Annotated in this window: 49 protein-coding genes (1 of these 49 running past the window's edge); 20 read left to right on the top strand and 29 right to left on the bottom strand. The window is 65.8% G+C overall.

Annotated features, from left to right (window positions below; genetic code table 11):
• From A0U87_RS13795 to A0U87_RS13805, 3 genes are all read right to left on the bottom strand, one after another.
• The coding region (locus tag A0U87_RS13795) for a TonB-dependent receptor plug domain-containing protein (RefSeq protein ID WP_170978399.1) at window positions 1–635 on the bottom strand (635 nt) is incomplete at its 3' end.
• A gap of 104 nt (window positions 636–739) precedes the next feature.
• Entirely contained in the window at window positions 740–2,119 is a 1,380-nt protein-coding gene (locus A0U87_RS13800) for a porin (RefSeq protein WP_137405630.1), read from the bottom strand.
• A 120-nt stretch (window positions 2,120–2,239) separates the two neighbouring features.
• The gene (locus tag A0U87_RS13805; protein ID WP_048937577.1) at window positions 2,240–3,202 is read right to left on the bottom strand and encodes a PQQ-dependent catabolism-associated beta-propeller protein; all 963 of its coding nucleotides are present in this window, start codon (window positions 3,200–3,202) and stop codon (window positions 2,240–2,242) included.
• A 167-nt stretch (window positions 3,203–3,369) separates the two neighbouring features.
• Here A0U87_RS13805 and pedF point away from each other — a divergent pair, with 167 nt between their 5' ends.
• The 4 genes from pedF to A0U87_RS13825 all read left to right on the top strand — a co-directional run bounded on the left by pedF (window position 3,370) and on the right by A0U87_RS13825 (window position 7,298).
• Window positions 3,370–3,798, top strand: a complete 429-nt coding sequence (pedF, locus tag A0U87_RS13810) for a cytochrome c-550 PedF (protein WP_137405631.1) — start codon at window positions 3,370–3,372, stop codon at window positions 3,796–3,798.
• Between the two features lie 5 nt (window positions 3,799–3,803).
• A complete protein-coding gene (locus A0U87_RS13815) occupies window positions 3,804–4,667 on the top strand; it encodes a transporter substrate-binding domain-containing protein (protein ID WP_048937662.1) in 864 nt (287 codons plus the stop codon).
• A 95-nt stretch (window positions 4,668–4,762) separates the two neighbouring features.
• Entirely contained in the window at window positions 4,763–6,517 is a 1,755-nt protein-coding gene (locus A0U87_RS13820; RefSeq protein WP_137405632.1) for a methanol/ethanol family PQQ-dependent dehydrogenase, read from the top strand.
• A 13-nt stretch (window positions 6,518–6,530) separates the two neighbouring features.
• Complete coding sequence (locus A0U87_RS13825; protein WP_048937579.1) at window positions 6,531–7,298, top strand: response regulator transcription factor; 768 nt, start codon at window positions 6,531–6,533, stop codon at window positions 7,296–7,298.
• Between the two features lie 157 nt (window positions 7,299–7,455).
• Here the strand turns inward: A0U87_RS13825 and A0U87_RS13830 are convergent, their stop codons facing one another.
• The 5 genes from A0U87_RS13830 to A0U87_RS13850 all read right to left on the bottom strand — a co-directional run bounded on the left by A0U87_RS13830 (window position 7,456) and on the right by A0U87_RS13850 (window position 10,361).
• Window positions 7,456–8,073: a MarC family protein gene (locus A0U87_RS13830; protein ID WP_004208345.1), complete on the bottom strand. Its 618-nt coding sequence runs from the start codon at window positions 8,071–8,073 to the stop codon at window positions 7,456–7,458.
• Complete coding sequence (locus A0U87_RS13835) at window positions 8,070–8,717, bottom strand: hypothetical protein (RefSeq protein ID WP_048937580.1); 648 nt, start codon at window positions 8,715–8,717, stop codon at window positions 8,070–8,072. Before A0U87_RS13835 ends, A0U87_RS13830 begins: the two co-directional genes overlap by 4 nt.
• On the bottom strand, window positions 8,714–9,607 hold the full coding sequence (gene folD / locus A0U87_RS13840; protein WP_048937581.1) for a bifunctional methylenetetrahydrofolate dehydrogenase/methenyltetrahydrofolate cyclohydrolase FolD: 894 nt from the start codon (window positions 9,605–9,607) through the stop codon (window positions 8,714–8,716). The genes A0U87_RS13835 and folD overlap by 4 nt, the downstream gene beginning before the upstream one ends.
• Window positions 9,604–9,927 (bottom strand): DUF167 family protein, encoded by a 324-nt coding sequence (locus A0U87_RS13845; RefSeq protein WP_048937663.1) that lies wholly within the window; start codon window positions 9,925–9,927, stop codon window positions 9,604–9,606. The genes folD and A0U87_RS13845 overlap by 4 nt, the downstream gene beginning before the upstream one ends.
• Before the next feature lie 140 nt (window positions 9,928–10,067).
• Window positions 10,068–10,361 carry a YggT family protein gene (locus A0U87_RS13850; protein ID WP_004208349.1) on the bottom strand — a complete coding sequence of 98 codons (294 nt, stop codon included), beginning with the start codon at window positions 10,359–10,361 and terminating at the stop codon, window positions 10,068–10,070.
• Between the two features lie 160 nt (window positions 10,362–10,521).
• Between A0U87_RS13850 and A0U87_RS13855 the strand changes: the two genes are divergently transcribed.
• Window positions 10,522–11,043 (top strand): GNAT family N-acetyltransferase, encoded by a 522-nt coding sequence (locus A0U87_RS13855; RefSeq protein ID WP_048937582.1) that lies wholly within the window; start codon window positions 10,522–10,524, stop codon window positions 11,041–11,043.
• 8 nt (window positions 11,044–11,051) lie between these two features.
• On the opposite strand, the gene argB is transcribed toward A0U87_RS13855, so the two are convergent.
• From argB to adh, 7 genes are all read right to left on the bottom strand, one after another.
• Window positions 11,052–11,969 (bottom strand): acetylglutamate kinase, encoded by a 918-nt coding sequence (gene argB, locus A0U87_RS13860; RefSeq protein WP_004208351.1) that lies wholly within the window; start codon window positions 11,967–11,969, stop codon window positions 11,052–11,054.
• A 25-nt stretch (window positions 11,970–11,994) separates the two neighbouring features.
• Window positions 11,995–12,627: a queuosine precursor transporter gene (locus A0U87_RS13865; protein ID WP_010338459.1), complete on the bottom strand. Its 633-nt coding sequence runs from the start codon at window positions 12,625–12,627 to the stop codon at window positions 11,995–11,997.
• Between the two features lie 66 nt (window positions 12,628–12,693).
• The gene (locus A0U87_RS13870; RefSeq protein WP_137405633.1) at window positions 12,694–14,943 is read right to left on the bottom strand and encodes a NahK/ErcS family hybrid sensor histidine kinase/response regulator; all 2,250 of its coding nucleotides are present in this window, start codon (window positions 14,941–14,943) and stop codon (window positions 12,694–12,696) included.
• On the bottom strand, window positions 14,940–16,091 hold the full coding sequence (locus A0U87_RS13875) for an FIST N-terminal domain-containing protein (RefSeq protein ID WP_048937584.1): 1,152 nt from the start codon (window positions 16,089–16,091) through the stop codon (window positions 14,940–14,942). Before A0U87_RS13875 ends, A0U87_RS13870 begins: the two co-directional genes overlap by 4 nt.
• 42 nt (window positions 16,092–16,133) lie before the next feature.
• Window positions 16,134–17,435: a DUF3422 domain-containing protein gene (locus A0U87_RS13880; protein WP_137405634.1), complete on the bottom strand. Its 1,302-nt coding sequence runs from the start codon at window positions 17,433–17,435 to the stop codon at window positions 16,134–16,136.
• Window positions 17,425–17,817 carry a DUF779 domain-containing protein gene (locus A0U87_RS13885; RefSeq protein ID WP_137405635.1) on the bottom strand — a complete coding sequence of 131 codons (393 nt, stop codon included), beginning with the start codon at window positions 17,815–17,817 and terminating at the stop codon, window positions 17,425–17,427. Before A0U87_RS13885 ends, A0U87_RS13880 begins: the two co-directional genes overlap by 11 nt.
• Before the next feature lie 123 nt (window positions 17,818–17,940).
• The gene (gene adh / locus A0U87_RS13890; protein WP_048937664.1) at window positions 17,941–19,461 is read right to left on the bottom strand and encodes an aldehyde dehydrogenase; all 1,521 of its coding nucleotides are present in this window, start codon (window positions 19,459–19,461) and stop codon (window positions 17,941–17,943) included.
• 208 nt (window positions 19,462–19,669) lie between these two features.
• On the opposite strand from adh, the gene A0U87_RS13895 reads away from it, so the two are divergent.
• Complete coding sequence (locus A0U87_RS13895) at window positions 19,670–21,022, top strand: FAD/NAD(P)-binding protein (protein WP_048937586.1); 1,353 nt, start codon at window positions 19,670–19,672, stop codon at window positions 21,020–21,022.
• A gap of 99 nt (window positions 21,023–21,121) precedes the next feature.
• Here A0U87_RS13895 and A0U87_RS13900 read toward each other — a convergent pair whose 3' ends face one another.
• Entirely contained in the window at window positions 21,122–22,453 is a 1,332-nt protein-coding gene (locus A0U87_RS13900; RefSeq protein WP_048937587.1) for an ATP-binding protein, read from the bottom strand.
• Window positions 22,450–23,196: a response regulator gene (locus A0U87_RS13905; protein WP_170978400.1), complete on the bottom strand. Its 747-nt coding sequence runs from the start codon at window positions 23,194–23,196 to the stop codon at window positions 22,450–22,452. The genes A0U87_RS13900 and A0U87_RS13905 overlap by 4 nt, the downstream gene beginning before the upstream one ends.
• Before the next feature lie 198 nt (window positions 23,197–23,394).
• Between A0U87_RS13905 and A0U87_RS13910 the strand changes: the two genes are divergently transcribed.
• Genes A0U87_RS13910 through A0U87_RS13940 form a run of 7 tightly spaced genes read left to right on the top strand, consistent with a single transcriptional unit; the run spans window position 23,395 to window position 29,898 of the window.
• A complete protein-coding gene (locus A0U87_RS13910) occupies window positions 23,395–23,703 on the top strand; it encodes a high-potential iron-sulfur protein (protein WP_048937589.1) in 309 nt (102 codons plus the stop codon).
• The gene (locus tag A0U87_RS13915; protein WP_080993578.1) at window positions 23,703–24,359 is read left to right on the top strand and encodes a cytochrome b/b6 domain-containing protein; all 657 of its coding nucleotides are present in this window, start codon (window positions 23,703–23,705) and stop codon (window positions 24,357–24,359) included. Before A0U87_RS13910 ends, A0U87_RS13915 begins: the two co-directional genes overlap by 1 nt.
• A 26-nt stretch (window positions 24,360–24,385) precedes the next feature.
• Entirely contained in the window at window positions 24,386–24,850 is a 465-nt protein-coding gene (locus tag A0U87_RS13920; protein ID WP_107917559.1) for a cytochrome c, read from the top strand.
• Window positions 24,850–25,641: a hypothetical protein gene (locus tag A0U87_RS13925; protein ID WP_048937591.1), complete on the top strand. Its 792-nt coding sequence runs from the start codon at window positions 24,850–24,852 to the stop codon at window positions 25,639–25,641. Before A0U87_RS13920 ends, A0U87_RS13925 begins: the two co-directional genes overlap by 1 nt.
• A gap of 17 nt (window positions 25,642–25,658) precedes the next feature.
• A complete protein-coding gene (locus tag A0U87_RS13930) occupies window positions 25,659–26,846 on the top strand; it encodes a hypothetical protein (RefSeq protein ID WP_048937666.1) in 1,188 nt (395 codons plus the stop codon).
• Window positions 26,843–28,561 (top strand): DUF1592 domain-containing protein, encoded by a 1,719-nt coding sequence (locus A0U87_RS13935; protein ID WP_048937592.1) that lies wholly within the window; start codon window positions 26,843–26,845, stop codon window positions 28,559–28,561. The genes A0U87_RS13930 and A0U87_RS13935 overlap by 4 nt, the downstream gene beginning before the upstream one ends.
• Window positions 28,558–29,898 carry a DUF1552 domain-containing protein gene (locus tag A0U87_RS13940; RefSeq protein WP_048937593.1) on the top strand — a complete coding sequence of 447 codons (1,341 nt, stop codon included), beginning with the start codon at window positions 28,558–28,560 and terminating at the stop codon, window positions 29,896–29,898. The genes A0U87_RS13935 and A0U87_RS13940 overlap by 4 nt, the downstream gene beginning before the upstream one ends.
• A 4-nt stretch (window positions 29,899–29,902) precedes the next feature.
• On the opposite strand, the gene A0U87_RS13945 is transcribed toward A0U87_RS13940, so the two are convergent.
• The 3 genes from A0U87_RS13945 to A0U87_RS13955 all read right to left on the bottom strand — a co-directional run bounded on the left by A0U87_RS13945 (window position 29,903) and on the right by A0U87_RS13955 (window position 39,164).
• Entirely contained in the window at window positions 29,903–32,956 is a 3,054-nt protein-coding gene (locus A0U87_RS13945; protein WP_048937594.1) for a glycosyl hydrolase family 28-related protein, read from the bottom strand.
• 78 nt (window positions 32,957–33,034) lie between these two features.
• Window positions 33,035–36,004 carry a TonB-dependent receptor gene (locus tag A0U87_RS13950; RefSeq protein WP_048937595.1) on the bottom strand — a complete coding sequence of 990 codons (2,970 nt, stop codon included), beginning with the start codon at window positions 36,002–36,004 and terminating at the stop codon, window positions 33,035–33,037.
• Between the two features lie 136 nt (window positions 36,005–36,140).
• On the bottom strand, window positions 36,141–39,164 hold the full coding sequence (locus A0U87_RS13955) for a glycosyl hydrolase family 28-related protein (RefSeq protein WP_137405637.1): 3,024 nt from the start codon (window positions 39,162–39,164) through the stop codon (window positions 36,141–36,143).
• Window positions 39,165–39,318: 154 nt separating this feature from the next.
• On the opposite strand from A0U87_RS13955, the gene A0U87_RS13960 reads away from it, so the two are divergent.
• A complete protein-coding gene (locus A0U87_RS13960) occupies window positions 39,319–39,900 on the top strand; it encodes a gluconokinase (protein ID WP_048937597.1) in 582 nt (193 codons plus the stop codon).
• A 587-nt stretch (window positions 39,901–40,487) separates the two neighbouring features.
• Here A0U87_RS13960 and A0U87_RS13965 read toward each other — a convergent pair.
• From A0U87_RS13965 to A0U87_RS14005, 9 genes are all read right to left on the bottom strand, one after another.
• Window positions 40,488–42,107, bottom strand: coding sequence for a DUF5597 domain-containing protein (locus tag A0U87_RS13965; protein WP_048937598.1), 1,620 nt, complete (start codon window positions 42,105–42,107; stop codon window positions 40,488–40,490).
• A 13-nt stretch (window positions 42,108–42,120) separates the two neighbouring features.
• Window positions 42,121–42,465 carry an L-rhamnose mutarotase gene (locus tag A0U87_RS13970; protein ID WP_007712318.1) on the bottom strand — a complete coding sequence of 115 codons (345 nt, stop codon included), beginning with the start codon at window positions 42,463–42,465 and terminating at the stop codon, window positions 42,121–42,123.
• A complete protein-coding gene (locus A0U87_RS13975) occupies window positions 42,465–43,208 on the bottom strand; it encodes an SDR family oxidoreductase (RefSeq protein ID WP_234415724.1) in 744 nt (247 codons plus the stop codon). Before A0U87_RS13975 ends, A0U87_RS13970 begins: the two co-directional genes overlap by 1 nt.
• Window positions 43,205–44,407 (bottom strand): UxaA family hydrolase, encoded by a 1,203-nt coding sequence (locus A0U87_RS13980; protein ID WP_048937600.1) that lies wholly within the window; start codon window positions 44,405–44,407, stop codon window positions 43,205–43,207. Before A0U87_RS13980 ends, A0U87_RS13975 begins: the two co-directional genes overlap by 4 nt.
• Window positions 44,404–44,712, bottom strand: coding sequence for a UxaA family hydrolase (locus tag A0U87_RS13985; protein WP_048937601.1), 309 nt, complete (start codon window positions 44,710–44,712; stop codon window positions 44,404–44,406). Before A0U87_RS13985 ends, A0U87_RS13980 begins: the two co-directional genes overlap by 4 nt.
• Complete coding sequence (locus A0U87_RS13990) at window positions 44,705–45,688, bottom strand: aldo/keto reductase (protein WP_137405638.1); 984 nt, start codon at window positions 45,686–45,688, stop codon at window positions 44,705–44,707. Before A0U87_RS13990 ends, A0U87_RS13985 begins: the two co-directional genes overlap by 8 nt.
• Window positions 45,685–46,509, bottom strand: coding sequence for an amidohydrolase family protein (locus A0U87_RS13995; protein WP_137405639.1), 825 nt, complete (start codon window positions 46,507–46,509; stop codon window positions 45,685–45,687). The genes A0U87_RS13990 and A0U87_RS13995 overlap by 4 nt, the downstream gene beginning before the upstream one ends.
• Window positions 46,506–47,687, bottom strand: a complete 1,182-nt coding sequence (fucP, locus tag A0U87_RS14000) for an L-fucose:H+ symporter permease (protein ID WP_240700561.1) — start codon at window positions 47,685–47,687, stop codon at window positions 46,506–46,508. The genes A0U87_RS13995 and fucP overlap by 4 nt, the downstream gene beginning before the upstream one ends.
• Before the next feature lie 152 nt (window positions 47,688–47,839).
• A complete protein-coding gene (locus A0U87_RS14005) occupies window positions 47,840–50,548 on the bottom strand; it encodes a TonB-dependent receptor (protein WP_048937605.1) in 2,709 nt (902 codons plus the stop codon).
• A 254-nt stretch (window positions 50,549–50,802) separates the two neighbouring features.
• On the opposite strand from A0U87_RS14005, the gene A0U87_RS14010 reads away from it, so the two are divergent.
• The 6 genes in view from A0U87_RS14010 to A0U87_RS14035 are tightly spaced (at most 23 nt apart) and all read left to right on the top strand, a layout consistent with a single transcriptional unit that may run on beyond the window.
• The gene (locus A0U87_RS14010) at window positions 50,803–51,594 is read left to right on the top strand and encodes an IclR family transcriptional regulator (protein WP_048937606.1); all 792 of its coding nucleotides are present in this window, start codon (window positions 50,803–50,805) and stop codon (window positions 51,592–51,594) included.
• On the top strand, window positions 51,591–52,559 hold the full coding sequence (locus A0U87_RS14015; RefSeq protein ID WP_048937607.1) for an alpha/beta hydrolase: 969 nt from the start codon (window positions 51,591–51,593) through the stop codon (window positions 52,557–52,559). The genes A0U87_RS14010 and A0U87_RS14015 overlap by 4 nt, the downstream gene beginning before the upstream one ends.
• Window positions 52,556–53,350: a GDSL-type esterase/lipase family protein gene (locus tag A0U87_RS14020; RefSeq protein ID WP_137405641.1), complete on the top strand. Its 795-nt coding sequence runs from the start codon at window positions 52,556–52,558 to the stop codon at window positions 53,348–53,350. Before A0U87_RS14015 ends, A0U87_RS14020 begins: the two co-directional genes overlap by 4 nt.
• 8 nt (window positions 53,351–53,358) lie before the next feature.
• Window positions 53,359–54,165, top strand: coding sequence for an SGNH/GDSL hydrolase family protein (locus tag A0U87_RS14025; RefSeq protein ID WP_137405643.1), 807 nt, complete (start codon window positions 53,359–53,361; stop codon window positions 54,163–54,165).
• Complete coding sequence (locus A0U87_RS14030; RefSeq protein WP_137405642.1) at window positions 54,165–55,790, top strand: alpha-L-fucosidase; 1,626 nt, start codon at window positions 54,165–54,167, stop codon at window positions 55,788–55,790. Before A0U87_RS14025 ends, A0U87_RS14030 begins: the two co-directional genes overlap by 1 nt.
• Window positions 55,791–55,813: 23 nt before the next feature.
• A protein-coding gene (locus A0U87_RS14035) for a glycoside hydrolase family 31 protein (protein ID WP_048937610.1) crosses the window boundary here: on the top strand, window positions 55,814–57,671 show its 5' portion. The gene runs 479 nt beyond the window's last position; 1,858 of the gene's 2,337 nt are visible here — the first part of the coding sequence; its start codon is at window positions 55,814–55,816; its stop codon lies beyond the right edge, outside the window.

Here is a 57,671-nt window from a genome sequence, read left to right on the forward strand (position 1 = left end):
AAACCGTCGCCCCGATCCCAGCGGCCGGACAGCGACACGTAACCGCTGCCCAGATCCGGCGCGATGCTGGCCGACAGCTCGGTCGCATCCCTGCTGCCGTAGAAGGCGCTGGCGCCGAAGTGTGGCATCTGGTCGCGGGTGGCGCTGGCCAGTTCGATCGTGCCGGCAACCGCGCCGGCCCCGAACGCGCCACTGCCCCCGCCGCGCGTCACCCGCACCAGCGCCAGCCGGTCGGGCACCAAAGCCGAGAAGGGGATATAGCCGAAGAAGGGATCAGCCACCGGCACGCCATCAAGCAGCACCAGGGTCCGGCTCGACGCATTGCCACCCAGCGCGCGCAGGGTGGCGCCCTGGTTCGAGGGATTGGACGCTCGGCTGTCAGAGCGGCGGAACTGCTGGAAGCCCGCGACATCGGCCAGCACGCTCTCGATCCGACCCGACGCCGCATCCTCAAGCCGATCCCGGTCGATCACCACAGAGCCATAGGCCGGCGTCCCAGGCGGCAGGGCGAGGCCCGTGCCGGTCACCACGATCGACGCGGCGGCCATCGCCTCGCCAGCGCCATCGGGTGTTTCCGCCTGCGCCGCGAAGGGCGCCATTGCCATGCCGAGCGCGAGCCATTTTGTTCTGCGCATATATCCTCCCCTGCCGCCCCGTCATGCGAAGGGGCGGCATCCCTTCGATAGGATGCCGCCCCTTGCCGGAACATTGGCCTTTGGGCCGATGGCCCTTCCCCCGCTCAGAAGAAGAGGATGGCGCCGGCGGCAATCGTGTCGCCCTGCGCCTCATTGCCATTATGCGCCTTTGAGGTGCTGTGGATATATTCGCCGATCAGCGTCACCCAGCTGGTCAGGCCATAACGGCCCTGCCCCACCCAGCTGCTGTTCTTGCGGATCAACGTCGGGTTGGCGAGCGCGTCCGCGGCATTGGCATAATGGAGATTGCTCTCGCCATAGCTGCCACCGACCGAGAATTTGCCGAAGGTCGCCAGCCCCTGAAGATAGAAGCCGTCGCTGTCGCGCTTGTTGCCGGCGGCATCGGTGTCGAACAGGTTGAGCGCCGTCGTGCCCAGCCCCGAGCCATTATAATAATAGCCGGTGAGGACGATCGGGCCGTAGCCGATCTTGGCCCCGGTATCGAAACCGCTGCCGGTATAGGAAATGCCGTCGACGCGATTATGCCGCTGGGCGATGCCCGACAGCCAGGCGCGGGCCGAAAAATCGCCGAACTTGCCGTCATAGACGATCTTGCCTTGGAAGCCGGGCGACTTGTTGCTTTCGCCCGGTCCGGTCAGCGATTCGAGCGGCTGGAAGACGCCGACCGAGACCTGGAAGCCCGACAGGCTGGGCGACGTGTAAGTGATCTGCGGCTGGAAATCGGTATAGATATAGCCGATGCCGATGCGGCCGAGCGAGGTGTTGGACGGCGCGACATTGCCGCCGCTCGACCCGACAGACAGCAAAGTGATGTCGTTCAATATGCCTTCCGAGCCGAACAGGCCGATGTCGCGCCCCAGCTTGAACTCCCCCAGGCCGGAACGGCCGATTGTCATGTAGGTCTGGCGGAAATCGATGCCGGCGGTCTGCAGCGCCACCGGCCGCCCGCCGGCATTGGCGCCGCCGCCGACCGAATAATCCGCACTGTTGATGCCGGGATACATGCCGAAATGGGCGCCGACGTCCCATCCGCCCTGATTGGTGGTGACATCGAATTTCAGATAGCCGGGCAACAGGCCGTTGCGGATCGCCGAACTATTGCCGCCGACCGGCACGACACCGCCGACGACATCGGTATTCGGCCCGGCCGCCTGGCCATTTTCATGGGTGTAGAAACCGTTGACCGATCCGGAAATCTTGACCGTGACGTCGCCCACCTCAAACCCGACGCCGCTGTCGGCGACGCGCACCACGGGCTTGCCGTCCGACGCGGCGGGCGCAGCGGCAGCGGCCGGCGCGGCAGCGTCTTCCTTTGCCAGCTGGGCATATTCCTCGTCGGTGAGGATCCCCTTCTCATGCAGCCTTTTCAGCAGTTCGCTCGTCGTCCCGGCGCTCGCCGGCGTTGCCCCTGCGACGAACAGCAACGCCATGGCGGCGCTGCCGAGGAATGTTCCCCGTGCCATCTCATCCTCCCTCTTGTGCGCCGGTCGTGCCGGCTGTCGGGAAGAGTGGGCGGCGGCGATGGCGGCCGAAATTGGACTTTGGTTCTCGTCCTCCTCCCGCGCACCTCGCTATACTTTTGGTCAGGGCACGACGGCGATGCCCCACGGCCCGGCGCCGACCGCCACCGTGCCGACGACCTTGCCGGCAGCCAGGTCGATCACGGAGACATTGTCCGAAAGGCCATTGGCGGCAAAAGCGCGCACGCCGTCCGGGCTGACCGCGACATGCCAGACCCGCTTGCCGACCGGCACATAGGCGCGGACCTTGCGGGTGGCGACATCGACCAGCGCGACATGGTTGGCGCGGCCGAGCGCCACGACCGCCGTCTTGCCGTCCGGCGTGAAGCGTATGCCGCAGGGCAATAGCTGATAATCCTGCACGCCGGGAATGGCGAAATGCAGCGTCTCGACGATCCTGCGCGTGGCCGGATCGGCAATCTGCACCGTGCCGCCCATCTCCGCCGCGATCCACAGCTCCTTGCCATCGGCGGTAAATTCGACATGGCGGGGGCGCTGATCAGTCTCGGTCGCGTCGACCATCGTCTTGTTCGCCAGGTCGATCCAGTTGACGACGCCGTCATCCTCCGATGTCACCACCACCCATTTGCCGTCGGGGCTTTGCGCCACGCCCTCGGGCTCCTTGCCGACATCGACCTGGAAGGCGACCTTGCGGCTGTCGAGGTCGATCGCGGTCAGCGCGGCATTATCCTCATTGGCGACGAACAAGGTCCGGCCATCGCGCGACAGGAAGAATTGCTCGGGATCCTGCCCCGATGGCAGGTCCGCGACGACCTTGCCGGTCGCGCGGTCGATCATCTGCACCGCATGGTCGTTGCTGGCGCAGAGCAGGATATATTTGCCGTCCTTGGTGAGGGTGATGCCGCGCGGCCGTCCGCCCACCGGCCAGGTCGCGACCGTCTGCATCGTGGCGGCATCGATGACGCTGACGCTATTGCCCCGCTCGTTGGAGACATAGAGCGTCTCGGCCCGGACCGACGGGATCGCCACCGTCAGCGCAAGCCCCGCAATCACGCCCTTCATCATGCCCGCATCCTCTCGTTCTTTTGGCCTGATAGCGGATTAGCCCCCGGCCCGTCGCGGCGGGATTGTACCAATGGCCAATGGGGGCCGTCCCCGCCCTCCCCTACAGTCGTCAGCGACAGGGACGACATGCGGCCAGCACAGGCACGCGGCACAGACGAGGGTTTGGGATGAGGAATTACGGACGGATCGCATTGTTCGGCGCGGCCTGCCTGGCGGGCGCATCGATCACATCGGCACTGATGGCGCATGGCAATGTCACGCCGCAGGCGGTCGACACATCGGCCCTGCCGGAAATCGGCGCCGACTGGGTGCAGCACAACCCCTATCGCGGCAATGCCACGGCAGCCAAGATCGGCGAATCCGCCTATGGCCAGAATTGCGCCCGCTGCCACGGGCTGGACGCGGAAAGCGGCGGCATCGCGCCGGACCTGCGCTATCTGGAAGTCGGCGACAGCGGCGACGAATGGTTCATCCAGCGTTACCAGCATGGCTCCAACCATGACGGCAAGGTCTATATGCCGCCCTTCGGCGACGTGCTGGGACAGAAGGCCGGATGGGCGATCCGCGCCTGGCTCGAAACCAAGCATCAGGAGTGATCGCGATGGATCGCCGCGCCTTCTTGAGCAGCGCGGCGGCCGCCGCGCTGGTTGGCTATATTTCGGGCGGGCAGGCCGCAAAGGCCGCGCCGCTCGGCAAGGTCAGGGAATTGGGTGTCCTTCGGGTCGCAGTCTATAAGGACAACCGCCCCTGGTCCTGGCGCAAGGACGGCAAGCTGACCGGGATCGACGTCGACCTGGCCCAGGCGCTGGCCAAGGGGCTGGGCGTGCGCGCCGACGTTGCCGAACTGGTCGCGGACGAAAGCGCCGACGACGACCTGCGCAATGGGGTGTGGAAGGGCGGCCTTTTGGGCTTCCAGCCGGCCGACATCATGCTGCATGTGCCGTTCGACCGGACTTTCGCCGCACGCAACGATCAGGTCGCGATCATCGCCCCCTATTATCGCGAGAGCTTCCAGTTTGCTGCGGTCAAGGGCGAGATCGACGTCAACGCGCCGCCGACCCAATATCGCGGCAAGCGGCTGGCGGTCGAGATCGACTCCATTCCCGATTTCTACCTGATCGGCACATTCGGCGGCATATTGGCCAGGGATGTCGTCCATTTCCCCGGCGGGACGGAAGCCGTTACCGCGCTGACCGATGGCCGGGCCGATGGCGCGCTCGCCAGCCGGGCGCAGATCGAGGCGGTGCTGCACGACAGCGGCGCCACCAACATCGTCCGCCGCACCAGCCCCCTGCCCGCCTTCACTTCGGCCGGATGGGACATCGGCATGGCGGTGAAGGAGAATAGCCGGAACCTGGGCGATGCGGTCGAGACCATCCTGGCCGACATGACGCAATCGGGCGCGCTCAAGGCGATCTTCGAAAGCCATGGCGTCGCCTATGCGCCGGCCGTCGCGGCCGGCTGAACGGGCGACCCAAGGTCCAATTGGCACGGCCGCCGTGCCCCATAAGGTGCGGCATCGACGGCGTTGATCACGCCGGAAAACAAGGGAGGATGACTATGACGGGACGTTTCACGCGTTCGTTCCTGGGGGCAGCCGCGATCGCGCTGGTGGCCGGGGCCGCGCCACTGCTCGCGGCCGATGCGGCAGGCGGGCCTACCGATGTCGACCTGATGAACGATGCCGCATCGACTGGCGACGTGCTGACCTATGGCATGGGACCGCAGGCACAGCGTTTCAGCACGCTCAACCAGATCAACACCGACACCGTCAGCAAGCTGGTGCCCGCCTTCGCCTCGTCGCTAGGTGGCGAGAAGCAGCGCGGCCAGGAGGCCCAGCCTCTGGTCTATGACGGCACCATCTATGTCACCGGTTCCTATTCGCGGCTCTATGCCTTCGACTCCCGCACCGGCGAGGAGAAATGGGAATATAATGCCCGCCTGCCCGACGACATCATGCCCTGCTGCGACGTCGTCAATCGCGGCGCGGCGATCCATGGCGACAAGATAATCTTCGCCACGCTCGACGCGCGGCTGGTGGCGCTCAATCGCCATACCGGCAAGGTGGTGTGGAACAAGCAGATCGCCGATTACAAGGCCGGCTACAGCGCGACCGCCGCGCCGCTGATCGTCAAGGGCATGGTCATCACCGGCAATTCGGGCGGCGAGTTCGGCATCGTCGGCGCGGTCGAGGCCCGTGACGTGGATACCGGCGAGCTGATCTGGCACCGCCCGGTGATCGAAGGAAACATGGGCACCTTGCGCGGCAAGGATAATGGCATCACCGGCAAGCTCAACGCGACTTGGCAGGGCGATCTCTACAAGACCGGCGGCGGCGCGACCTGGCTGGGTGGCACCTATGATCCGGAAACCAATCTTCTCTATTTCGGCACCGGCAACCCGGCCCCCTGGAACAGCCATTTGCGGCCCGGCGACAATCTCTACACCGCGTCGACGCTGGCGATCGATCCCGAAACCGGCGTGATCAAATGGCATTACCAGACCACCCCGCATGACGGCTGGGATTTCGACGGGGTCAACGAGTTCATCCCGTTCGACGCGACGATCAACGGCAAGCCGATGAAGCTGGGCGCCAAGGCGGACCGCAACGGCTATTTCTTCGTGCTCGACCGGACCAACGGCAAGTTCGTCAGCGCCAACCGCTTCGTCATGCAGACCACCTGGGCCAGCGGCTATGACAAGAATGGCAAGCCGATCGTGATCCCGGCCGGTCGCCCCGGTGCGCCGAGCGCGACCGAGAAGGGCAGCACCGTCTTCTCCTCGCCCAGTTTCCTGGGCGGCAAGAACTGGATGCCGATGGCCTATAGCAAGGACACCGGCCTGTTCTACATCCCGTCCAACGACTGGGGCATGGACATCTGGAACGAGCCGATCGCCTACAAGAAGGGCGCCGCCTATCTGGGCGCGGGCTTCACCATCAAGCCGATCGCCGAGGATCATATCGGCGCGCTGCGGGCGATGGACCCCAAGACCGGCAAGATCGTCTGGGAATATAAGAACAAGGCGCCGCTGTGGGGCGGCGTGTTGTCGACCGCCGGCAACCTGGTCTTCACCGGCACGCCCGAAGGCTATCTGAAGGCCTTCGACGCCAAGACCGGCAAGGAATTGTGGAAGTTCCAGACCGGGTCGGGCGTGGTCGGATCGCCGGTCACCTGGGAACAGGATGGCGAACAATATGTCGCCGTCATGTCCGGCTGGGGCGGCGCGGTGCCGCTGTGGGGCGGCGAAGTGGCCAAGTCCTTCAAGGACATCAATCAGGGCGGTTCGCTCTGGGTGTTCAAGCTGGCCAAATAAGGAGGCGAGGACGATGATCGTCATGGGGCGCGGACAGCATATGCACGGCGGAAATCGCGGGCAATTTGCCGCGCCCCCGCCTATGATCCATCATCATGGCCAGGGGGCGGACATGCAGGTCGAAGACAGTGATGCGATGATGGAAAGGGTGCTGATCGTCGACGATCACCCGCTGGTGCGCGACGGGCTGCGCAGCGTGATCGCGGTCAGTTTCGACGGCTGCGAGATTTTCGAGGCGGCCAGCCTGGAGGAAGCGCTGGCAACGCTGGAGAAACAGTCCAATTTCGACCTGGTGCTGCTCGACCTCAATATTCCCGACGTGAAGCGGCTCGATGGCCTGAAACTGCTGCGCAGTCGCCACCCGATCCTGCCGGTGGTGATGGTGTCGGGCGCGTTCGACCGGGCGATCGTGCGCGAAGCGCTGGGCGCCGGTGCGGCGGGCTTCATCCCCAAGTCGATGAAGCGCAGCGCTATCGTCGATGCGCTGCACCGGGTGGTGTCAGGCGAAATCTACATGCCCGACGCGATCGACGAGGCGCCGCAGGAAAGCGCCGAGGAGGCGGATATCCTGACCCGGATCGGTAGCCTGACGCCGCAGCAGCGGATCGTGCTGACCCATCTGGTCCATGGCCGGCTGAACAAGCAGATCGCCCATGACCTGAGCGTATCAATGACGACGGTGAAGGCGCATGTCTCCGCGATCCTGCAAAAGCTCAACGTCTTCAGCCGGACCCAGGCGGTGATCCTGGCCAATCGGGTCCATTTCGACGGCGACAACTGACCGCGGAAAATAGGAAATCCCGCTCTTAACTTCGCATATTTCCCGCACATTTCGACATTTTGATGCCGATGTTGGAAATCATGTTGCGCGCCCCATCCCTATCGTCCCCTGTTCCCGACTAGCATGGAACAGGGGCTGTAGGACAGGCAGGGACAGGTCAGAAGCTGGCCTTCAGCCCGTCGATCACGAACTGCGCCGCGAGCGCGGCGAGCAGCACGCCGAGCAGGCGGGTAATCACCGCCTCGATCTTGGTGCCCAGGATCGCCATCAACGGCCCGGCCGCCAGCAAGGCGCCCAGCATCAGTACCAAAGTCACCGCCACCGCGACCAGCACGACCAGCCGGTCGACCATGCCGTCGGCGCGCGACATCAGCAGCATGACGGTCGCGATCGAGCCCGGCCCGGCGATCATCGGCATCGCCATCGGAAAGACGGAGACATCCTCCACCTCCGGCGTCTCGGCGATCTTCTGCGCCCGATCCTCGCGCCGCTGGGTGCGCTTTTCGAACACCATGTCCATCGCAATCATGAACAGCATGATGCCGCCGGCAATGCGGAAACTGTCCAGTTCGATGCCGAGCACGCCGAGCAGCTGCTTACCCCACAGGGCGAAGACCAGCAGGATGGCGGCGGCAATGCCGACCGCGCGGATCGCCATCGACCGGCGCTGGGCAATGCTCGCCCCGCTGGTCAGGCTGGCATAGATGGGCGCGCAGCCCGGCGGATCGATCACCACGAACAGGGTGACGAAAGCGGATATGAACAATTCCATCATGACGGCGCCCCCACCTTGTCGTCGATCACCACATCATAGCCGGTCCCGTTCCACATGCGGACGGTGACCCGGCGGCTGCCGTCGGTCGCGACATCGGCAGACCAGATCAGGCTGTCATCCTGCGGCACCGGCGGCGCCTCCCCCTTTGCCGGGGGTGGACCTTCGGGCCGCGCGCCGCGCTTGCAGGTCGCAACCTTGCCGGTCAGAAATTCCGGCGCCTCCCGTTCGGTAGCCAGACGATCGCCATGATCGAGGATCCACTGCCAGCGGCCCTTCTTGTCGCGCCGCCACAGGGTGGTGAAATAGCCGACCGATCCGTCCGGCCGTTTCCAGTTACCGGTGCTGGCGGCGAGCAGGCCGTCGCAGGAGACATAGACGATCGAGGGCGACCAGCTGACCGAGGCCGGCGGGTCCGCCTGCTTCTTCAGCCAGTCCTTCGCCGCCACCCGCTGCGGCACGAACATCACGGCGTCATCCGCCGCCGTCTCGCGAAAGGCGGTCCATTGTCCCTTTTGCTGGGCAAGCCGGTTGAAGGCGATTTCGGCCGCGATCACCGAGCTGGGATCGGGCTGGTAACGCATCGGCGGCTTGGCCGCGACCAGCATCACCAGGCTGAGGGCGAGGAGCGCGCCGCGCCCCTTCACAGCCCCTCCGGCTTGGCGAGGCCCGCGCGCGCATGGGCCGCGACCAGCGTGTTGCGCAGCAGCACCGCGATCGTCATCGGGCCGACGCCGCCGGGGACCGGGGTGATGGCGCGGACATGGGACAGCGCTTCGGCCGTGGCGACATCGCCGACGATCCGGCCCTTGCCATCTTCGGTATCGACCACGCGGTTGATGCCGACGTCGATCACCGTCGCGCCCGGCTTGATCCATTCGCCCTTCACCATTTCGGCGCGGCCGACGGCCGCGACCACGATGTCGGCGCGGTGGACGATGCTGGCGATGTCGCGGGTGCGGCTATGGGCGATGGTGACGGTGCAATTTTCCGCGAGCAGCAGCGCCGCCATCGGTTTGCCGACGATGTTCGAGCGACCGACCACGACCGCCTCCATGCCCGACAGGTCGCCCAGTTCATCCTTCAGCAGCATGATGCAGCCGAGCGGCGTGCAGGGCACCAGCGCATCCTGTCCGGTGGCCAGACGCCCCGTGTTGACGACATGGAAGCCATCGACATCCTTGGCCGGGTCGATCGCGGCGATCACCGCCGCTTCATCGATATGCCTGGGCAGCGGCAGCTGGACCAGGATGCCGTCGACGCGGTCGTCATGGTTCAGTTCCTCGATCAGGTCGAGCAGGTCATCCTCGCCGATGCTGTCGGGGCGCTTGAACTCGAAGCTTTCCATGCCGGCGGCGACCGTCATCTTGCCCTTGTTGCGGACATAGACGCTGCTCGCGGGATCTTCGCCCACCAGCACCACGGCCAGGCCCGGCTTGCGGCCCGTCTGTTCCACGAAGGCGGCGACGCCATCGGCCACCTTGTCCCGCAGTCCGGCCGCAAAAGCCTTGCCGTCGATAATCTTGCCGATCGTCATGTCGCGTCTATCCATGTCTCGATGATGGCGGTCAGCCGGTCCAACGCCTGCGCCCCGCCCTGTATCCGCAATCGCTTTAGCCGGTTGGTATCACCCGATTCCAGCAAAATCGCCCCCCTGGGCCAATCCAGCCGCTTGGCCAGCAGCGCGATCAGCGCCGCATTGGCCTTTCCCTTTTCCGGCACGGCGCGCACGCGGGCGGACAGCCAGTGCGCGCCATATTCGTCGGTCCAGCGCCCGCCGACATCCTCGCGCGTGGCGCCGGGCGTCAGGCGGACCGCCAGAATGAGGTCATCCCCGTCCCGGCGCCAGCCGGTCAGAGACTGTTTGAGAAAGCCGGTACCAGCCCGCTCCCCCGCCCAACCACCCGACAGGATGACACTGGATCGGGTGGTTGGGCGGGGGAGCGGGCTGGTACCGCGCTGAAAAATCGCTCTTTCGCGATTTTTCAAACAGCCGGTCACATCAGGCTGGAGAAGAGCGGCGGCAGGATCGCCTGGCGGATGATGAGAATGCCCAGCAGGACAACCATCGGCGTCAGGTCGAGCGCGCCGAGGTCGGGCATGACCCGGCGGATCGGATTATAGATGGGCGCCGTCATCCGATCGAGCGCGACCATCACGGTGCGCACGAAATCGCTGCCCATGTTGACGACGTTGAAGGCGATCAGCCAGCTCATGACGGCCTGGATGATGATGATCCACCACAGCACGTCGAGCAGGATGACGATGGTCTGATAGAGGGCGTAGGCCATGCGGTCTCCGAAAGAGCGGTTGGCGCTCGCTCTAGCCGAGGCATGGGGCCGGCCACAAGTCGCGACAGTCCCTTATTCCACCAAAGGACGCCATAGTTCTGCAAAAGCCGGTTCGGCAGGAAGGGGTAGCGGGACCAGCCCGTCGCGCTATAGCTGGGTCATGGATTTTCGTGACGCCTCCCCCGCCGATGCCCCGCTGATCGCCGCCATGCATGTGGAAAGCTGGCGCATCGCCTATGCCCATATCATGGACCCGGCCTATCTGGCGGGCGGGATCGAGGCCGAGCGGCTGGCCACCTGGACGCAGCGGCTCGAACATCCGGCGCCGGGACAGCGCATCATCATCGCCGAGCGGGACGGGCAGCCGATGGGCTTCACCTGCATCATCGGCGGGGCCGATGATCGCTGGGGCACGCTGGTCGACAATCTCCACGCCCTGCCCGCCGCGCGCGGCACGGGCCTTGGCACGGCATTGCTGGCGCGCGGGGCGCAATGGGCGATCGAGGGCTGGCCCCAGACCGGCCTGTTCCTGTGGTGCTACAGCGACAATTTGGCCGCGCGCGGCTTCTACGCCTCGCGCGGCGGGATCGAGGTCGAGGATTGGGACAAGCCCGGCCCGGACGGCCGGACCCTGCCGGAAAAGCGCATATATTGGGCTGATCCGGCAATCCTGCTCCGGTAAATCGGCGCTTATTTGCGGATCAGCGTGCCCGCACCGCGATCGGTGAAGATTTCCAGCAGCATGGCGTGCGGCACCCGGCCATCCAGGATGACGGCGGCATCGACGCCGCTCTCGACCGCCTTGACGCAGGTTTCCAGCTTCGGGATCATGCCGCCGGTGATGGTGCCGTCGACCTGCAGCGCATGGATCGCCGCCGGATCGAGATCGGTCAGCAATTCCTTGTCCTTGTTGAGCACGCCCGGCACGTCGGTCAGCAGGAAGAAGCGCGACGCCTGAAGCTCGGCGGCGATCGCCCCAGCCATGGTGTCGGCATTGACATTATAGGTATGGCCATCGGCGCCGATGCCCACGGGCGCGACCACCGGAATGATGCCGTCCTGGGTCAGCGTGTCGAGGATGCGACGATCGACCGAGACCGGGTCGCCGACAAAGCCCAGATCGACATGGCGCTCGATGCCCGAATTGGGATCGGGCGCGCGGCTGTGGCCGACCTTCTCGCACAGGACGAGGCCGCCATCCTTGCCCGAGATGCCGACCGCGCGGCCGCCCGCGCCGCTGATCCAGCCGACGATTTCCTTGTTGATGGAGCCGGCCAACACCATTTCGGCGATCTGGGCGGTTTCCTTGTCGGTGACGCGCAGGCCGTTCACGAACTGCGATTCGACGCCCAGCTTCTTGAGCATCGCGCCGATCTGCGGCCCGCCACCATGGACGACGACGACATTGATGCCGACCGCCTTCATCAGGACGACGTCCTCGGCGAAGTCGCGTGCAGCCTCCGGATCGCCCATGGCGTGGCCGCCATATTTCACGACGAAGGTCTTGCCCGCATAGCGCTGCATATAGGGCAGCGCCTCGACAAGGGTTTCGGCCTTCGCGAGGAGCGCGGGATCGGGGGCGTAGTTGCTGGTCATGCGCGCGCGCATAAGCCCATATGCGCGCTACGGCAAGTTATCGATCGAGGCGACGGCCCAATGCGACGGCCGCAGAGATGAGAGGCGGCACCAGGATGATCGACAGCAGCACCTTGGTAATCATCTGCCCGACCATCAGGTCCATGATCGGCCGCTCGCCATAGAAGGAGATGGTGATGAACAGCAGGGTGTCGACGATCTGCGACACGACGCTGGCCACCATACCGCGCAGCCAGACCAGACGGCCCTCTCCCCCGGCCAGGCGCGAAAAGATGAAGACGTTGAGCGTCTGCGACGTGCCATAGGAAATGAGGCCCGCCAGCATCATGCGCGACCCCTGTCCCACGACGATCGGGAAGGCATCGACGGCAGGCGGATACATGCCCGGATCATGCGGCAGGGCGATGACGATATGGATCAGCGCGGCCGACACCAGCAGCGGCACGAAGCCCAGGCGCACCAGCGCGGTCGCGGTCTTTTGCCCGTGCAGTTCCGACACAGCGCTGGAAATGATGACCAGCAGCAGAAAGGCGAAGATGCCGGCCTCCACCGCGAGCGGCCCCAGGGCGACCTGTTTCACCCCCAGCACGCCGGCCATGCAGACCATGCCGCCATAAAGGATGGAAAAGACGAAGAGGGAGCGGGTCAGCGGCGCGGGCGATGAAGTCATCGCCAGCCCTTACCGGGATTCGGCCTGCGGGGGAAGATGGCGCGGCACGCTCTGCCCCGTCCCCTTTCAGGCCAGCATGGTGCGCAGCAGCGCGCGCAGTTGAGCGGGCTTTACCGGCTTGTTGAGCAGGGGGATGTTGGCGGCGGCGAGCTGGGTCTTGAGCGGTTCGCCGCGATCGGCCGAGATCATGACGGCGGGTACGCGGACGCCGAAATGATCGTGCAGGCGGGTGATGACCGTGTCGCCGGTTTCTCCGTCCTTGAGATGATAGTCGACCAGGATGATGTCGGGCCGGCGGCCATCGGCGAACAGCGCGGCCGCCTGGTCATAGCCGTCGGCGGTGACGACGCTGCACCCCCAGCCGGTGAGCAGGGTGCGCATGCCCGACTGGATCTGCTTTTCATTGTCGACCACCAGCACCGACAGGTCGCGCATCGACCGGTCGCGGGTCGGCTGGCCGGTATCGCCATCCTCCTCGCGCTGGGGCTGGCCGATGGGGAGGGCGATGGCGAAGGTCGCCCCATGCCCCGGCTGCGAGCGCAGGCTGATGGGATGGCCGAGCATGTCGCTGGCCCGCTTGACGATGGCGAGGCCCAGCCCCTTGCCCTGGCTGCGGGTGTCGAGCCGGCGAAATTCCTCGAAGATCAGCGCCTGCTGCTCGGGCGCGATGCCGGGGCCGCTGTCGGTCACGCTGATTTCCACCCGGTCGTCATGCTGGATACAGGCGACCGAAACCGTGCCGCGCGGCGTGTAGCGGATGGCGTTGGAGATGAAATTCTGGAGGATGCGGCGCAGCAGGCGCAGGTCGGTTTCGACCCAGAGCGGCTGCGCCTCGATCTTGAAGGCAAGGCCGGCCGATCGGGCCATGGGGGCGAATTCGACATTCAGCGTCTGGAGCAGCCGGTCGATACGGAACGGGCCGATTTCCGGCTGGATCGCACCGGCATCCAGGCGCGAGATTTCCAGCAGCGCCTCCAGCAGATCCTCGACCGAGTCGAGCGCGGTCGAGGTCTGGTTGACCAGCGCGCGGGTCGGCAGCGCCAGCCGCCGGTCGCCCAGCGCCGCGACGAACAGCCGCGCGGCATTAAGCGGCTGGAGCAGATCATGGCTGGCGGCGGCGAGGAAGCGGGTCTTGGACAGGTTCGCCTTTTCCGCGACGATCTTGGCATCGATCAGCGCCGCCTCGATCGCGCGGCGCTCGGCCACTTCCCCTTCCAGCTTGCGGTTGAGGTCGACCAGTTCGCCGGTGCGTTCCGACACGCGCCGTTCCAGCGTCTCGGCGGTTTCCTGCAGGCTGGCCTGGGCGCGGAGCATGTCGGTGACGTCGGTGAAGCCGAACACCTGGCCGCCATCGGCCATGGCGTTGCTGCGCAATTCGAAATGCCGTTCCCCGGCGGTGCAGAGGCAGACCATCGCCTGCTGGTCCGCGCCGCCGCCGCGCCAGTCGAGACAGCCCTGATCATCCATCGCCAGCGTCTCGCGGCACCAGCGCTTCAATTCGGCATGGCTGCCAAGCGCGCCAGCGAAATTTTCCGGCAAGGCGAGCAGCCGGCGCAGCGCGTCGTTCCAGGCGGCCAGTTGCCCACTGCCGTCGAACACGCAGACCCCCTCCGACAGATTGTCGAGCGTCGATTGCAGCACGACGTTGCGTTCGGCCAGTTCACGGGCACGGGCGCGGGCATCCTCCGCCTTCGCCTCGGTAATGTCGGTATAGATGCCGACGATGCCGCCTTCGCTGGTGCGCAGTTCGTTGATCTGTATCCAACGACCATCGGCCAGCCGCTGCACCTGGCCACCATCGGCGATGCCATGCTTGGCCAGGCGATCCGACACCCAGCGATCGGGCGCGACCTGTGCCCCGGCCGGCCCCTGGCTGTGGGCAGCGATGCGGGCGATGTCGTGGAAGGTCAGATTCTGATCCAGCCGCTCGGCGACCTGCGGCCAGAAGCCGAGATAGGCTTCATTGTAGAGGATCAGCCGGTCTTCGGCATCGAACAGGACGAAGCCTTCGTTGATCGATTCGATCGCATCGCGCAGGCGCACCTGCGCGGCGTCCGCATCGGCATGGGCCTCGGCCAGATCGGCATTCGCCTTGGCGAGGCGGCCCAGCGCATCCTCCAGCTGGAGCGTCCGGTCGCGCACCTTGGCTTCGAGCGAGATGGCGGTTTCGAACATCGAGAAGGCGTTGGCCGACATGTCGGTCGAGCGTTCCACCCGATCCATCAGCGCGCCGTTGATCTTGCGCAGCTTGCGCACCTCCTCGCGCAGGGCATCCAGCTCCGCGTCGGTTTCAAGGGCGGTGCGCAGCTCGCTCATCGGCCGATCGCCAATCCGCTGAAGGTCTGGTTGACGTGCAACGCATGATATTGCTCGCCATAGGTGTTGAAGCCGATCACCCGGTTGCCGGCATAGAGGGCGGAAACATCGCGCGAAATCTGGCGCTGCTCCGCATCGATGCGGTTGAGCACGCAGTCGAAGGCGATGATCCGGTCCACCTCGCCCACGCGGGCGTGCAGGTCGGAAAAGAGCTGGCGCATGCCGGCGATCCGATCCACCGGCTCACCGATGTTGAGGACGATCCCCTCGTCGATCGCGCAATAGAAGGTCAGGCTGCCATCGGCATTGGCGCTCTGGATCGAGCGGACATGATATTCGCCGCCGGCCCGGACCATCGGCGGATGCGCCGCGAAAAATTCCATGCCCAGCTCCTCGCCGGCATGGCCGGCCAGGCGCAGATATTCGGCCGCGGCCGGCTCTGCATTGATCTCGGTCACGATGCGTTCGTGCGGGATCGCGCCGGTAATCACCATCTTGGCCGCGCCAGGCTGATAATGCTGCGCCTTGAAGACGTGCATCGGCCGGGTCGAGGAGAGGATCGCCACCACGGCGGCGCGGGCATGAAAGCGGCCGCCATCGAAGATCGCGGTCTGCCGGAAGGCAAGATCGTCGCCGGACGATCCGCCGATCAGCGGAATGTCGCCCAGCGCATCCTGGATCGTCATGGTCAGCAGCTCCTCCCGATGCGAGAGGCCATCGACCAGGAACAGCGCGACATGATTGACCAGCCCGCCCAGCCGGCGGCTGTCCCGTTCCGCCTGCGCCGCCAGCGCCCGCACGACTTCGCGCGCGGCGACCGGATCGAAATTGTCGATGTCGTCGAAGCAATGGGAGGTCATGCAGAAATCGGCCGCAGGAAAGCCGATCACGGTCAGGCTGTCATGATCATAGCCCGCATCGGTCAGTTCGCCCGAGCTGGTGCAGCCGATCACGGTGGTGCATTCGCTATGCAGGTTGATCGCCCGCGCCAGGCTGTCCCGGTCATAATGCTGGGAACAGAAGATCACGGCGCCGGCCAGCGGCTCCGTGCCGAGTTGATCCACCAGATCCGCCATCGCCTCGAACGGATCGTCGGCATGGGAGGACGCAAACCCTATCCCTGCCCTTACCCCTGCGCCTGTCGCCATTGTCTCTCCCCCTCGCCCATTTTCTTATGCTTTGGGGCATTATCATGTAGCGGGTTCCGCTGGCCTGTCACGCGAAACAAGCCGGCTTCTGGCGCCGTGGATCAGGTGGAAGACCAGCAATGCGACGAATGGCATGGCAAGCCCCAGCAGCAGCGTCGCGGACAGGCGCGGCCAGTGCTTTTCCACGGCCTTGAGCGGATAGGAGAGCAGGCCCAGCGCATAATAGCTGACGGCCGCCGTCGACAGCCCTTCGACCAGTTGCTGAAGCTGGAGCTGCATCCGCGCGCTGCGGTCCATCGAGGCGAGCAGGCGGCCATTCTGGTTCTCGATATGGGTTTCGATCCGGGTGCGCAGCAGGGCAGTGAACTGCGCCGCGCGGCCGTTGAGCAGCGCCAGCCGATCGGTCAGCGCCGCGCAGGTGCGCACGGCGGGCCAGAGCCGCCTTTCGGTGAAGTCGGCGAGCGAGCGATGGCCGGCGATCGGCACGACATCCAGTTCGGCAAGGCGACTGGCGACGATCCGGCCATAGGCGGCGGTCGCGCTCATCCGATAGGCGCAGCCGCTGTCGATCGACAATATGTCGGCGGACAACTGGATCAGTCGCCCCAGCAGCACATCGTCGCGCACCTCGCCGGCGGCCAGCGCCCGGCCGACCTGCTCCAGCGCCTGTTCCAGCCAGTCGAGATCGGCCCAGGCCGTGCGCGCGGGCGGCAGGCCAAGCAGCGCCAGATTGCGATAATTGCCCAGTTCCTGCAGCCGCTGGACGCAGCGGGCAAGATCGCCGGGCAGCAGGCCGTTGGCGGCCACCACCATCCGGCCATAGCCATCATCATGGATGCGGAAATCGGTCCAGATGCGCGCGCCGCCACCGACATGACAGGTGACGAGCTGGCCCGCCGGGAACCCGGCACTGGCCACCAGCTCCGCGGCGGCGCCCTCATCCGCGACTATCGCCAGCCGCACGGCGCGGATCACCGCACCCGGCAGATATTCGGCCCAGGCGATCGCGGCACGGGCGTCGGCCGCGTCGGGAAAATCCCAGCCGACCGGATCGCTGCCGCCGCGCACCAGGGTGACCGTGCTGGCCTCGCTATGCTGTTCCCAGTGAAGATGGATGTCGGCGCCCAGCCGGGTCTCGCGATGGCGGCTGTCATGCCCCGGACGCAGATCGCCCGGCATGGCCGGCAAGGCCGCCAGTTCCGCCGTGCGCGCGTCCGCATCGAGCAGGCGGACAAGCTGGATCATCCGTGCCGGGACCGTCAGCGCGGGCTCGCGGCGCAACTGCATCTCGCCCACCACCTGCGGACGCAGCGCATGTTCGGTGAAGCGCCGCTCAGCCACCACGCGCCGGCTCTCCAGCGGCTTCCAGCAGATCCGCCTCCGCATCGGTGAAGACGCGCAAGCGGACGATGAAGCGCTGCCCGTCCGGGCTTTCGAGCGACATGCCGGCGCCCCGCCCCGGCACCACGTCGATCGTCACCTGGGTATGGCGCCAATATTCGAACTGGGCCGCGCCGATCCACACCGGCACATCACCCGCGACATGGCCCAGCAGCACATCCTGCGGGCCGACCCGGAATTCGCCGCGCGGGAAGCACATCGGCGCCGAACCGTCGCAGCAGCCGCCCGACTGGTGGAACATCAGCGGGCCATGCTGGTCGGTCAGGCGCGCGATCAGCGCGTCGGCCGCTGGCGTGGCGAGAATGCGGGCAGGACAATCGGCCATCGATCCGATCCTTCAGAACCAAAACTGGCAGAACCAAAGCTGGCGGGCATCCGGGGGAGGATGCCCGCCAAAGGTGCGGAGCGCCAAGAAAGGAGAGAGAAGGGGCGCTCCACTGTGGATCCGTCAGAAGAAGCCCAGCGCCTTGGGGCTATAGCTGACCAGCAGATTCTTGGTCTGCTGATAATGGTCGAGCATCATCTTGTGATTTTCGCGGCCGATGCCCGACTGCTTGTAGCCGCCAAAGGCCGCATGGGCCGGATAGGCGTGGTAGCAATTGGTCCAGACGCGACCGGCCTGGATGCCCCGGCCCATGCGATAGGCACGGGCGCCGTCGCGGGTCCACACGCCTGCGCCCAGGCCGTAGAGCGTGTCATTGGCGATGGCGAGCGCCTCCGCCTCGTCCTTGAAGGTGGTGACGGCCAGCACCGGGCCGAAAATCTCCTCCTGGAAAATGCGCATCCTGTTATGGCCCTTGAGCACGGTGGGCGTCACATAGAAGCCATCGGCCAGTTCGCCGTCATGGGTGGCGCGATCGCCGCCGGTCAGCACTTCCGCGCCCTCCTCCTTGCCGATCGCGATGTAGGAGAGGATCTTTTCGAGCTGGTCGTTCGACGCCTGGGCGCCGATCATCGTCGAAGGATCGAGCGGGCTGCCCTGCTTGATCGCCTTTACCCGCGCGATCGCCCGTTCGATGAACTTTTCGTAGATCGATTCCTGGATCAGCGCGCGACTAGGGCAGGTGCAGACCTCGCCCTGGTTGAGCGCGAACATGGCGAAGCCTTCGAGGCATTTGTCGAAATAATCATCGTCCGCATCCATCACATCCTCGAAGAAGATGTTGGGCGACTTGCCGCCCAGTTCCAGCGTGACGGGGATCAGGTTTTCCGACGCATATTGCATGATCAGGCGGCCGGTCGTGGTCTCGCCGGTGAAGGCGATCTTGCTGATCCGCTTGTTCGACGCCAGCGGCTTGCCCGCTTCCACGCCGAAGCCGTTGACGATGTTGAGCACGCCCGGCGGCAGCAGGTCGCCGATGATCTCCGCCAGCACCAGCACCGACATCGGCGTCTGCTCGGCAGGCTTGAGCACGATGCAGTTGCCGGCGGCCAGCGCGGGCGCCAGCTTCCACACCGCCATCAGGATCGGGAAGTTCCAGGGGATGATCTGGCCGACGACACCCAGCGGCTCGTGGAAATGATAGGCGATGGTGTCATGGTCGATCTCGCTGATCGATCCTTCCTGGGCGCGGGCGCAGCCGGCGAAATAGCGGAAATGATCGATGGCGAGGGGAATGTCGGCATGGGTGGTCTCGCGGATCGGCTTGCCATTGTCGATCGTCTCGGCCAGCGCGATGAGGTCGAGATTGGCCTCCATGCGATCGGCCATCTTGAGCAGGATGTTCGACCGCTCGGTCGATGACATCTTGCCCCAGGCATCCTTGGCGGCATGGGCGGCGTCGAGCGCGGCCTCGATATCCTCCGCCGTGCCGCGCGCGACCTGACACACGACCTGGCCGGTGACCGGCGAGATATTGTCGAAATACTGGCCCTTGGCCGGTGCCGTCCACTGCCCGCCGATATAATTGTCGTAGCGGTCGCGGATCAGGGTCTGGCCGGCGAATTTATCCAGCGCCTGTTGCAGCATCATCTTGTCTCCTGGGTCGATTTTGTGATCGTCTTTCAGCCTTCAGAAGATGGCAAAGCAGGCCGCCGGTGCAATTGGACCTTCGGTCGGATCGCCCCGTCTGCGGGACGAGGCGGGCATGAGACGCGACCTGTGCCGCCCACTCGACAGCGACCCGACGGGCTGCTCTATCTGGCAAGCCCCTTCCCTGCCCGGAGAGATTTCCCCCATGTTCCAAGTTTCCCACCTGGTCATCGTCGGTGGCGGGTTCAGCGGCACGCTGCTGGCGATCAACCTGCTGCGCTACGGGACGATGCGGGTGACATTGGTCGAGCGGCGGCCCGAACGGCTGGGCAAGGGTGTCGCGTTCGGCAGCGCCCTGCCCGATCATATCCTCAACGTCCGCGCCGGCAACATGAGCGCCTTTCCCGACCAGCCGGGCCATTTCGCGCAATGGCTGGCGGAGACGAGTGGCGGATCGGACGCCAGCTTCGCGACGCGGGCGACCTATGGCCGCTATCTTTCCGCGCTGCTAGACAAGACCCGCGCCGAGGCGGGCGACCGGCTGGACGTGATCGATGATGCGGCGGTCGATATCCGCATGACCGGCGATGGCTGTGTCGTCGAACTGGCGTCGGGTCAGATGCTGGCGGCCGATGCGGTGGCTCTGGCGCCGGGCAATCTGCCGCCGCATGACCTGCCGCCATTCCGGGACAAGGCGCCCCCGCTCTATGTGTCCGAACCCTGGGGCGCGGACATTGCCGAGGGGCTGACGCCGAGCGACAAGATACTGCTATTGGGCACGGGCCTGACCGCGGTGGATTGCGCGCAGACGCTGGACAGCGCGGGCTTTCGCGGATCGATCCTGGCGCTGTCGCGGCGCGGGCTGGTGCCGCACAGCCATGCGCCGGCCGCGCCCTTCCCCGCCCTGCGCGAACGGCCCGCCGCCCATTGCGCCGGGCTGGTCCGCACCATCCGCCAGCGGGCCGATGCGGTCGGCTGGCGCCGCGCGGTCGATGAGCTGCGCCCCTTCACCCAGGATATATGGCGGGCGGCCTCCCCGGTCGAACGAGCGCGCTTCCTGCGCCATGCCCGGCCCTATTGGGACGTGCATCGCCACCGCATCGCGCCGCAGGTGGCTGAACGGATCGCCGCGATGCAGGCGAGCAGGCGGCTGCGGATCGCGGCGGGCCGGATCATCGGCGCGCAGGACGCCGACCAGGGGCTGATCGTGCAATGGCGGCCGCGCGGCGGCGAACAGGTGCAGGATATCCGGGTGGCGCGGGTGGTCAATTGCACCGGCCCGCTGGCCGACCTTGGCCGGGCCGATGATGTGCTGCTGCGCCGGCTGGCGGATCGCGGCGCGATCCGGCCCGATGCGCTGGCGATCGGCATCGACACCAACCGGCAGGGCCATGCCATCGCACGCGACGGCAGCGCGCAAGAGCGGCTGCTGGTGGTCGGGCCGATGACGCGCGGCGCCCATTGGGAGATCGTCGCCGTGCCCGATATCCGCCGCCATAGCTGGGACATGGCGCGCGCGCTGACCGGCGCGCAATGGGTGGAGGCGGAAGGGCTTTAGAGCAAATTCCGATCCGACTGCGTCAGATCGGTTGCTCTAAGTTTTTGGTTTAACGCGTTTTCCGAGTCATCAGGTAATTCCACCTGATTAGAAAACGCTCTAAACCGGCAGCTCAACCTGCGCGCGCAGCCCGCCATCGGGAGTGCGCGCCAGCAGCACTCGCCCCTGATGCGCCTGCGCCGCCGACTGGACGATCGACAGCCCCAGACCCACGCCGCCGGTGCTGCGGTTGCGGGAGGGTTCGCCGCGATAGAAGGGCTCGAAGGCGCGGGCGATATCAGCCTCTTCCATGCCCGGCCCGTCATCCTCGATCGTGACGATCGCCCGCCCCTCGTCGCGCATCACCCGCACCCGCGCGCGGTCGCCATATTTGATCGCATTGTCGATCAGGTTGGTGAACAGCCGCTTGAGCAGGATCATGTCACCCGCGATGATGACAGGCTCCGCGCCCGTCAGGGTCACGTCGCGGCCCATATCGGCGAAATCGTCGACCAGCCCCTCGACCAGCAGGCCAAGGTCGAGCGGCTCCTTGAGGCGGGGGCGGTTTTCATTGTCGACGAAATCCAGCGTCGTGCCGATCAGCGCCTCCATCTGGCGGATTTCCTCCTCGGCCGCGATCCGCACCGGCGCGGGCGCGGCGGTGAGGTGGAAATGGAGGCGCGACAGCGGCGTGCGCAGATCATGGGCGATCGCCCCGACGACCGAGGTGCGTTCGCGTACATAGCGGGCGATGCGTGCCTGCATCTCGTTGATCGATTGCGCCGCCAGCCGGATCTCGCTCGGCCCGTCGAGCGGGATCGGCTGCTCCTCCTGCCCTGCCCCCATCCGCTCGGCCGAGGCGGCGAAGGCGCGGATCGGGCGGGTCAGCCGCGCGCTGAACCAGAGGCTGAGCGGCACCACCAGCAGGATGCCGACGAGGAAGGCATATTGGCCGAGCAGCCGCCAGAGCGACCGCCCGCCCCGCGCTTCCCGCGTGATCATCCGCCACTGACCGTCGGGCTGGCGGATCGCGGCGGTGAAGGTGCCCAGGATGAAGGGATCGGCGACGCCATCGGGGCCATAAAGCTGCATCTCCGCCACGAACTGGCCGATCCGCTCGCGATCGCCGGGGTCGAGGCGAATGCGCACATCGGCCGCCGACAGGCTGAGGCGTCGCGCCAGCAGCGCGGCGATCAGCCGATCGGCCGGGTCGGTCGATGCCGGCGGCGCGGCGGCCTGCCGCACCTCATGCACCACCGGCTCGTCGCGCAGCAGGGGCTGGCCATGGACGATGCGGGCAATCTCATAGACCGACAGCGGCACCCGTTCGGGCGGGATGAAATAGAGCAGCAAAGTGAGGCTGAAGGCGGTCAGCGTCAGGATCACGACCAGGGCCAGCGCCAGCAGATGGGCGTGGATCGAATTGGCCCAGCGCAGGAAGCCCGCCTTCATCCGCGCTGCACCGGCGCCTGGAAGATATAGCCTTCGGACCGGACGGTGTGGATCAGTTCACCGCGCGCGCGGGTGCCAAGCTTGCGGCGCAAGCGGCTGACCTGGGTGTCGATCGCCCGGTCGAACACATCGGCATCCTCGCCCCGCGCCAGTTCGACCAGCGCGTCGCGGTTCAATATCTGCTGGGGATGCTCGATGAAGGCGAGCAGCAGGGCGAACTCCCCCTCCGACAGGCTGATGATGATGCCGGCGGGATCGCGCAGCACCCGGCGCACCGGATCGAGCTGCCACCCTTCGAAATGATAATGGGCCAGCACCGGCTGGCGGGTGTCGGCGATCGGGCGACGGCGGCGCTGCAGCGCACGGATGCGGGCGAGCAGTTCGCGCGGCGACAGCGGCTTTGGCAGATAATCGTCGGCGCCCATCTCCAGGCCGGTGATCCGATCCCCCTCCGTCCCCAGCGCCGACACCATGATGATGCCGGCATCCTGCTGTCCCGCGAGCGAACGGGCGATCGTCAGCCCGTCCTCGCCCGGCATCATGACGTCGAGGACGATGATATCGACCGGCTGATGGGCGAGGATGGCGCGCATCGCCGGGCCATCGGCCGCTTCGCTGACGACATAGCCTTCCTGCATCAGGAAGGCACGGACCAGCGCGCGCAGCGACGGATCGTCATCGACGATCAGGATATGCGTGTCGCCCGGCGCGCTGTCGCCTGTCAGCTTCGCTGTCACCCTCATCCCTCCTCTTCCCATTCCGCCCCTTCTAGCCGCCGGCCCGCGCCGGATTTTGTCAGGCCCGACACAAAGGGCGGAATAAGCGCCTGCATTCTGCGCCGATTTTGTCGGCGCTGACAAATTAATCCGCCGCCCCCCTGCTAGAAGGATCGCACAAGAGGACCGGAGCAACCGGGCCGGCAGGGAAGAGGAGTGGGCCGCATGGCGGCAAGCCATCATCATGTCCGTCACTGGAGCCGTCGATCGGCGCTGGGCCTGATCGCCTGCGTGCCGCTGGGGATTGCGAGCATCGCCAATGCCGCCGAATGCGTCGATCCGGCCAGCCTTTCGGCCGCGCAGAAGAGCATGCGCAAGTCGCTGGGCTTTCGCACGTCGAGCGATGCGACCAAGCGCTGCGGCCTGTGCGCCTTCTTCACCGCCGCCCAGCCCGGTTGCGGCAAATGCGCGCTGCTGAGCGGCGGCATCGTGCCGGCCGAGGGCCTGTGCGACAGCTGGGCGAAGAAGAGCTGATGGCGACCCCCGCCCGCCAATATGTCTGGGACTTGCCCATCCGCCTGTTTCACTGGTCGCTGGTCGGGCTGATCGGCTTTTCCTGGTGGAGCGCGGAAACCTATCACATGGACTGGCATCGCCTGTCGGGTCAGGCCGTGCTGTTCCTGATTGTCTTTCGCCTGATCTGGGGCCTGATCGGGTCGGGGCCGGCGCGCTTTGCCCAGTTCCTGCGCGGGCCGCGCGCGATCTTCGCCCATCTGACCGGCCGTGCGCCCGCGGCGCCGGGCCATAATCCGCTGGGCGGCTGGAGCGTGGTGGCGATGCTGCTGGCGCTGTCGGTGCAGGTCGGCACAGGCCTGTTCGCGGTCGATATCGACGGCATCGAATCCGGGCCGCTGTCGCATCTGGTCGATTTCGATCAGGGCCGGCTCGCCTCCGACATGCACGGCATCAGCTTCACCATCCTGCAGATGCTGATCGGCCTGCATGTTCTGGCGGTGCTGTTCTACCTGCTGGTGCGGCGGCGCAACCTGATCGGACCGATGGTCAGCGGCCGGGCGAAAGTGAGCGGCGAGCCGGTGGCGGTGCGGCGCGCTTCGCCTGTCGCCTTCGCCGTCGCCATCCTGCTGGCGGGCAGCCTCGCCTGGTGGGTCTTTGCCGATCCGATGCTGTGACAGACATGAAAGGGACGAGGATGAGGATGCACGATACAGCCCGGATGAAGCGGCCGATCGCCATGCTGGCACTGCTCTGCGCGGCGCCGCTGGCGGCGGCGCCCGGCGATATCGTCGCCACCCGGATCGCGGGCTTCCGCGAGGTCGGCGCGGCGTTCAAGAATATCAATGACGAGCTGAAATCGCCCACGCCGCAAACCTATGTAATCCAGATTTCGGCGCGGCAGATCCGCGATTATGCGCGCCAGCAGCAGGGCTGGTTCCCGGCCGGCAGCGGCCCGAAACCCGGCGTCAAGACGGCGGCCAAGCCCGAAATCTGGAGCCAGCCGGCCGCATTCAAGGCGGCGCAGGACGGCTTCACCGCGCAGGCCAGCAGCTTCGCCACCGTCGCGGCGAGCGGCGACGTGGCGAAGATACGCGCGGCGGCCAAGACGCTGGGGCAAAGCTGCGGCACCTGCCACCGCAGCTTCCGCGTCGAGGAGAAGCGCTGATGTGGCGCCGGGCGGCCGCGATCCTGTGGCTGGCGCAGCCGGCCGTGCTCTGGGCGCAGGCCGCCGACCTGCCGCCCGAGGCGGCGAGCGGCGAGCCGCTGCCGGCGGGGGTCAGCGTCCGCAAGGTCGGCGAGCAGAGCGTCTATGTCGATGCCCATGGCCGCACCCTATATGGCATGGATATGCGCGCCGTGACCGGCCGGACCGGGCATCAGCCGCTCTGGTGTTCGGGCGATTGCCTGACCCAATGGACGCCGCTGGCCGCGCCCGCCAAGGCGGAGATCGTGCCTGCACCGCCCGAGTTCGGCGGCGATCGCAAGGCGCCCCGGCTGAAGCAGGACGGCCCCGACTGGATCGTGATGCAGGGGCCGAGCGGGCCGCAATGGGTCTATAAGCGGGTCAATCTGGTCTTCATCCATGTCGGCGAACGGCCCGGCACGATCGGGCATGAGGGCGAGGACGCTCTGGTCTGGAACAGCCTGAAATATGTGCCGGCCGCGCCCAAGATCGACGCGCCGGCCGATGTGACGGCGCGGCTGGTGGACGGGCGCTATCTGCTGGTCGATGGCCAGGGCAATTTGCTGGTGACGCATAAGGGCAAGGCCTGTGGCACGGCCTGCGCCGACTGGCGCGTCTTCCCGGCGGGCATGGCGCGACGGGGCATGGGCGCCTGGACCGTACGGCCCGATGGTGACCGCGCCCAATGGGCCTATCGCGACCGGCCGGTCTTCACCATCGAGGGCGACGACCCGGCCGATATTCCGGCCGATGCCGAGCCGCTGATCCCATGACATTTCGCAAGGAGAGGATGATCGTGCAGAATCATCGCAAACTGATCCTGCTGCTGGGCGCGCTGCCGCTCGCGGCGTCGGTTTCGGCATCGGTGTCAGCGCAGGGCGATGCCCCCGCCAAACCCGCATCGCTGCCCGCGCCGCCGGCCAATGGCGAGATGGGCTTCGTCGTCAGCCATTTCGCGCCCGCCATCTATCAGGGCAAGGAGGATTGCCCGCAGGGCCTGGCCGCCACCCTGCGCGAAAATTACCTGCAGACCCAGCCGGCGGGCGAGCGGGCGCGGCTGCTGGAAAAGGCGAACGAGAAAGAACTGACCGCGCGCTGGACCGGCTATGCCTTCGGTCCCGACAATCTCAACATCTGCACCCATCCCGACAAGTTCGACCGGCCGCCCCAGCGCATGGTGCAGGGCAAGGTCGCGCAGGGGCTGAACCTGGACGATGATGCGGACGGCGCGGCGGCGGGCGACAGCTGCGGCCATGCCAATTTTACCGGGCCAGCAGGCGAGCAAGGTGTCGACAACCAGATGTGGCGGGCAATGGGCTGCGTGCGCACCTGGCGCGGGGTCGACGGCATGGGCGGCGATATCGTCAAGGGCCTGACCCAGTTTCTGGTCAGCGGCGAACATAGCCAAGTGCTGTTGCTGAGCGGCGTCGACAGTCTGGAAAATGATCCCGACGTGACGGTGATCTACGCCAATACCGAGGATCGGGCGGTGGTGGATTCACGCCAGAATTTCATTCCCGGCGCCAGCTACAGCGTCACCGCCAATGCCGCCCATCGCAATATGCTGAAAGGGCGGATCGTCAATGGCGTGCTCACCACCGAGCCGGCCCATATCCGCCTGAAGCAGAATTGGGGGCAAGGGTCGGAGCGCGACATTCGTGGCCGGCGCAACGAATATGATTTCACCAAAGCGCGGCTGCGCTTCACCTTCCAGCCGGACGGATCGATCAAGGGCATCGTCGGCGGCTATCAGCCGATCTGGAATGTGATGGCCAGCGCCTCGGTCGGTGGCGAGGGCGCGGCGACCACGGCGGGCTATGACTGCGCCGCCATGTATGCGGCGTTGAAGGCAATGGCCGATGGCGATCGCGATCCGGCGACCGGCCAGTGCCGCCGCATTTCCAGCGGTATGGAGGCCTGGGCCGTGCCCGCCTTCGTCACCGACCGCCTGCCCCAGGCCAAGGTGGCGCAACGATGAGCGGGCCGTTTCGCCATAGGGCGCGCTGGGCGCTGCTCGCCGGGTTGCTGCTGAGCGCCTGCACGGTCGAGAAGGCGCCGCAGACCGCTGCCGCGCCCGACGCCAGCTTCGCGCCCTTGAAGACGCCGCTGAGCCAGGTGGCGGGGATGCGCCGCCTGACCGAAGCGCAATATCGCAACAGCATCGCCGATATCTTCGGCCCCGACATCAAGGTCGCGGGACGGTTCGAGCCGATCGTGCGGCCCGTGCATGAGCTGATCGCGACCGGCGCCAGCGCATCGACCATCTCACCCGCCGGACTGGAGCAGTTCGATGCGATGGCGCGCAATATCGCCGCGCAGGTCTTCGCGCCGGATCGCCGCGCCCAGTTCATGCCCTGCGTCCCGCGCGATGCGGCCGCGCCCGATGCCGATTGCGCCGCACGGACGCTGATGCCGATCGGCCGCTACCTGTTTCGCCGGCCGATGACGCAGGAGGAGATCGGCGCCTTCGTCATGATGGCCGGCAAGGGCGCTGGCGATGGCCAGGGTTTCTATGACGGGATGCAGCTGGCGCTCGCCGCCATGCTGGTGTCGCCGCAATTCCTCTACATCATCGAGAGCGCGGAGCCCGATCCGGAGGCGCCCGGCAGCCTGCGGCTCGACAACCATGCCCGCGCCGCGCGGCTGAGCTATCTGCTGTGGAACACGACGCCCAATGAGGCGCTGCTGCGCGCGGCCGACGAGGGCAAGCTCACCGATCCGGCCCAGCTTGCGGCGATCGCGCAGAAGATGGTGCGATCACCCCGGCTGGAGGATGGCGTGCGCGCCTTCTTCGCCGACATGCTGCTGTTCGAGAAGTTCGACGAGATGGCCAAGGACCAGATCGTCTATCCCCGCTTCAACCCCGATGTCGCGTCCGCCCTGTCCGAACAGATGCTGCGCATGATCGTCGACCAGTTGGTGACGCGACAGGGCGATTATCGCGACCTGTTCACCACCCGGCGGACCTTCATCAACCGGGCGCTGGGGCCGCTCTATCAGGCCAAGGTATCCAGTATGCAGGGCTGGGTGCCCTATGAATTTGCCGATGGCGACGATCGCGCCGGGCTGCTGGGCCAGGCCGGCTTCCTGGCGCTCTATTCCCATTCGGGGCGCAGTTCGCCCACCCTGCGTGGCCGGGCGATCCGCGAGCTGCTGCTGTGCCAGCCGGTGCCCAACCCGCCGGGCAACGTCAATTTCACCGCCGTGCAGGATGTCGGCAACAAGGCGATGCCGACCGCGCGCATTCGCCTGAACGCCCATAACAGCGATCCGGTCTGTGCCGCCTGCCACAAGATCACCGACCCGCTGGGCCTGCCGCTGGAGCGGTTCGACGGCATCGGCGCCTTCCGCCGGACCGAGAATGACGCGCCGATCGATACCGCCGGCGTGTTCGAGGGCACCGCCTTCCAGGGCAATGTCGGCCTGGGCCAGGCGCTGGCGGCGAGCAAGTCGACCACCGAATGCGTCGCCGGTCGCGCCTTCCAATATGCGACCGGGCGCATGCCCGAAGATGAGGAAGCGACCGCCATGGTGCTGGAACAGGGTTTTGCTGCCGATGGCTATCGCATCCAGGCGCTGTTCCTGCGCGTCGCGACCATGGCCGATGCCTATCGCGTCAGCACCCCAACGCTGGCCAAGCCGCAGGTCGCGATGATGACTAGCCCGCATATCCGCGAAGGAGACCGCCCATGAGCTTCACCCTCGATCGCCGCACTGCGCTGCGCGGCATGGTCAACGGCATGGCCGTGGCCGTCGGCCTGCCGCTGCTCGACATCTTCCTCGACGGCAACGGCACCGCCATGGCGGCGACCGGCGCGCCGATGCCGATCCGCTTCGGCACATGGTTCTGGGGGCTGGGCGTCAATCCGCCGCGCTGGTTCCCCAGCGCCGCCGGCAAGGATTATGAATTGAAGGTCGAGCTGGCCTCGATCGAGGCGCTCAAGCACAAGGTCAATATCCTGGGCGATTTCACCCTGCCGCTCGACGGCAAGCCCAACCTGCCGCACATCAGCGGCGGCATCGGTATCCGCACCGGCATCGCGATCGATTCCGACCGGGGCCTGCCGGGGCCGTCCTTCGACGTGTCGATCGGCGATGTGATCGGCACCCGCACCCGTTTCCGCTCGATCGAGCTGTCGGCGACCGGCGATCCGCGCAATTCGCTGTCCGGGCGCGGCAATGGCAATCTCAACCCGGCGGAAGTGTCGCCCGCAGCCCTTTATACAAGGCTGTTCGGCGCCGGCTTCCATGATCCCAACAGCGCGACCTTCACCCCCGATCCGGCAGTGATGGCGCGGCGCAGCGTCCTGTCCGGCGTGTCCGATCAGCGTCAGGCACTGGAGGCCCGGCTGGGCGCGGCCGACAGGCAGCGGCTCGACCAATATTTCACCTCGCTGCGGCAGCTGGAGAACCAGCTCGACGTGCAACTGACCAAACCGGCGCCGATGCAGGCCTGTATCGTGCCGCCCAAGGTGCCCGACCTGCCGGTCAATGCCGAGATCGAGAATGTCATGCGCAATCACGAGATCATGACCGACCTGCTGGTGATGGCGATGGCCTGCGACAATGTCCGCCTGTTCAACATGAACTTCAACAATGGCGCATCGTCGCTGACGCGGGTGGGCAGTACGATCACCCATCATCAACTGACCCATGAGGAGGTGCTGGACAACCGGCTGGGCTATCAGCCCGAAGTCACCTTCTATGTCGACAAGTGCATGGAGGCCTGGACCTATTTCATCAAGGCGATGGACGCGGTGAAGGAGGGCGACCGCACCCTGCTGGATAACAGCCTGGTCTTTGCCCATAGCGAGACCGAGTTCGCCAAATTCCACACCATCGACAATATCCCGATGATGACGGCCGGATCGGCCGGCGGACGCATCCATACCGGCCAATATATCACCGGCGACGGATCGCCGGTCAGCCGGGTCGGCCTGACCCTGCAACAGGCGATGGGCGTGCCGGTCGACCGTTGGGGCACGGGCAGTCTGGAGACGAACAAGATCATCCCCGGACTGATCGTCTGATCCCCTACTCGACCCGCGCCGCGTAGAGGCCGTGATGCGACAGCATGAACAGGGTCTTGCCGTCCGGGCCACCGAACAGCAGCTGTAGCGGCCGTTCGGGCACGTCGATCCGACCGATCGGCTTGCCGTCGGGCGCGTAGACGAAGACCTGGCCATTGGCGACATAGACCCGGCCCTGCGCGTCGCTCACCACGCCCTCCCCGCCACGATCGGCGAAGGGCTTGAGGTCGGTCAGCGTGCCGTTGCCGGCGACCAGCGCGCTGTAGGTGCGGTTTTCCGACCCGTTGGTGACATAGATGCGCTGGCCCGGCTTGCCCTGGACAAAGCCATAGCTGTCGAGCGTGTGGGAGAAGCGCAGGCCGCGATGGTCGACCGGCCCTTGGGCGAAGACGCGCCAGGCCGGCAGGGAAATGCTGCCGTCGGGCGAGACATAGGCCTGCGCATTGGACTGGGCGGTATCGCGGGCGAACATGTCGGCGAGCGTGGTGAACTGATAGGTCTTGGGATCGATCTGGTCCCTGAACTCGCCATTCACCCACCAGTTGACCGGGAAGATGGTGGCGACAGCGCCCTGCCCCGCAGGCGTCGCCGGGATGACGCTGACCTGCGTGTCGGGCGCACCGGGGGTGACGCTGTAGACGGTGCCGTTGCGGCCATAGGAAGAGAGAACGAGCAGGTTGCCCGACTTGTCGATGGTCAGGTTGACCGGATCAAGCGCGGCATCGCGGATCATCTCCAGCCGACCCGCCTCGGACCAGCGCCAGATGCGCTGGAAGAAACGGTCGATGAAATAGAGCCGGCCCTGTGCGTCCACCGCGCCGCCGCCCAGGCCATAGAAGCCGTCAGCGAGCTTCTCCACGCTGGCGCCGCCGAAGCTCGAGGGGGCGACCGGATCGGGCTTCGCCGGCACGTCCAGCACGGCGAACTCGCGTTCGCGCACTTCCAGGCCGTGGGTGATGTCCTGAATGGCGTTCTCGAACGGATATTTGGTAAGGCGCAGGAAGGTGCCGCAGCCATTTTCATCGCAGGTGCCGACCCCGCTTTCCGCGTTCACATGGACGTTGCGGAAGCGGATGTCGTGGGAATTGTAGAGCGACACGGCCGTCGGCGCGGGCTTGCGCGTGCGGGTGACGCGATAGCCGTGGAAATTGGCGACCAGGATATTGCGGGAATCGCGGATTTCGAGCGCGACGGCATCGCCGCTCTCGCCCGCCTCCCCTTCGGTCTGGGGCGCCAGCAATTCCCAGTTGGCGACGCGGTTGAGGCCGATTTCGGTGCGGACATGATGTTCGACCGAGGCCTGGATCAACCGGCCCGGCGTTTCCGTGTCGGAGATCAGGATGCCCGGATGGCCGAATGTGCTGGGGCTCCAGATATTGGCGAAGGTGCCCCCGCCCCCCTGCGTCACCCAGAGGCTGGCATATTGGCCGCCCCAGCGGCGCGATGCGTCGGGATCGGCGGTGGCGTTGTTGTTATAGGGGTTGCGCCGGCTGCCGTCGAAGGCATCGGTGCCATGGCCGCCCTGGAACTTGACGTCGTTGACCATGGAACTGGCGCCGGCCTTCCACAACAGGCCGGTCGCGCGCGGATTGGCGCCATTGGTATCGAGCGCCAGTCCGGCGACGATCGCGTCACCGCCCCGCGCGCTTTCGACCAGCGCCTTGGGCGCGCCGACGCCCTGAAAGGCGAGCGTGCCATCGGGCAGGACGATCTGGGTCAGGCTGGGGTGGAGGCCGATCAGCACCGTGTCGGCGCGCAGCCGCAGCGTGTCGCTGACCTTGTAGAAGCCGGCGGGGAGGTAGACGACGCGATGGCCGTCGATCGCCTTCTGCAGCACGGCGGTGTCGTCCGTGCTATTGTCGCCTTTCGCCCCCAATGTGCGGACATTCACCCATTCGAAGACGGGCGGCAGCGGACGAATGGCGGGCGCGCCGGGCGCCGGCAGGCTGTCGATCGGCTGCGCCTGCATGTCGGTCTTGTAGTCGCCGATCCGGCCAAGCCCCGGCAGGGTCAGGCCATGGGTGAAGGAGGAGACCTTGTAAGCCTTCCCCTGCCCCGCCACCGTCCGGCCGCTTTCGCGGAAGCGGGCAAAGGTGGGCGTATTGGCGGCCAGCACATTCTGGAAGCCGACCTGGGTATAGACATTCCTCTCGTTGGAAATGATGACGCCGGCCTTCGACACATTTTCGAAGCGGACATCCTGGCCCCAGAGCCAGTCGCCATAGCCCCGGTCGATCTCGATCCCGACCGGCACGTTGCGGAAGGCGACATTGAGCAGGGTCAGGCCCGCCTCATGCTCGCGAATGGCGGCGTCGCGCTGTCCCTCGAACGTGGCATCGACCAGGGCGAAGGGCCAGGCCGGCGAGGTCTTTTCCGCGAGGATGCCATAGCGGCCGCCCTTGAAATGCAGATCCTCCGCCTCGTTGGCGACATGGTAGAGGCCCGCGAGGCCCGAACCGATGTCGAAATCGACATGGCTGACGAAGCTGTGCTGGGCGGAATGGAAGCGGATCGCGGTCGCCGCCGGATTGCCGTCCATGATGCGAAAATCGATATTGCCAAGCGCGGAATAGAAGGTGCCCGGATTGGCGTCGGCAATTGTCTTGTCAAACGGCACGCTGCCGGCCGGGGGGAAGGCGGCGGGCCAGCTTTCCTTGTCGGTCTGACGCTTGCCGCCGGTGAAGATCAGCATATGGGCGACGCCGCGCTGGAAACCGGGCGTGTTGGCGCCGAGCAGGATCACCGGGCGCTGGGCGCCGATGCCGAAGATGCGCACGCCCGGCCACAGGAACAGGGTGCGGCTGATGCGGTAGGTGCCCTGGGGCAGGAAGACGATGCCGCCGCCGGGCGTCGCGGCGGCGGCGTCGAGCGCCTGCTGGATCGCGGCGCTGTCATCGGCGCGGCCATCGCCCACGCCCTTCACCGTCACGGCGCGCGCGTCGTCGGGCATGGCGGTATAGACGGACGGGGAAGCGGCGGCGGGCTGTGCTGCGGCCAGGCACAGCAGGACGGATGCGCAGGCTCCGCTCAATCCACGATAGGTCAGGCCACGATACATCTATCAGGCTCCGTAAAAAGAAGATGTCCCGGCCGTGCAGGACCGGGACAAGTTTGGGGGGAGAGATGTTATGTTTTATCAGAAATTGAAGCGGACACCGGCGCGGTAGATGCGGCCCAGCGTGTCGTAGAGCGCTGGGTTGATATCGAGACCGGTGTTGGTCTGGGGCGAGGCGACAGGATCCTTGTCGAACAGATTGTCGACCTTGCCATAGAGGGACACACGGTCGCTGAACTTGAAGGTGGCGCCGATGTCGACATAGAAGGCCCCCTTCATCTTGTTGTAATCGATGGTCGGGTGGTTCGCGGTCGAGGCCGGGCAGGACGACTGGCAGACCACATATTGATTGCCGAAGGTGCCGTCGCTGATCCAGCGTTCCTGCACCGTCAGGCTGAACTTGCCGCTGTCATAGGTCTGCACCGCCAGCCATTTCCAGTCGGGCGTGTTGCCGTTGTTGGCACCGGCCTGATCGACCGGATCGACACCGGCAATGCCAGCCTCCACAATGAACTTGCGGATATGGGTGCCCAATGCGCGGACGGTGAAGTTGCCTGGCAGGCCAAAGGGCTGCTGCCACTGATAGCTCGCCTCGATATCGAAGCCGCTGGTCCGCCAGGAGGCAAGGTTGAACGGCTGGACATTGATATAGTTGAGGCTGGGATTGGCATTGTCGAGGCTGAAGCCGCCACAGAAGGCCTGATTGCCGTCATAGCAGAATTGGACGATCTGCTGTGCCGACAGGCTGGAGACGACACCCTTCAGCTTGATGTCATAATAGTCGAACGACAGGCTGAGGCCCGGCAGCCAGGAGGGACGCGCCAGCACGATGCCGATTTCGGTGTTGCGGGCGATTTCCGGCTTCAGATTGGGGTTGCCGATCGTGTTCTGGAATGCCTGAACCGCTGCGCCCTGGAAGGGATCGCTGAAGTTGGGCAGGGTCGTGACGGTCGGCGCGGCGAACAGTTCCGACAGGTTGGGCGCGCGGACGTCGCGCGAGGTGACGGCGCGCAGGCGGATGCCGTCAAGCGGCGTGTCCCAGGTGCCGCCGACCTTCCACGCCCAGACCGTGCCCGACGTGCTGTAATGGGTGCCACGGCCCGCGGCGTTCAAATTGGCGCGGCCGACTGCTTCGCTGTCGAACAGCGGCATGTCGATTTCCACGAAGCCTTCATAGACTTCATATTTGCCGCGACCATTCTTGTAATTGCCGGCTGCCCAGTTGCTGCCCTGCGCACCGTTGAGTAGCGGATCGGCAGGATAATCGGCGCTGTTGGGGCTGAGATCGGACACGCCCGCGCCATAGGGGTCGGCGTTCACGCGATAGAATTCGCGGCGATATTCGGCACCGAAAGCGACCGAGAGCGGGCCTGCCCACAATTCCACCGGATTGCCCGAGAAGTTGAGGCTGGCGACGTCCTGGGTCAGCTTGGTGTGCTGGAACGGACCATTGTCATGCGGCGCGACATAGGCGAGCGCGGCGGCCGAGGGAGTGAAGCCGCCGAAGATGTTGATCGGCTGGCAACCGAGCGCGCGAGCGGCCGGATCGGCGCAGACGATCGCGCCGTTGAGGGTGATCGCATTGGCCGCCGCAGCATAGCGGTTCTGCAGCACGATATCCTTCACCCGGATGTCCGAGATGGTGATGCCATGCTCATAATAGGCGTCATAATTCCAGTCGGTGCCGGCCGCGCCGAACTTGCCCTTGGCGCCGGCGACGAAGCGATATTGCTTGCGATCGGTATAGACCTGCGGATCGGGGAAGGCCGCATTGGACGAACCGAAGCCGAAGGAGGTGATGCCGGCGGTGGCGCACTGGTCGCGCACCGACTGCGGCAGATAGGGGTTGGAGCATTGGACGGTCAGGTTGGCGCGGCCATAGCCGGGGCTGGGCTGGTTGTTGGTCTTCACCTGCGCGACATTGACCGTGACATAGGCTTCGTTGTTGTCGGCGAAATCATAGCCGATCCGGCCATAGCCGTTGATGCGCTCCAGCGAGGATTTGAGCGAGGCGCCCGAGCCGGGTGCGCCCGACAGGTCGCCGCCCTCGCAGAAGCTGTTGCCGCGATAGCAGTTGGTGACCGCGCCGGTCCCGGTCGGCGTGCCGTTCGATCCATAGTTGAACTGATAGGGATTGCCATTCTGGTCGAAGGCGATGCCCTGCAGCGGACCATTGTTGATCAGGCCGTAGCGGGCATATTGATAGGGCTGGGCATAATCGCGGTAATTATATTGCGGCAGGCCATTGTTGGTCTGGCCGGTGTTCATCAGCGTGGTGGCGCGATACCAGTTGCGGCTGCCGGCCAGATCGGTGCCGAAGTCGCCGGCGCCCACGCCGCCTTCATGGTCATATTCGCCGCTGACGACGACATGCAGGCGATCGTCCATGAAGGATTTGCCATAGGCGGCCTGGACCAGCGCGGTTTCGTCATCGCCATATTTGGTGATGCTGCCCAGGATATTGCCCTTGAAGCCTTCAAAATGGGTGTCGGTGATGAAGTTGACCACGCCGCCGACCGCGTCCGAACCATAGGAGGCCGACGCGCCGCCGGTGACGACGTCGACGCGCTTCACCAGCAGCTGCGGGAACATCGAGATGTCGGGCACGCCGGTGACATTGGCGCCGACGACGCGCTGGCCGTCGAGCAGGGTCAGGGTGCGGATCGCGCCCAGACCGCGCAGCGAGAAGGAGCTGAGGCCCTGCTGGCCGCTGGAGGTGGAGAAGGTGCCGGTGGCGGCGCCGGTCGACCCCTGGAGCGAGGGCAGCTGGGCGATGGTGTTGAAGATGTTGGGCTGCGCGTTATTGGCGATCTGCTCCTCACCGATGACGGTGGTGGGCGTCGGCGCATTGAAGCCGCTGGTGGTGATGCGCGATCCGGTGACGATGATGTCGGCGCTCTGTGCGGCAGGCGCATCGCTCGTCTGGGCCTGCGGCGCGGGTTCGGTCGCCGGTTCGGTCTGGGCCTGGGCGGTGCCGGCCAGCGCCATGATGGCGACGGCGGCCAAGCTGACGCCCGCCATATGCCGATGGATTGCGATCTGCACGTTCATTCCTCTTCCCCTCTTGTCACCAGGCGCCCTCCCGGCGTCGGCGCGCCCATGGCGGGCTATTGTGTGAGTATTAATCCCGAGCGGTCGCCACCGCACTTACGACATAGGTCGTAGGCGGCGGCGAACCGTCGCTTTTTCAGGGCTTTGCGGCGTAAAGCGCGTGGTGCGTCAGGATGAAAAGCGTGCGCTTGTCAGGGCCGCCGAACAGGATCTGGAGCGGCCGGTCGGGCACGTTGATGCGGCCGCTTTCCTTGCCGTCCGCGCCGTAGACGAAGATCTGGCCATTGGCGACGAACACCCGGCCCTGCTCGTCTACCGCGACGCTCTCGCCACCGCGATTGGCGAAGGGCTTCAGCCCCGTCAGCGTGCCGCCCGGCCCTATCGTGCCGCTATAGGTGATATTCTCCGACCCGTTGGTGACGAACAGCCGATCGCCGATCTTGCCGGAAATGAAGCCATTGGCGTTGAGGCCATCGGACCAGCGCCAGCCGGTATGATCGATCGGCCCCTGCTGCCAGACGCGGAAGGCAGGCAGGGACAGGCTGCCGTCGGGCGAGAGATATTCCTTGGCCTTGGGCGTGCCGACGTCACGGGCGAACATCTCGGCCAGCGTCGTGAACTCGTAGCTCTTATGGTCGAGCTGGTCGCGAAACTCGCCATTATTCCACCAATTGACCGGCAGCAGCGTCTTCGCAGCGCCAGTGCTGCGCACCGGGGTCGGCTGGATCAGCGTCAGCGCGTCCTTGGGGCCGGCCGGGTCGAAAGAATAGGCGCCACCCTTCGCGCCGAGCGAGGACAGGACCATGACATGACCCGAAGCGTCGATGGCGAGATTGACCGGATCGAGCGCATGGTCGCGGACGATCCCCAGCCCCTTGCCCTCGCTCCAACGGTGGATGCGCTGGAAGCGGCGGTCGATGAAGTAGAGCTGCCCCTGTGCGTCAACAGCCGCGCCGGAGATCGACCAGAAGCCATCTTCCAGCTTCTCGACCTTCGTGCCCGAAGGCGCGACCGCAGGGAGCGCGCTGCCGGCCGGGCCGATATCCAGTGCGGCAAACTCACGCTCGCGCACCAAGAGCTTGCGGCTGACATCCTCGATCGCATTGTCGAACGGATATTTGCTGGCCCGCAGGAAGGTGCCGCAGCCTTCATCGTCGCAGGTGGCATAGCCGCTTTCGCCATTCACATGGACGTTGCGGAAGCGGATATTGCCCGAATTGGTGATCTTCACCGCGCTCTTTTCCGGCGCATAGGTGCGGGTCACGCGATAGCCATGATAATTGGCAAACAGCAGGTTGCTGGAGTTGCGGATGTCGAGCGAGATGGCGTCGGGGCCGTCATCGACTTCCTGTTCGGTCTGCGGCGCCAGGAACTCCCAGTTGTGGACGTTATCGAGCACGAATTCGTTGCGGGCATGATGTTCGACCGACATTTCATAGACATGGCCGGGCGTATCGGTGTCGGTGATGTAGAAGCCCGCCTGGGCAAAGCTGTTGGGGCTCCACACGTCAGCGAAGGTGCCGCCGCCGCCGTCCGTCACCCAGATGCTGGGATATTGGGCGTCGAGCCGGCTGTCGGTGACCGGATCGCCGGTGTTGACGCGCAGCGTGCCGAGCATCTTGCCATCGGCAGTGGGCGTGCCGCCACCGCCCATTATCTTGACGTCCTCGACCAGGCTCTGTTCGCCCGATCGCCAGAGCAGGGCGGAGGCGCGCGGGTTCACCCGGCCGGTGAAGAGGCCAAGGCCCGAGAGGATATTGTCGCCGCCCTTGCGGCTTTCGAGGATCGGCAGGACGGCGCCGAGGCCGGCATGTTTGGGGTTATTGTCGGGAATGAAGAGCTGGGTGATGGCCGGGTGCAGGCCGATCAGGATACTGTCCGGGCGCAGGGTCAGCCTGTCCGTCACCTTGTAGAAGCCGGTCGGGAAATAGAGGATGCGGTTGGCGTCGATCGCCTTTTGCAGGGCGGCGGTGTCGTCCGCCTTGCCGTCGCCGACTGCGCCCAGGGTGCGGACATTGACCCACTGGTCCATCGGCGGCAGGTCGCGGATCGCGGGCGCACGCGGCGCCGGCATGGCGGAGAGCGGCTGAATGTCGGCGGTGGTGGCATAGTCGCCCGTGTGGCCGAGTGCGGGCACGGCGAGGCCATAGGAGAAATTGGCGATCCTATAGGCCTTGCCCTTGCCGTCGATCGTCCTGCCGCTGTCGCGGAAGCGGGCGAAGACCGGGCTGTTGACCGCCAGCGCATTGTCGAAGCCGACCTGGGTGAAGACATTCTTCTCGTTCGAGATGACGACGCCGGCCTTCGACACATTCTCGAACCGGACATCCTTGCCCCAGAGGCTGTCGCTGTAGCCGCGGTCGATCTCGATCCCGACCGGCGTGTTCCTGATCGCGACATTGACGAGGGTAAGGTCGACCTCATGCTCGCGGATCGCCGCGTCGCGCTGGCCGTCGAATGTCGAATCGAGCAGGGTAAACTGCCAGGCGGGCGAGGTCTTTTCGGTGACGATGCCGTATCGGCCGCCCTGAAAATGGACATTCTCGATCACGTTGCCGGCCTGATAGACGCCGGCAAAGGCGGTGCCGAGACGGAATTCCATATGGCTAAGGAAGGCATGCTGGGCCATGCGGAAGCGCACGCCGGCCGCGGCCGGATTGCCCGCGCCGATCTCGATATCGACATTGCTCATCGACGAATAGAAGGTGCCCGAATTGGCATCCCGAACCACTTTGTCGCGGGGCACGACGGTCGGCACCGGGACCGGCACCTTGCCGACCTGATATTGATCGCCGCCAGCGAAGATCACCATGGTCGACACGCCCTGCTGGAAGCCCGGTGTGTTGGCGCCGAGCAGCAGCACCGGCCGGGTCGGGCCGACGCCATAGACGCGCACGCCCGCCGGCACGATCAGCGAGCGGGTGATGCGATAGGTGCCCGACGGCAGGAAGACGATGCCATGGCCGGTCGTATCGCGGGCCTGGTCGAGCGCCTGCTGGATCGCGGCGCTGTCGTCGGCACGGCCATCGCCGACCGCCTTCACCGTCACCGCATGGGGCTCGGCCGGCGCGACCGGGAAGACCGAGGTCGTCGCGGCGAAGGCCGGTGCCCCGATGCTTGTTGCCGCCAGCAAAGCCGCGATCATGCTGCGTCCGATCATGTCCGCCTCCCATCCTCATTTTTATAGATGGTGCATGGCTAGGGGAGCGGTCGCGGCTTGGCACTTGCGACAAAGGTCGTAGTTTTCCTGTGGGGTGGCGCGGCCTTATAGCGGGGGAACCCATCCCCCTGCCCCAGCGACCAAGGACGCCCGCTTGCCGATTTCCGCCGACCCTGCCCCCGTTTCGCCCAAAGCCGTGGGACGCGCCGTCATCGTCATGGGGGTCAGCGGCTGTGGCAAGTCGACGCTGGGCGCGATGCTGGCGCAGGCGCTGGACTGCCCCTTCCTGGAGGGCGACAGCTATCATTCGGCGGCGGCGGTGGAAAAGATGCGCGGCGGGGAAGCGCTGACCGACGCGGATCGCTGGCCCTGGCTCGACCGGCTGGGCGCGGCGATCGCGGGCACGGTGGCGGCGCAGGGCGTGGCGGTGGCTGCCTGCTCGGCATTGAAGCGCACCTATCGCGACCGGCTGCGCGCGGCGATCGGCGTGCCGGTGCATTTCATCCTGCTCGACAATGACCGCGACGAACTGCTGGCGCGGCTGGGCAATAGGCCGGGTCATTATATGCCCGCCAGCCTGCTCGACAGCCAGCTCGCCACGCTGGAACCGCCGCTGCCCGAGGAAGGCGCGATGATCCTGACCACCAATGTGCCGGCGAGCGAACTGCGCGACCGGGCCCTGACCTGGCTGGAATCTGGCCTGGCTGGGATAGGGTCACACCGACGCGACAGTTGAAAGTTCATAGTGTCGATAGCCTGGCATGGCGGGCCGAAAATGGGCGCGATGCGCCTGCCACGCGCCGACGAAGCGACAGTGACGCGACACTGGCGCGCTTTCCAAGCGACAGTCAGGCGACAGTGAAGCGACAGCAAGGCGACAGTCGGACCGGCGCCGGGCGGCGCGCGCGACGCCGAATAGCGAACCGGCGAAAGGCGTGATGTCTGAAGAGCGGCCTGTTCCATCCGGCAGGATAGATCAGAGAAAGACCGAGTAGGAAAGCGTCTGGTTCCGACGCTGACGATCAATTCCAGACTGTTCCCCCTCCCGCCGGCGGGAGGGGGTTAGGGGGTGGGCTGGACGACGCGAAAGCCCACCCCGCTGCGACTAATGCGCTGCGCGCATAAGTCTCGCTGCCCCTCCCGCCAGCGGGAGGGGAATGGTGGGAAACCGCCCCACTCCGTCATCCCGGTGCAGGCGGGCATGACGAGATAGAGGGGCGTCCGCAAACGAGCGTTAGTAGTCGCCCCCCGTTTCCAAACAGCAACCGGCCCCTCCCGTAACGGGAGGAGCTGAGGCCCGCATCGATGACTTTGCCCGCAGGCTCAGCGATAGCGGCCCATCGTCACCTTGAGCCAGACCGGCTTGTCGATGATGTTGAGGCCATAATCAGTCTGGTCGCCGTTCCAGACGCGGTCGAAGACCCAGTTGTCGCCTTCGAAATGGCCTTCCTCGACCTTGACGATCATGCCGTTGGCCGGGGCGCCTTCGCGCGAGCCGAACTGGACGCGGACATGGTCGCCGGTGAAGAGAAATTCATTGGCCGAAAGCTGGGCCACGACCATGCCGCCGACCATCGCCTTGTCCCAGGCCGGGGTGTCGGCATTGGGGAACCAGTCGCGCTGGCCGAACTGCCACTGGCCAAAGCTGGCCGTCACCGTCCAGTCACCCATGGTGGTGCTAAGCGGGGTGCCGTCGTCCGGCCGCGCCGCGCCCCAGGTCGGATGGGCGAAGGCGATCTTCGCCCAAGGGCGCATCGCCGCGCCCAGCACCTTATATTTGGATGCGAAGGCGTGGATGGTCGCATCGTCGAAGCTCTTGGCGCCGAGCGGATAGTTGAAATAGTCGGCATCATCCATGCCAAAGGGCGCGAAGCCGATCGCGCCGCGCCCCAGCGCCGACCAGAAATAGCGGGCATATTCGGCGGCATTGCCGATTTCCGGCACCATCAGCGCGTTGTCGGGCCGGGTATAGAGGTCGAGATGCTTGAAGACGTTGCGGCTGCCCCGGTCATAAATGTCGGGCGCGGCGAGATCGAGCGAGGGGGCCGCCGCCTTCCAGATGTCGATCACGTCGCCCTGCGGCCCGCCGCTCGACACGGTCATCGGGTCGACCGGCTTGTAGGGATCGGTCAGCGAGGCGTTCACATACATGGGCAGCGGCTTGATCGCCTTGCCGGCCTTGGCCAGTTCCTCGATATAGCGGGCGGTGTACCAGCTGTTGAAAGTGCGATCGGCGGTGTCGCCGAACACGCTCTTCCAGTTGCCCGCCGGCTTCTTGAGCGCACGGGTCAGTTCGGCCGGGACCGGGCCGTCGAACAGTTTCTGCGCGGTGGCGCTGAAGTCGCGGGGATTCTGGTAGCTGCCGACCTCATTTTCGGGCTGCACCATGATGACCGTATTCTGCGCATCATGATCGCGCACATAGGTCATGAGCTTCAGAAAGGCGCGCTTGTCCGCCGCCAGCGTGGCCGCGCCATGGGGCGAAAGCACGCCATGATCCTTGCCATCGGCGGTCTTCATGCGCGGGAAGCGGCGATTGTCGAGCTTCACCCAGTCCGGCGTATAGGCAAGGCCGGTATTCTTCCAGGCGCCGAACCAGAGGAGGACGATGCGCTTGTCATGGGCGCGCGCCTCGTCGAGCAGGGTCTGGACGAAGCTATAGTCGAACTGGCCTTCCTTGGGCTCCAGCTGTTCCCAGGCGACCGGCACTTCGACCGTATTGGCATGGATGCTGTCGAGCCGGTCCCAGACCTGCTTCAGGGGGGCGGCATAATTGCTGCTGTTATTGACCTGGCCACCCAGCATCAGGAAGGGCGCGCCATCAACGATCAGGGCGTGGCGGCCATTCTTGCTTTCGATATGCGGCACCTGTCCGCCATTCTGGGCGAGTGCGGGGGTGGCGAGCAGCATGGCGCCCGTGAGCAGGGGAAGAAGATTGCGCATCAGATCGGGTCTCTCAGGGCTGTTCGTCTAGGGAAAATATGCGGGTGGCGGCGGTCCATTTGGCGCCGGGGACGGACCAGGGCAAGGGCCGCTGGACGCCGTCCATCTGCGCTTCCCAGGCCTGCACCGCCGGATCGGCGGCGTCGGCTGCCGCCTTGGCCGCAGGGTCGAAATCCGGGCCGGTCTCCATCAGCATGACCAGCCGGTTGCCGCTGCGATAGATGTCCATCGCCCGGACATCGGCAGCGCGGATGCTGGCGCCGATGGCCGGCGGCAGCGCGCCGGATGCATGCCATGCCTCATATTGGGCGATGGCGGCCGCATCGTCGGCCAGGTCGATCAGCAACACATGACGCATCACATCACCCAGCCGCCGTCGATCACATGGACCGCGCCGGTGGTGAAGGCGGCGTCGTCGCTGGCGAGATAGAGGACCAGGCCGGCAATCTCCTCGGCCTTGCCCAGGCGTCCCATCGGCTGGCGTGCGACGAAGGCGGTCTGGGCGGCTTCATAGTCGCCGGTGTCGTGCAGCCGCTGTTGCAGCGAGGGGGTATCGACGGTGCCGGGGCAGATGCAGTTGCAGCGAATGCCCTGCCCGACGAAATCGGCGGCGACCGCCTTGGTCAGGCCGATCACGCCCGCCTTGGTCGCGCCATAGGCGAAGCGGTTGGGGATGCCCTTCACCGAGCTGGCGATGGAGGACATGTTGACGATCGCGCCCGCGCCCTTTTCCACCATGCCCGGCAGGAAGGCCGAGATGGTGTGATATTGGGCGGTCATGTTGAGCGCGACGGCAAAGTCCCAGTCGGACTGGCTGCATTCCAGGATATTGCCGGCATGGACGACGCCGGCAATGTTGGCGAGGATGTCGATCGGGCCGATGTCTGCGGCCAGTGCGCGCACGGCAGCGCCGTCGGTGACGTCGAGGGCGAGCCGCTCGCAGCCCTCCAGCCCGTCGAGTGCATCAAGATCGCGGTCGGTGGCGAAGACGCGCGCGCCCTCCGCCACGAAACGCTCGACCGAAGCCCGGCCGATGCCGCGGGCGGCGGCGGTGATGAGCGCGGTCTTGCCGGCGAGGCGGCCGTTCTGCGGGGCGCTCATGCGCGCGCCACCATCGGCAGACATTCGGGACCGATGGGATCGAAAGCCTTGTAGGTCAAAATAAACTCCTGATGGCCCAGTTGTTCGGAAAGGCTGCGCTCGCCCGCCGCGACGGCGAGGATGGCATCATAGATTTCCTGGCCAACCTGATCGAGGGTCGCTTCCCCCTCCAGGATGCGGCCGGCATTGACGTCCATGTCGGCGGCCAGGCGGCGGCCGGTTTCGGGATTGGCGCAGATCTTGATGACCGGCGAGATCGCCGATCCGACCACCGATCCGCGCCCGGTGGTGAACAAGGTGACATGCGCGCCGCAGGCGATCAGCTCGACGATCTCGGCATTGTCGGAGATGTTGGGGAAGCCGAAGCGCGGCTCGCCATCGGGCACGACGTCGAGCAGATAGAGGCCGCCCATCGGGGGGATATCGCCCGGCTTCAAGATGCCGTCGATCCGCGAGCTGCCCGACTTGCTGTAGGCACCCATGGATTTTTCCTCCTGGGTGGTGAGGCCGCCTTCGGCATTGCCCGGCGCGAAGCTGCCAAAGCCCATGACGGTATAATAGGCCTCCGCCTTCTGCACGCAGGCCTCGATCGCCGCGGCGAGTTCGGGCGTGGCGGCGCGGTCGGCCATGATCTTCTCGCAGCCGACCAGTTCGCCGGTCTCCTCGAAGATGCAGGCTGCCCCTTCCGCCACTAGCCGGTCGAAGGCGCGGCCGACCGCCGGATTGGCGGTGATGCCGCTGGTGCCGTCCGACCCGCCACAGATGGTGGCGACGACCAGTTCCTCGACGCCCATCGGCACGCGCTCGACCCCGGCGATCTGCGCCCGCACCCGCTCGACCGCTTCCAGACCGGCGGCGATGGTGGCGGCGGTGCCGCCCTTTTCCTGGATCACCAGCAGCTCGGCCGGACGGCCGCTGGCCTCCACGACGGCGCGCAATTTCTCCCGGTTGAAGCTTTCGCAGCCGAGCGAGACGATGACGAGGCCACCGACATTGGGATGGGTGGCGATCGCCTCCATCACCTTGGCCGCATAGGCATTGGGATAGCAGCCGGGGAAGCCGATCAGCTGGACATCGGGATCATCGGCCTTGTCGACGATGCGGCGCGCGACATGGTGCGCGCATTCGACCAGATAGGCGACGGCGACGACATTGCGGATGCCCTTGCGCCCGTCGGATCGGAGCCAGCCCTGGATCATGCGCCCTGCTCCAGCGCGGTGCGGGTATGGCTGCTGATATAATCGCTCTTCATATTGTGCATATGGACCCATTGGCCGGCGACGACCGGCGCGGTCATCGACCCGATCGGCGCGCCATATTTGATGACCTTGTCACCCTGCGCCAGCGCCACGCGGGCGATCTTGTGGCCGATCGCGATGCCTTCGCGCGCGGGGATGGTGCCGCCGGCGACGGGCAGGATATCGCCCGCCTCGATCGCGCTGACGCAGATCAGCACATTGTCGTCGGGGTGCAGCAGGATGAGGCGGCTGTCATGTTCAAGCATGGCTGTGGGCCTTGGCAAGAGGATGGGCACGGGCGGCGGCGTCGAGCGCCGGCCAGAGCGTGTCGGGGATGGAGGCGCCCAGGCGGGCGATCGTGTCATGGACCTGATCCGCGCCGACCAGGCCGGGGATCACGGCCATGACCTGCGGGTGGCGCAGCGGAAATTGCAGCGCGGCGGCGGGCAGCGCGACGCCGGCATCGCGGCAGAGCGCCGCCATGGCCTGGGCGCGGGCGAGGATCGCCGCGTCCGGGGCGGCATAGTCGAAATGGAGCGCTCCGCTGAGATCGCGGGCGAGGATGCCGCTATTATAGGGGCCGCCGACGATGACCTGCACATCGGCGCTGGCGCAGCGGTCGAGCAGTTGCTCCGCACCGCGATCGAGCAAGGTGTAGCGGCCGGCGATCAGGATCGCGTCCAGTTCCACCCGGTCGAGCAATTCGTGGCAGATCGCGACCTCGTTCACGCCGATGCCGATCGCGCCGATCGCGCCGGCGTCCCGCAAGTCGCGCATCGCCCGATAACCGCCGTCGAGGAAGGCGGCGAGATGATCATCATGCGCGTCGCCATGGGTCAGGCGGCCGATATCATGGGCAAGCAGCAGGTCGATGCGGTCACGGCGCAGGCGCTTCTGGCTGCTCTCGAAGGAGCGCAGCACGGCGTCATGGCCATAGTCGAAATGCGGCTCGAACGGATCGGCATCGACGAAGCCATGGCGTTCGCCCTGCGCGTCGGTGGGCCGCAGCAGGCGGCCGACCTTGGTCGAGACGCGCGCCCTGCCCTGTGGGTCATGGTCGGCAAGCGCCGCACCCAGCCGCCGTTCGGCCAAGCCAAAGCCATAATGGGGGGCGGTGTCGAAATAGGCGATGCCGGCGGCGAAGGCGGCGTCGAGGGTCGCGCGCGCCTCCGCATCGCTGACGACGCGATAGAGATTGCCGATGGGCGCAGTGCCCATGCCCAGGGTCGGGACATCGATCATGCGGCAGCTCCCTGCGTGACGCGATAGAGGCGCGCCGCATTGTCGGCAAAGATGGCGCGATGGGCCGTGACCGGCAGCGATGTGCGGGCGAGATCGAGCCAGGCGGCATAATCGGACGCCAGGGTCAGCACCGGCCAGTCGCTGCCCCAGAGCAGGCGATCCGGGCCGAACAGGGGGACCAGTTCGGCGATGAAGGGAGCGGCGGCGCCCTCCCCTGCCCCCGGCGCCAGCTCTGTCAGCAGGCCCGACAGCTTGCAGGCGACATTGGGGCAGGCGGCGAGATCGGCCATGGCGGCGCGCCAGTCCGCCGGGATCGCGTCGCCGACGAGCGGCTTGGCAGCATGGTCGATGATGATGGAGAGGTCGGGCTGGCGCCGGGCCAGCCGGGCGAGCGAGACGAGATGCTGCGGCCGCACCAGTGCGTCGAGCACCAGGCCATGCCGGGCCAATGCCGCGAAGCCGGGTGCCAGTTCCGGATCGTCGAAACAGTCGGGCGTGCGGCCCTGCATCATCGGGCGGATGCCGACCAGTGGGCCGGCGACCTGCATCGCGGCGACGCGAGCGGCGACGTCTCCGGTGAGGTCAACCCAGCCGATGACGCCGGCGATGCGATCGGTTTCGGCGGCGAGTGACAGCAGCCAATGGGTGTCGACATCCGATTCCTGGCTCTGCACCAGGATCGCGGCGTCGACCTTGTTGGCATCGAGCTGCGCGAGCAGATCATCCAGCCCATAGTCGCGATGGATCGCCGGCAGGTCGGCACCGGGCCAGCTGCAATCGTTGCGGCCGAGCTGCCAGAGATGGACATGGGCGTCGATCATGCCACCCCGCCCTTGCCACGCATTCGATGGGCATAGACCGCGACCAGCAGGAAGCAGAAAGCCGGCACCAGCATTGCGGCGTTGATCGTGCCGGCCATGTCGGAAATCAGGCCCATGAGCGCGGTCAGCACCGCGCCGCCGATGATGGCCATGACGATCATCGACGCGCCCGGCTTGGTCAGCGGGCCGAGGCCGTCGAGCGAGAGGACGAAGATGGTCGGATACATGATCGACATGAAGAAGCTGGCGGCCACCAGCGCGACGACGCCGGGCAGGCCGAGCCAGACCGAGCCGACCAGCGCGAGGCCGAGATTGACGAGCGCGAACAGCCGCATCAGCCGCGCGCCATCGAAGCGGGAGAGCAGCGCCGCGCCGGCAAAACGGCCGGCCATGAACAGGCCGAGCGACAGAGTCAGCAGCCAGGCGGCATGCTGAGCGGTGATGCCGGGCAGCGCCGCCTGCGCATAGCGGATGAGATAGCTCCAGATGCCGACCTGGGCGCCGACATAGAAGAATTGGGCGGCGACCCCGGCCAGATAGCGCGGACGACGCAGCAACTGGCGATAGCCGGCCAGCGGCGAAGCGGCGCCGGCATGGCCCTCCACCGCCGCCTTCGGGAAGGGCGTGCGCGCGAGCAAGGCCGCCCAGGCCAGCACGACCAGCGCGATCAGCAGATAGGGCAGGCGCACGGCCGAGGCAGCAGCGGCGCCCTGTGCCGGGGCATCGGACAGGATCAGCGTTGCACCCAGCGCCACGCCGGTGATCGAGCCGAGCGGATTGAACGCCTGGGCGAGATTGAGGCGGCGGGCGGCGCCGGCGGCATCGCCCAGCACCGCGACCATCGGATTGGCGGCGGTTTCGAGGAAAGCCAGGCCACTGGCGATCACGAACAGGGCGAACAGGAAGAAGGGATAGCTGACCGCGGCGGAGGCCGGCAGGAACAGCAAGGCCCCAAGCGCGAACAGCAGCAGGCCCAGGATCACCGTCGCCTTGTAGCCGAAACGCTGCGCCGTCAGCGCGGCGGGAATGGCGAAGCAGAAATAGCCCAGATAGAAGGCCGACTGGACCAGGCCCGAGGCGAAATCCGAAAGGGCGAAGGCGTGCCGGAAATGGGCGATCAGCACGTCGTTGAGATTATTGGCAAGGCCCCAGAGGAAGAAGAGGCCGATCGTCAGCATGACCGCCATCTTTGTGGCGCCGCTATCTTCCTGTCTGTCTACCCTGGCATCTGCCTGCATCACCCATCCTCTCTATTGGCGAACATGGCAGGCCCGTCCCTGTTGGGATCGGGCCTGCGCAGTCGGGGGAGGTTATACGCCTCCCATGCGGATCAGTAGGTGATCCGGGCCGTCAGGCTGATGCGACGGTCATTGACCACCACGTCACGCGGGCGGCTGTCGATGCCGAAATAGGTCGCACGACGGGTGTTGGTCAGGTTGGTGCCGTCCAGCGCCAGCGCGAACTGCGGGGTCACATTATAGCTGATCGACGCATCGAGCTGACCGAAGGGCTTGTTGAAGATCGGCAGGCTGCCGGTGCCGTTGCCCGCGGTGGTCACGACATATTTGCTGCGCCAGTTATAGGCGACGCGGGCCGACAGGCCGCCCTTCTCGTAGATGCCGACGATGTTGTAATTATATTTCGACAGCAGTTCGAGCGGAACGTTGGTGACGGGGCCGCTGGTGGCGGGCGACGGTGCCTGCGAGTCCACATAGGTGAAGTTCGCCTGCATGCCGAGGCCGTCGAACGGACCGGGCAGGAAGTCGAAGAACTGCTGATAGGCCAGTTCGAAGCCCTTCACCTTGCCCTTGGCGACATTGCCATAGGACGTCACTTCGTAAGTGTAGGTATTGCCGTTGTCGAAAGTCACTTCACGGTTGGCGACCGCAGTCTGGATGTAGTTCTTGATATTCTTGTAGAAGGCCGCCGCGGTCAGCGAGCCGGTCCGCGAGAAATACCATTCCAGCGTCGCGTCCAGATTGTCCGATTTCATCGGCTTCAGATACGGGTTGCCGCCGCTGGCCGTGTGAATCTGATTTTGCTGCGCACTACCCGGCTCGGTGATTGTCAGGCTGGGAGCAAGCTGGGTGAAGCTGGGGCGCGAGATATTCTTCGCGGCCGCGAAACGCAGCTGCAGATTATCGGTCAGATGGACGCGCAGGTTCAGGCTCGGCAGGACCGAGGTATAGTCATCCGACACCGCAATCGGGTTGAACACGGTCGGGCCGTTGGTTTCGGTGCCATCCGGATTCTGGATGATCGTGGTCTGCTGATAAAAGCCCGACACGTCGAGATTGGTGCGGATCACGCGGACGCCGATATTGCCGTCGATCGGATCGGCCTTGAAGAAGGCGGTGGCATAGCCGGTGAAGGTCTTCTGCCGCTGCTGGTTGGTGCCGCTCTGGGTATAGGCCGGCGCGCTGGCGATGCCCAGCGTGTCGAGCGTGTTCTGATAGTTGCGGATGATGCCGCGGTTGAAGGCGATGATGTTGCCGAACAGGTCGGCGTCGCCACGGAAGAAGTCGCCCAGGTCAACCGTTTCCAGTTCGCTGGGGATGCCCGACAGGCCGGTATAGCGATAGCCGGTGTCGATCGTGCGGTTCTTGCGGTCGGCATAGCGGAAGCCGGCCTTGATCGACGACAGGATGCCGGCATCGAAACGATATTCGGCGTCGAGGCGGGCGGTCTTGTCCGACGCCTTCGATTCATTGAGGTTATCGAGATAGAAGGCGCTGGTGTAGGTCGCCGGGTTGGTGAGGCCGGTTTCCGAACCGATGTTCACGACCGGGACCGAACCCGAAATATCCTGATAGAGCGTGTCGGCAACGCCGTTCAGGCCGAAGATCGAGCGCAGATTCTTGGTCTTGGCATCGACATACTGGCCGTCGGCGGTGATCGTCAGATTGTCGACCGGCTTCCACTTCAGGTTCAGCGAATAGTCCGTCGTCGTCGAATGACGGGTCTGGGCGCTGGTGTTGTTGCCGACCGGCACGTCGATGAAGGTGCCGCTCTCGAAATCGCCATTGTCGGCATAGGTAAAGGCCGCGCCGGGCTGCGGGATGATTGCGCTGCCCGAGCTGTAGGCGAAGAAGCTATAGTCGTCGAAACGGAACTTATAGTCCGAACGGAAGACTTCGGCGGTCAGCTCCAGCGTGTCGCTGGGGCGCCACTGAAGCGCGACATCGGTGCCGAGGCGACGGCGATCGCCATAGACTTCGCCGATACCGGTACCATGCGGCAGGGTCGTGGTCTGGCCGGTGCGGCCCAGGCTCGCCAGCACTTCGGCGTCGGTCGCGTTGGTCGGATCGAGCGTGTAGAAGGGCTCGGTCGAGATCGTGTCCTGACGGAAGGCGGTCTTCTGGAAGGAGACGCTGGCGAGGATACCGATTTCACCGATGCCGGTGTCCCAGCGGTCGCTGACCATCAGCGAGGCCGAAGGCTTGAACTTGTCGGTGAGGTCGAAATAGCTCTGGGTCGCGGTGGCGGCGACCTTCAGGCCATCGAAGTCGAACGGCTTGCGGGTGCGGAAGTTGATCGTACCCGACAGCTGATCCTCAATCAGGTCGGCCGACGGGTTCTTGTAAACGTCGATGCCCGACAGCAGTTCGGACGGGATGTCCTCCAGGTTGAGCTGGTTGGCGCCCGAGGCGGTGAAGATGTCGCGGCCGTTGAGTTCGGTGCGGACCTGGGTCAGGCCGCGGATCGCGACCGAGCTGCCTTCGCCATATTGACGCTGGACCTGGATGCCGGTGATGCGCTGCAGCGCTTCGGCGACGTTCCGGTCGGGCAGCTTGCCAATGTCTTCGGCGACGATCGAGTCAACGATCACATCGCTGTTGCGCTTGATCGACTGGGCGCTGGAAAGGCTGGCGCGGACACCGGTGACAACGATGCCATCTTCGGACGCAGGAGCATCGCTCGACTGTTCCGCAGCCACATCCTGGGCGTGCGCCTGGACGCTGCACCCCAGCATGACGCTGGCGAGCGAGATACCGGCGAGCAATTCCGCACGCGACGGCACGTTAAAATTCTTGAACATTTGGTCCCTTCCTCTCCCCTGGCCCCTGGTCGGAGCACTGATCGATTCGGCGCCGCGATGCCGCGGCAAAAACATATTCCCCTGCCGTGATATTTCCCTATTGGGAGCGATACCAACGCGGCGCCCTATTACTCTCCGTTTCCAATTTGTGAAATATAAAAATTGATTTCACCTGTAGATGGTGTGTAGGGAAGGACCAACAGATGATGGCGCTACCAAAGGCGAGATAGCGCCCGATTGGTGAGGGGATCGGGATGGAAGGCAAGGCGCGCTACCAAGCGCCGGCCCTGAAGAAAGGGCTGGAAATTCTGGAGCTTCTGGCCGGTTCCAGCGAGCCGCTGATCATGTCCGACATCTCCGCCGCGCTCGGCCGGTCGGTCAGCGAGATTTTCCGCATGCTCCAGGTGCTGGAGGAACATGGCTATATCGCCCGCGCCGAGGATGGCTATCGCCTGACCAACCGGCTGTTCACCCTGGGCATGAGCCAGCCGCCGATTCGCGACCTTGCCTCCACCGCCCTGCCGGTCATGCAGGAACTGGCGCGGCAGGCCGGGCAAAGCTGTCATATGGCGGTGGTGTCGGGGGCGGAAATGGTCGTCATCATCGCGATCGAGGCGCCGGGCCTGTCCGGCTTTGCGGTGCGCGTGGGTTATCGCCGGCCGCTGCACCGCTCCAATTCCGGCCGCATCCTTCTCGCCTTCCAGTCGCCCGAAAATCGCGAAGCGATGCTGAAGGACATCCGGGCCAGCGATCCGCAATTGGAGGAAGGCGATCTGGTCGCGCGGCTGGACGCCGCCGTCGCGGCGGGCGGCGCGGTGTCGCCCAGCCCGATGCTGACCGGCATCACCGACCTGTCGGCACCGATCCTGGTCGGCGGGATCGCCCGCGCGTCGCTGACCATGCCCTTCGTCGACGGCGCCGCCAACCGGGCGAGCATCGAGCAGTGCAATGACCTGGTGCGCGCCGCCGCGCAGGCGATCGGCGCGGCCATGTCGCCGATCAAGGATGCGCCGTCCCGCGCCAACGCCATGGAGGAAGAGCAATGACCCTGCTGGATCGCCGCACCGCGCTGATCGCGGCCGCCGGCCTTGCCGCCCTGCCCGGCCTTGCCGCCGCGCAGACGACCGCGGCCGACGAGGTGATCGAGCTGTGGCCCGGCCCGCCGCCCGGCAACACCGGCGCGCGGATCGTCCGCAAGATCGACGACCAGTCGAAAGACCCGGCCAAGCCCGATCGCTGGGTGACGGGGATCGCCCGCCCGGTGCTGGTGGTGCGCCGCCCTGCCCGCCCCAATGGCGCGGCGATGCTGGTGGTGCCGGGCGGCGGCTTTGGCTTCCTGTCCTACGACAATGAAGGCACGAGCCAGGCCGCCTGGCTCAACGACCGGGGCATCACCGCCTTCATCCTGCTCTATCGCCTGCCCGGCGAAGGCTGGGCGCAGCGGCAGGATGTGCCGTTGCAGGATGCCCAGCGCGCGATGCGGCTGATCCGCGCGCGGGCTGTCAATTTCGCTGTCGACAAGGGCCGCGTCGGCGTGCTCGGCTTCTCGGCTGGCGGCCATCTGGCGGGATCGCTGGCGACGCGCCATGGCGAGCGCGTCTATGCCCCGGTCGATGCCCCTGATCGGGAAAGCGCGCGTCCCGATGTCGCCGGCCTCATCTATCCGGTGGTCAGCCTCGACGCGCCCTTCACCCATGGCGGGTCGCGCGACATGCTGCTGGGTGAAGGCGCCAGCGCCGATATGCGCCGGGCGCGATCGGTGGAGATGCGGGTGGACGGCGGTACGTCGCCCATCTTCCTGGTCCATGCCAGCGACGACGGGCTGGTGCCGCCGGCCAACAGCATCGCCCTGTTCCAGGCGATGGAAGCCGCCAGGCGGCCGGTCGCGCTCCATATCTTCGAGGATGGCGGCCATGGTTTCGGCACGCGCCTGCCCAAGACGATGCAGGCGTCGGCCTGGCCCGGCCTGTTCATGACATTCGCCGCCAAGCAGGGATTGCTGGCGCAATGAAGACAGCGCTGTCGATAGGCCTGCTCGCGCTTGTCGCCAGCGCTGCGTCCGCGGCACCGGACTCCTATCAAAGTTCGCCCGAACGCCGCACCGTCGCGGAAAAGGATTGGGGGCCATGGCTCGGCCCGTTCCGCGCCAGGCTGGTGCCCAGCCTGATGCAGGATTTTGGCGAACGCTATCTCTACGCCCCGGCCAATGCCGCCCTGCCCGCGCCAAAGCCGAGCGAGCAGCGTGTCGTGTTCCTGGGCGATTCCATCACCGATCGCTGGAACCTGGCCGCCAGCTTCCCCGGCAAGCCCTATGTCAATCGCGGCATCGGCAGCCAGGTGACGGCGCAGATGCTGCTGCGCTTCCATCAGGATGTCGTGGCGCTGAAGCCGAAGGTGGTGGTGATCCTGTCCGGCATCAACGACGTGCAGGGCTTCCTGCAACAGGAAAGCCCCGAGCAGATCGAGGCCAACTGGGAAGCGATGGCCGACATCGCCACCGCCCATCATATCAAGGTCGTGTTCGGATCGATCCTGCCGGTCAACAACTACACGGATGCGGCGAAGGATGTCGTGGCGGAGCGCAAGCCGGCCGAACTGGTCGCGCTCAACCAGTGGCTGCGTGCCTATTGCGTGCAGCATGGCCATGTCTTTGCCGATTATCATGCCGCGATGGGCGACCAGAATGGCCTGATGGCCACCGCCTATACCCAGGACGGCGTCCATCCGCTGAACAATGGCTATGCCGTGATGGCGCCGATCGCCGCCAGAGCGATCGCGCAGGCGCTAGGAACAAGGAAATGAGGACGACGATGCTGCGTTTCACCGCCCCCCTTCTCGCCGCTGCCTGCACAATGGCGCTGGCCATGCCGGCCCTCGCCGAAACCAAGGTGCCGGGCGATCCGCATGCCAATGATCCGGTCGGCATCGTCGCCGATCCCTGCCCCACCCACGAGAAGCCGAGCGACGAGGCCGGTTGGAAGCTGTGGAACCTGCACATGCTGACCCGCGATTTCGGGCAGCTGTGCCGTTATGCCGCCGCCAACAAGGCAATCGAGGGCCAGAAAGTCCGCGTCGTCTTCATGGGCGATTCCATCACCGACAACTGGATCAACCTGGACCCGACCATGTTCCAGAACGGGCTGGTCGATCGCGGCATCAGCGGCCAGACGACGCAGCAGATGCTGGTGCGCTTCCGCAATGACGTGATCGCGCTGAAGCCGCAGGCGGTCCACATCATGGCGATGACCAACGACATCGCCGGCAATACCGGCGCGGCAACGATGGAAACGGTGCTGGGCAATATCCAGACCATGGCCGACCTCGCCCGCGCGCATGGCATCAAGGTCATCATCGCCTCCGTGCCCCCCGCTGCCGCCTTCCCCTGGAGCCCCGGCATGACGCCCGCGCCGCAGGTAGCTGCCATCAACAAGTGGCTGGCCGACTATGCCCGCGCCAACGGCTTCACCTTCGTCGACTATCACAAGGCGATGGCGCAGCCCGATGGCGCGATGAAGCCGGGCCTGTCGAGCGACGGCGTCCATCCGACCAGGGAGGGCTATGCCATCATGCGCCCGCTGGCCGAGGCCGCGATCGCCAAAGCGCTGGGAACCAAGTGATGCAGGATTTCGGACGCCGATCCTTCCTGGCGGGCGCGGCTGCGCTGGGCCTGGCCAATGCTGCCCGCGCGGCCAGCCCTATGGGCACCGCCAAAGGCCCGGTGCAGGCAAGCTGGCCCTCGCTGGTCGACAATTACCGCTATCCCGACTGGTTCCGCGACGCGAAGCTGGGCATGTGGTCGCACTGGGGCCCGCAATCGGTGCCGGCGCAGGGCGACTGGTATGGCCGTTTCATGTATATGCAGGGCCACCCGATGTACGAACATCACCTCAAGACCTACGGCCATCCGTCGGTCGCGGGGATGAAGGACATCCAGAATCTCTGGACCGCCGACAAGTGGGATCCCGATGCGCTGATGGCCAAATATCAGAAGGCCGGCGCCAAATATTTCATGGCGCTGGCCTGCCATCACGACAATCTCGATTGCTATGACAGCCGCTATCACGCCTGGAACAGCCTGCGCGTCGGGCCGAAGAAGGACATCGTCGGCATCTGGGAAAAGGCGGCGCGCAAGGCCGGCCTGAAATTCGGCGTGTCGAACCATGCCGCCCATGCCTGGCACTGGTATCAGCCCGCTTATGGCTATGATCCGGTCGGCCCGCAAAAGGGCGTGCGCTATGATGCGTATCGACTGCGCAAGGAAGACGGCAAGGGCCAATGGTGGGATGGCCTTGACCCGCGCGAACTTTATACCGGCGGCCATGCCGTGCTGCCCGACGGCATCGACACGATCGAGGCGATGGACAAGTGGCACGACGCCAATAACGGCCAGTGGATCGAGACCGGGCCGAAGGACGACCCGGCCTATGTCACCCGCTGGCTGCTGCGCCAGACCGACCTGGTGGCGAAATACAAGCCCGACATGGTCTATATGGACGATCATGAACTGCCCTTCGGACCGGTAGGGCTGGAAGCGGCGGCGGACTATTATAACCGGTCGATCGAATGGCACGGCAAGATCGACGTGGTCATGACCGGCAAGCAGCTCAAGCCCTATGCCCGGTTCGGCATCGTCCAGGATGTCGAGCGCGGCTATACCGACCATATCTGGGACGAGCCGTGGCAGACCGACACCTGCATCGGCGACTGGTTCTACAATATCGCCCGGCTGACCGACAAAAGCTACAAGAGCGCCGAACAGGTGATCCAGCGGCTGGCCGATGTCGTGTCGAAGAACGGCAATCTGATGCTGTCCATCCCACAGCCCGGCGACGGTTCCATCGACAGCGAGGCCGAGAAGATCCTGGACGCGATGGCGGGATGGATGGTGCATGGCGGCGAGGCGATCTTCGGTTCGCGCCCGTGGAAGCGCTATGGCGAAGGGCCGACCCAGGCGATCGTGGGCATGCAGAATGAGGAGAAGGCCAAGCCCTTCACCGCGCAGGACATCCGCTTCACCACCAACAAGGGCGCGCTCTATGCGCTGTTCCTGGGCAAGCCGGCCGGATCTACGACCATCCGCTCACTGGCGCGCGGCCAAGGGACTGGCACAATCGAGCGGGTGACGCTGCTCGGCGGCGGCCAGCTTGCCTTCCGTCAGGATGGCGCGGGCCTCCACTTCACCATGCCGCACGGCATCGATTTCGTCCCCGCCGTCCGCATCGACGGCCGGGGTCTGGTTTAATGCAAGTACAGGGAATGACTGGGATGATCGCAAAGGGCTTCAAGGCAAGACTGGCGGGGATCGCATTGGGTGCATCCTGCATCGCCATCGCCGCACCGGCGCTGGCCGCGCCGATGGCGCTGCTGGACCGCAATGGCAGCCGGGTCGCGATCGAACCCTATGCCCCCAATATCGTGCGCGTCACCATCGCGATGGACCCGGACCTGGCGCAGGCGGCACCGGGCGAAGGCCCCAATGCCAAGGCCGATGCCACCGGCTGGACCCATAGCAGCGACGCGACCGGCGACATCTTCACCTCCTCGGCGATCTCGCTGACGATCGATGCCCAGCCCTGGCCCGGTGCGCCGACCCAGATGCAGCGCTATTTCGCGCCGGCCCTGCCGCCGGTCAGCCTGTCGGTGAAGGATGCCAGCGGCACCGTCCTCACCAAGATGACCGGCTGGGAAATGGCGCCCGTGACCGTCAATGGCGAGAAGACCTTCAAGGTCGGCGCCAGCTTCGACGCGCCGCTGGACGAGCATTATTACGGCCTGGGCCAGAACCAGGAAGGCTATATGGATCTGCGCGGCAAGCAGATCGACTGTTCGCACAGCTATGACGCGCCGGCCGGCGAGACCGTCTGCGTCCCCTTCCTGGTCACCAACAAGGGCTATGGCATCGTCTGGGACAATCCGGCGCGCACTTTGGTGTGGCCGGGCCTGCACAATTCGACCCGTTTCCAGAGCCAGGTCGGCGAACGCGTGTCCTTCTTCGTCATCACCGGCAAGACCACCGATGACCTCTATGCCGGCTATGCCAAGCTGACCGGCGCGACGCCGCTGCCGCCCAAGGCCGGTTTCGGCCTGATCCAGAGCAAGGCGCGCTACGAGAGCCAGAAGGAATTGCTCGACGTCGCCAATGGCTATCGCCAGCGCAATCTGCCGCTCGATATCATGGTGCTGGACTGGTTCTACTGGACCCGCATGGGCCAGCTCGACATCGACCGCACCTATTATCCTGACCCCAAGGGGATGAACGACCAGCTCAACGCCATGGGCATGCGGTCGATCATCAGCGTGTGGCCGCGGTTCGAGCGCGAAGGCCGCTATTTCGAGTATCTCAAGTCCAAGGGCTGGTTCCTGAAGGACAAGGACGGCAATCCGGTCGACGGCCTGCCGATGCGGTCCGACCGGGCCGGCGCGCTGATCGACAGCACCAATCCGCAAGCGCGGGAATGGTTCTGGGGCAAGCTGCGCGACAATATTGCGAGCCAGGGCTTCGACTGGTTCTGGCTGGACGAGACCGAGCCGGATCTGGTGCCGGACGGCTATTTCTATTCGATCGGTTCGGGCGACCGCTATCATAACCTGTTCCCGCTGGTGCATACGTCGGGCGTGGCCGAAGGCTCGGAGCGCGACCGCCCCAATTTCCGCAACATGATCCTGGCCCGCGCCGCCTATCTCGGCTCGCAGCGCAATGGCGGCCTGTTCTGGTCGTCGGACATCAAGTCGACCTGGGAAGCGCTCGACCGGCAGGTGCCCGCCGGCCTCAACTTCACCGCGTCGGGCCTGGCCTATTGGGGCAGCGACATTGGCGGCTGGCAGTGGCCGAGCGGCCCCAAGGCGCAGCATCCGGTGCTGCTCGATCCGGCCGGCATGACGGCGGCGGGTGCGGATTATAGCGACTATCCCGAACTGTTCGTGCGCTGGTTCCAATATAGCGTGTTCACGCCGACGCTGCGCATCCATGGCCAGCGCCCGGACACGGAATTGTGGACCTATGGCAAGGCGGCCGAGCCGATCCTGGCCGACTGGCTGCGCCTGCGCTACACGCTGATCCCCTATATCTATGCGCTGGGCCGCCACACCTATGACACCGGCGCGCCGTTCATGCGCGGCCTGT

Origin of the sequence: Sphingobium sp. MP9-4, assembly GCF_005281675.1 — a bacterium.
In the GTDB taxonomy this organism is placed as follows: Bacteria; Pseudomonadota; Alphaproteobacteria; order Sphingomonadales; family Sphingomonadaceae; genus Sphingobium; species Sphingobium yanoikuyae.

Excerpts from the sequence above, each read along its gene's own strand:
- A0U87_RS13800 (WP_137405630.1), bottom strand. The coding sequence starts at position 2,119 with ATGGCACGGGGAACATTCCTCGGCAGCGCCGCCATGGCGTTGCTGTTC.
- A0U87_RS13805 (WP_048937577.1), bottom strand. The coding sequence starts at position 3,202 with ATGATGAAGGGCGTGATTGCGGGGCTTGCGCTGACGGTGGCGATCCCG.
- pedF (WP_137405631.1), top strand. The coding sequence starts at position 3,370 with ATGAGGAATTACGGACGGATCGCATTGTTCGGCGCGGCCTGCCTGGCG.
- A0U87_RS13815 (WP_048937662.1), top strand. The coding sequence starts at position 3,804 with ATGGATCGCCGCGCCTTCTTGAGCAGCGCGGCGGCCGCCGCGCTGGTT.
- A0U87_RS13820 (WP_137405632.1), top strand. The coding sequence starts at position 4,763 with ATGACGGGACGTTTCACGCGTTCGTTCCTGGGGGCAGCCGCGATCGCG.
- A0U87_RS13825 (WP_048937579.1), top strand. The coding sequence starts at position 6,531 with ATGATCGTCATGGGGCGCGGACAGCATATGCACGGCGGAAATCGCGGG.
- A0U87_RS13830 (WP_004208345.1), bottom strand. The coding sequence starts at position 8,073 with ATGATGGAATTGTTCATATCCGCTTTCGTCACCCTGTTCGTGGTGATC.
- folD (WP_048937581.1), bottom strand. The coding sequence starts at position 9,607 with ATGACGATCGGCAAGATTATCGACGGCAAGGCTTTTGCGGCCGGACTG.
- A0U87_RS13850 (WP_004208349.1), bottom strand. The coding sequence starts at position 10,361 with ATGGCCTACGCCCTCTATCAGACCATCGTCATCCTGCTCGACGTGCTG.
- A0U87_RS13855 (WP_048937582.1), top strand. The coding sequence starts at position 10,522 with ATGGATTTTCGTGACGCCTCCCCCGCCGATGCCCCGCTGATCGCCGCC.
- argB (WP_004208351.1), bottom strand. The coding sequence starts at position 11,969 with ATGCGCGCGCGCATGACCAGCAACTACGCCCCCGATCCCGCGCTCCTC.
- A0U87_RS13865 (WP_010338459.1), bottom strand. The coding sequence starts at position 12,627 with ATGACTTCATCGCCCGCGCCGCTGACCCGCTCCCTCTTCGTCTTTTCC.
- A0U87_RS13870 (WP_137405633.1), bottom strand. The coding sequence starts at position 14,943 with ATGAGCGAGCTGCGCACCGCCCTTGAAACCGACGCGGAGCTGGATGCC.
- A0U87_RS13875 (WP_048937584.1), bottom strand. The coding sequence starts at position 16,091 with ATGGCGACAGGCGCAGGGGTAAGGGCAGGGATAGGGTTTGCGTCCTCC.
- A0U87_RS13885 (WP_137405635.1), bottom strand. The coding sequence starts at position 17,817 with ATGGCCGATTGTCCTGCCCGCATTCTCGCCACGCCAGCGGCCGACGCG.
- adh (WP_048937664.1), bottom strand. The coding sequence starts at position 19,461 with ATGCTGCAACAGGCGCTGGATAAATTCGCCGGCCAGACCCTGATCCGC.
- A0U87_RS13895 (WP_048937586.1), top strand. The coding sequence starts at position 19,670 with ATGTTCCAAGTTTCCCACCTGGTCATCGTCGGTGGCGGGTTCAGCGGC.
- A0U87_RS13900 (WP_048937587.1), bottom strand. The coding sequence starts at position 22,453 with ATGAAGGCGGGCTTCCTGCGCTGGGCCAATTCGATCCACGCCCATCTG.
- A0U87_RS13905 (WP_170978400.1), bottom strand. The coding sequence starts at position 23,196 with ATGAGGGTGACAGCGAAGCTGACAGGCGACAGCGCGCCGGGCGACACG.
- A0U87_RS13910 (WP_048937589.1), top strand. The coding sequence starts at position 23,395 with ATGGCGGCAAGCCATCATCATGTCCGTCACTGGAGCCGTCGATCGGCG.
- A0U87_RS13915 (WP_080993578.1), top strand. The coding sequence starts at position 23,703 with ATGGCGACCCCCGCCCGCCAATATGTCTGGGACTTGCCCATCCGCCTG.
- A0U87_RS13920 (WP_107917559.1), top strand. The coding sequence starts at position 24,386 with ATGCACGATACAGCCCGGATGAAGCGGCCGATCGCCATGCTGGCACTG.
- A0U87_RS13925 (WP_048937591.1), top strand. The coding sequence starts at position 24,850 with ATGTGGCGCCGGGCGGCCGCGATCCTGTGGCTGGCGCAGCCGGCCGTG.
- A0U87_RS13930 (WP_048937666.1), top strand. The coding sequence starts at position 25,659 with ATGATCGTGCAGAATCATCGCAAACTGATCCTGCTGCTGGGCGCGCTG.
- A0U87_RS13935 (WP_048937592.1), top strand. The coding sequence starts at position 26,843 with ATGAGCGGGCCGTTTCGCCATAGGGCGCGCTGGGCGCTGCTCGCCGGG.
- A0U87_RS13940 (WP_048937593.1), top strand. The coding sequence starts at position 28,558 with ATGAGCTTCACCCTCGATCGCCGCACTGCGCTGCGCGGCATGGTCAAC.
- A0U87_RS13945 (WP_048937594.1), bottom strand. The coding sequence starts at position 32,956 with ATGTATCGTGGCCTGACCTATCGTGGATTGAGCGGAGCCTGCGCATCC.
- A0U87_RS13950 (WP_048937595.1), bottom strand. The coding sequence starts at position 36,004 with ATGAACGTGCAGATCGCAATCCATCGGCATATGGCGGGCGTCAGCTTG.
- A0U87_RS13955 (WP_137405637.1), bottom strand. The coding sequence starts at position 39,164 with ATGATCGGACGCAGCATGATCGCGGCTTTGCTGGCGGCAACAAGCATC.
- A0U87_RS13965 (WP_048937598.1), bottom strand. The coding sequence starts at position 42,107 with ATGCGCAATCTTCTTCCCCTGCTCACGGGCGCCATGCTGCTCGCCACC.
- A0U87_RS13970 (WP_007712318.1), bottom strand. The coding sequence starts at position 42,465 with ATGCGTCATGTGTTGCTGATCGACCTGGCCGACGATGCGGCCGCCATC.
- A0U87_RS13975 (WP_234415724.1), bottom strand. The coding sequence starts at position 43,208 with ATGAGCGCCCCGCAGAACGGCCGCCTCGCCGGCAAGACCGCGCTCATC.
- A0U87_RS13980 (WP_048937600.1), bottom strand. The coding sequence starts at position 44,407 with ATGATCCAGGGCTGGCTCCGATCCGACGGGCGCAAGGGCATCCGCAAT.
- A0U87_RS13985 (WP_048937601.1), bottom strand. The coding sequence starts at position 44,712 with ATGCTTGAACATGACAGCCGCCTCATCCTGCTGCACCCCGACGACAAT.
- A0U87_RS13990 (WP_137405638.1), bottom strand. The coding sequence starts at position 45,688 with ATGATCGATGTCCCGACCCTGGGCATGGGCACTGCGCCCATCGGCAAT.
- A0U87_RS13995 (WP_137405639.1), bottom strand. The coding sequence starts at position 46,509 with ATGATCGACGCCCATGTCCATCTCTGGCAGCTCGGCCGCAACGATTGC.
- fucP (WP_240700561.1), bottom strand. The coding sequence starts at position 47,687 with ATGCTGACGATCGGCCTCTTCTTCCTCTGGGGCCTTGCCAATAATCTC.
- A0U87_RS14005 (WP_048937605.1), bottom strand. The coding sequence starts at position 50,548 with ATGTTCAAGAATTTTAACGTGCCGTCGCGTGCGGAATTGCTCGCCGGT.
- A0U87_RS14010 (WP_048937606.1), top strand. The coding sequence starts at position 50,803 with ATGGAAGGCAAGGCGCGCTACCAAGCGCCGGCCCTGAAGAAAGGGCTG.
- A0U87_RS14015 (WP_048937607.1), top strand. The coding sequence starts at position 51,591 with ATGACCCTGCTGGATCGCCGCACCGCGCTGATCGCGGCCGCCGGCCTT.
- A0U87_RS14020 (WP_137405641.1), top strand. The coding sequence starts at position 52,556 with ATGAAGACAGCGCTGTCGATAGGCCTGCTCGCGCTTGTCGCCAGCGCT.
- A0U87_RS14025 (WP_137405643.1), top strand. The coding sequence starts at position 53,359 with ATGCTGCGTTTCACCGCCCCCCTTCTCGCCGCTGCCTGCACAATGGCG.
- A0U87_RS14030 (WP_137405642.1), top strand. The coding sequence starts at position 54,165 with ATGCAGGATTTCGGACGCCGATCCTTCCTGGCGGGCGCGGCTGCGCTG.